The sequence below is a fragment of the Hominiventricola aquisgranensis genome, assembly GCF_040096225.1.
Classification (GTDB): domain Bacteria; phylum Bacillota; class Clostridia; order Lachnospirales; family Lachnospiraceae; genus Hominiventricola; species Hominiventricola aquisgranensis.
Genome location: NZ_JBBMFC010000008.1, coordinates 55483 through 113153, shown reverse-complemented (window position 1 = coordinate 113153; position 57671 = coordinate 55483). Strand labels below are relative to the sequence as shown.

At 43.9% G+C, this 57671-nt stretch carries 55 protein-coding genes, 2 pseudogenes, 1 CRISPR repeat array and 1 riboswitch (2 of these 59 only partly in view); of the genes and pseudogenes, 50 read left to right on the top strand and 7 right to left on the bottom strand.

Features of this window, described 5'->3' with window-relative positions:
* Positions 1-377, bottom strand: the 5' portion of a protein-coding gene (gene galT, locus WMO62_RS06300; protein WP_349144168.1) for a UDP-glucose--hexose-1-phosphate uridylyltransferase. The gene continues 1114 nt to the left of window position 1, outside the view; only the first 377 of its 1491 coding nucleotides appear in the window; it begins with the start codon at positions 375-377; its stop codon lies off the left edge, out of view.
* Between the two features lie 63 nt (positions 378-440).
* Entirely contained in the window at positions 441-1616 is a 1176-nt protein-coding gene (locus WMO62_RS06295; RefSeq protein ID WP_349144167.1) for a galactokinase, read from the bottom strand.
* A 118-nt stretch (positions 1617-1734) separates the two neighbouring features.
* Here WMO62_RS06295 and WMO62_RS06290 point away from each other — a divergent pair, with 118 nt between their 5' ends.
* Positions 1735-2631 carry a helix-turn-helix domain-containing protein gene (locus WMO62_RS06290; RefSeq protein WP_349144166.1) on the top strand — a complete coding sequence of 299 codons (897 nt, stop codon included), beginning with the start codon at positions 1735-1737 and terminating at the stop codon, positions 2629-2631.
* Between the two features lie 68 nt (positions 2632-2699).
* On the opposite strand, the gene WMO62_RS06285 is transcribed toward WMO62_RS06290, so the two are convergent.
* A complete protein-coding gene (locus tag WMO62_RS06285) occupies positions 2700-3083 on the bottom strand; it encodes a DUF6465 family protein (RefSeq protein WP_349144165.1) in 384 nt (127 codons plus the stop codon).
* 277 nt (positions 3084-3360) lie between these two features.
* Here WMO62_RS06285 and rpsB point away from each other — a divergent pair, with 277 nt between their 5' ends.
* From rpsB to WMO62_RS06270, 3 genes are all read left to right on the top strand, one after another.
* A complete protein-coding gene (gene rpsB / locus WMO62_RS06280; protein WP_117498279.1) occupies positions 3361-4092 on the top strand; it encodes a 30S ribosomal protein S2 in 732 nt (243 codons plus the stop codon).
* Between the two features lie 28 nt (positions 4093-4120).
* Positions 4121-5065: a translation elongation factor Ts gene (gene tsf, locus WMO62_RS06275; protein ID WP_349144164.1), complete on the top strand. Its 945-nt coding sequence runs from the start codon at positions 4121-4123 to the stop codon at positions 5063-5065.
* A gap of 374 nt (positions 5066-5439) precedes the next feature.
* Positions 5440-5988 carry an NUDIX hydrolase gene (locus WMO62_RS06270; protein WP_349144163.1) on the top strand — a complete coding sequence of 183 codons (549 nt, stop codon included), beginning with the start codon at positions 5440-5442 and terminating at the stop codon, positions 5986-5988.
* Here WMO62_RS06270 and WMO62_RS06265 read toward each other — a convergent pair.
* On the bottom strand, positions 5985-7019 hold the full coding sequence (locus tag WMO62_RS06265; protein ID WP_349144162.1) for an NAD(P)-dependent alcohol dehydrogenase: 1035 nt from the start codon (positions 7017-7019) through the stop codon (positions 5985-5987). The genes WMO62_RS06270 and WMO62_RS06265 overlap by 4 nt on opposite strands.
* Positions 7020-7218: 199 nt before the next feature.
* On the opposite strand from WMO62_RS06265, the gene WMO62_RS06260 reads away from it, so the two are divergent.
* The 34 genes and pseudogenes from WMO62_RS06260 to WMO62_RS06095 all read left to right on the top strand — a co-directional run.
* Complete coding sequence (locus tag WMO62_RS06260; protein WP_349144161.1) at positions 7219-8343, top strand: ROK family transcriptional regulator; 1125 nt, start codon at positions 7219-7221, stop codon at positions 8341-8343.
* Between the two features lie 291 nt (positions 8344-8634).
* A complete protein-coding gene (locus WMO62_RS06255; RefSeq protein WP_349144160.1) occupies positions 8635-10131 on the top strand; it encodes a sugar ABC transporter ATP-binding protein in 1497 nt (498 codons plus the stop codon).
* 15 nt (positions 10132-10146) lie between these two features.
* Positions 10147-11112 (top strand): ABC transporter permease, encoded by a 966-nt coding sequence (locus WMO62_RS06250; RefSeq protein WP_349144159.1) that lies wholly within the window; start codon positions 10147-10149, stop codon positions 11110-11112.
* A 94-nt stretch (positions 11113-11206) separates the two neighbouring features.
* On the top strand, positions 11207-12241 hold the full coding sequence (locus WMO62_RS06245) for a sugar ABC transporter substrate-binding protein (protein WP_349144158.1): 1035 nt from the start codon (positions 11207-11209) through the stop codon (positions 12239-12241).
* Positions 12242-12437: 196 nt separating this feature from the next.
* The gene (locus WMO62_RS06240; protein WP_349144157.1) at positions 12438-14066 is read left to right on the top strand and encodes a ribulokinase; all 1629 of its coding nucleotides are present in this window, start codon (positions 12438-12440) and stop codon (positions 14064-14066) included.
* A 42-nt stretch (positions 14067-14108) separates the two neighbouring features.
* A complete protein-coding gene (locus WMO62_RS06235) occupies positions 14109-14573 on the top strand; it encodes a tyrosine-type recombinase/integrase (RefSeq protein ID WP_349144156.1) in 465 nt (154 codons plus the stop codon).
* A gap of 591 nt (positions 14574-15164) precedes the next feature.
* On the top strand, positions 15165-16217 hold the full coding sequence (locus tag WMO62_RS06230) for a hypothetical protein (RefSeq protein WP_349144155.1): 1053 nt from the start codon (positions 15165-15167) through the stop codon (positions 16215-16217).
* Positions 16218-16512: 295 nt separating this feature from the next.
* On the top strand, positions 16513-19422 hold the full coding sequence (locus WMO62_RS06225) for an InlB B-repeat-containing protein (RefSeq protein ID WP_349144154.1): 2910 nt from the start codon (positions 16513-16515) through the stop codon (positions 19420-19422).
* Positions 19423-19445: 23 nt separating this feature from the next.
* Positions 19446-19952, top strand: a complete 507-nt coding sequence (gene lepB, locus WMO62_RS06220; RefSeq protein ID WP_349144153.1) for a signal peptidase I — start codon at positions 19446-19448, stop codon at positions 19950-19952.
* 51 nt (positions 19953-20003) lie between these two features.
* Positions 20004-21041 carry a DUF7601 domain-containing protein gene (locus WMO62_RS06215; protein ID WP_349144152.1) on the top strand — a complete coding sequence of 346 codons (1038 nt, stop codon included), beginning with the start codon at positions 20004-20006 and terminating at the stop codon, positions 21039-21041.
* Positions 21042-21044: 3 nt separating this feature from the next.
* On the top strand, positions 21045-21785 hold the full coding sequence (gene srtB / locus WMO62_RS06210) for a class B sortase (RefSeq protein WP_349144151.1): 741 nt from the start codon (positions 21045-21047) through the stop codon (positions 21783-21785).
* A 19-nt stretch (positions 21786-21804) separates the two neighbouring features.
* Positions 21805-22485 carry a Spy0128 family protein gene (locus WMO62_RS06205; RefSeq protein WP_349144150.1) on the top strand — a complete coding sequence of 227 codons (681 nt, stop codon included), beginning with the start codon at positions 21805-21807 and terminating at the stop codon, positions 22483-22485.
* A gap of 125 nt (positions 22486-22610) precedes the next feature.
* Entirely contained in the window at positions 22611-23081 is a 471-nt protein-coding gene (locus WMO62_RS06200; protein WP_349144149.1) for a hypothetical protein, read from the top strand.
* A gap of 21 nt (positions 23082-23102) precedes the next feature.
* Positions 23103-23708, top strand: a complete 606-nt coding sequence (gene hisH / locus WMO62_RS06195; RefSeq protein ID WP_118440447.1) for an imidazole glycerol phosphate synthase subunit HisH — start codon at positions 23103-23105, stop codon at positions 23706-23708.
* Between the two features lie 14 nt (positions 23709-23722).
* A complete protein-coding gene (gene hisF / locus WMO62_RS06190) occupies positions 23723-24484 on the top strand; it encodes an imidazole glycerol phosphate synthase subunit HisF (RefSeq protein ID WP_147602142.1) in 762 nt (253 codons plus the stop codon).
* Positions 24485-24514: 30 nt separating this feature from the next.
* A complete protein-coding gene (gene ung / locus WMO62_RS06185) occupies positions 24515-25189 on the top strand; it encodes a uracil-DNA glycosylase (protein ID WP_147602143.1) in 675 nt (224 codons plus the stop codon).
* A gap of 141 nt (positions 25190-25330) precedes the next feature.
* Positions 25331-26278 carry an L-lactate dehydrogenase gene (locus WMO62_RS06180; RefSeq protein WP_349144148.1) on the top strand — a complete coding sequence of 316 codons (948 nt, stop codon included), beginning with the start codon at positions 25331-25333 and terminating at the stop codon, positions 26276-26278.
* Between the two features lie 37 nt (positions 26279-26315).
* Positions 26316-27113 carry a CoB--CoM heterodisulfide reductase iron-sulfur subunit B family protein gene (locus tag WMO62_RS06175; RefSeq protein ID WP_349144147.1) on the top strand — a complete coding sequence of 266 codons (798 nt, stop codon included), beginning with the start codon at positions 26316-26318 and terminating at the stop codon, positions 27111-27113.
* Entirely contained in the window at positions 27110-27499 is a 390-nt protein-coding gene (locus WMO62_RS06170; protein ID WP_117498305.1) for a 4Fe-4S dicluster domain-containing protein, read from the top strand. The genes WMO62_RS06175 and WMO62_RS06170 overlap by 4 nt, the downstream gene beginning before the upstream one ends.
* Before the next feature lie 4 nt (positions 27500-27503).
* Positions 27504-29492 carry a CoB--CoM heterodisulfide reductase iron-sulfur subunit A family protein gene (locus WMO62_RS06165; RefSeq protein ID WP_117498307.1) on the top strand — a complete coding sequence of 663 codons (1989 nt, stop codon included), beginning with the start codon at positions 27504-27506 and terminating at the stop codon, positions 29490-29492.
* Positions 29483-29929 (top strand): hydrogenase iron-sulfur subunit, encoded by a 447-nt coding sequence (locus WMO62_RS06160; protein WP_117498309.1) that lies wholly within the window; start codon positions 29483-29485, stop codon positions 29927-29929. The genes WMO62_RS06165 and WMO62_RS06160 overlap by 10 nt, the downstream gene beginning before the upstream one ends.
* Positions 29917-30891 carry a 4Fe-4S dicluster domain-containing protein gene (locus WMO62_RS06155; RefSeq protein WP_118440454.1) on the top strand — a complete coding sequence of 325 codons (975 nt, stop codon included), beginning with the start codon at positions 29917-29919 and terminating at the stop codon, positions 30889-30891. The genes WMO62_RS06160 and WMO62_RS06155 overlap by 13 nt, the downstream gene beginning before the upstream one ends.
* Before the next feature lie 3 nt (positions 30892-30894).
* A complete protein-coding gene (locus WMO62_RS06150) occupies positions 30895-31938 on the top strand; it encodes a 4Fe-4S dicluster domain-containing protein (protein WP_349144146.1) in 1044 nt (347 codons plus the stop codon).
* Positions 31935-32789, top strand: a complete 855-nt coding sequence (locus WMO62_RS06145) for an FAD/NAD(P)-binding protein (protein WP_349144145.1) — start codon at positions 31935-31937, stop codon at positions 32787-32789. Before WMO62_RS06150 ends, WMO62_RS06145 begins: the two co-directional genes overlap by 4 nt.
* A gap of 16 nt (positions 32790-32805) precedes the next feature.
* On the top strand, positions 32806-33480 hold the full coding sequence (locus WMO62_RS06140; protein WP_349144143.1) for a 2Fe-2S iron-sulfur cluster-binding protein: 675 nt from the start codon (positions 32806-32808) through the stop codon (positions 33478-33480).
* Positions 33481-33494: 14 nt separating this feature from the next.
* Positions 33495-35108 carry an FAD-dependent oxidoreductase gene (locus WMO62_RS06135; RefSeq protein ID WP_117498318.1) on the top strand — a complete coding sequence of 538 codons (1614 nt, stop codon included), beginning with the start codon at positions 33495-33497 and terminating at the stop codon, positions 35106-35108.
* 94 nt (positions 35109-35202) lie between these two features.
* Positions 35203-36048 (top strand): fumarate hydratase, encoded by an 846-nt coding sequence (locus WMO62_RS06130; RefSeq protein WP_435390464.1) that lies wholly within the window; start codon positions 35203-35205, stop codon positions 36046-36048.
* Entirely contained in the window at positions 36049-36612 is a 564-nt protein-coding gene (locus WMO62_RS06125; protein WP_117498320.1) for a Fe-S-containing hydro-lyase, read from the top strand.
* A gap of 5 nt (positions 36613-36617) precedes the next feature.
* Positions 36618-37298 carry a YoaK family protein gene (locus WMO62_RS06120; RefSeq protein WP_349144142.1) on the top strand — a complete coding sequence of 227 codons (681 nt, stop codon included), beginning with the start codon at positions 36618-36620 and terminating at the stop codon, positions 37296-37298.
* Between the two features lie 539 nt (positions 37299-37837).
* On the top strand, positions 37838-38194 hold the full coding sequence (locus tag WMO62_RS06115; protein WP_349144175.1) for a DUF4869 domain-containing protein: 357 nt from the start codon (positions 37838-37840) through the stop codon (positions 38192-38194).
* 10 nt (positions 38195-38204) lie between these two features.
* Positions 38205-38717: a Fis family transcriptional regulator gene (locus WMO62_RS06110; protein WP_349144141.1), complete on the top strand. Its 513-nt coding sequence runs from the start codon at positions 38205-38207 to the stop codon at positions 38715-38717.
* Between the two features lie 292 nt (positions 38718-39009).
* Positions 39010-39372: a TnpV protein gene (locus WMO62_RS06105; protein WP_349144140.1), complete on the top strand. Its 363-nt coding sequence runs from the start codon at positions 39010-39012 to the stop codon at positions 39370-39372.
* Positions 39369-39632: pseudogene (locus tag WMO62_RS06100) on the top strand (DUF6809 family protein). Before WMO62_RS06105 ends, WMO62_RS06100 begins: the two are co-directional and overlap by 4 nt.
* 485 nt (positions 39633-40117) lie before the next feature.
* A pseudogene (locus tag WMO62_RS06095) lies at positions 40118-40423 on the top strand (replication initiator protein A); the annotation flags it as partial.
* Positions 40416-40474, bottom strand: a riboswitch (cyclic di-GMP riboswitch). (Overlaps the previous pseudogene by 8 nt.)
* A gap of 369 nt (positions 40475-40843) precedes the next feature.
* Here WMO62_RS06095 and WMO62_RS06090 read toward each other — a convergent pair.
* Together WMO62_RS06090 and WMO62_RS06085 are read right to left on the bottom strand one after the other, a co-directional pair.
* A complete protein-coding gene (locus tag WMO62_RS06090; RefSeq protein ID WP_349144137.1) occupies positions 40844-41560 on the bottom strand; it encodes a hypothetical protein in 717 nt (238 codons plus the stop codon).
* The gene (locus tag WMO62_RS06085) at positions 41553-42998 is read right to left on the bottom strand and encodes an AAA family ATPase (protein ID WP_349144136.1); all 1446 of its coding nucleotides are present in this window, start codon (positions 42996-42998) and stop codon (positions 41553-41555) included. Before WMO62_RS06085 ends, WMO62_RS06090 begins: the two co-directional genes overlap by 8 nt.
* Before the next feature lie 270 nt (positions 42999-43268).
* On the opposite strand from WMO62_RS06085, the gene WMO62_RS06080 reads away from it, so the two are divergent.
* From WMO62_RS06080 to WMO62_RS06070, 3 genes are all read left to right on the top strand, one after another.
* Positions 43269-44105 (top strand): PepSY domain-containing protein, encoded by an 837-nt coding sequence (locus WMO62_RS06080; RefSeq protein ID WP_349144135.1) that lies wholly within the window; start codon positions 43269-43271, stop codon positions 44103-44105.
* Between the two features lie 129 nt (positions 44106-44234).
* Positions 44235-44942: a tyrosine-type recombinase/integrase gene (locus tag WMO62_RS06075; protein WP_349144134.1), complete on the top strand. Its 708-nt coding sequence runs from the start codon at positions 44235-44237 to the stop codon at positions 44940-44942.
* Between the two features lie 315 nt (positions 44943-45257).
* Positions 45258-46061, top strand: a complete 804-nt coding sequence (locus tag WMO62_RS06070; protein ID WP_349144133.1) for a hypothetical protein — start codon at positions 45258-45260, stop codon at positions 46059-46061.
* 284 nt (positions 46062-46345) lie between these two features.
* Here the strand turns inward: WMO62_RS06070 and WMO62_RS06065 are convergent, their stop codons facing one another.
* Positions 46346-47704, bottom strand: coding sequence for an MATE family efflux transporter (locus WMO62_RS06065; protein WP_349144132.1), 1359 nt, complete (start codon positions 47702-47704; stop codon positions 46346-46348).
* Positions 47705-48058: 354 nt separating this feature from the next.
* On the opposite strand from WMO62_RS06065, the gene cas9 reads away from it, so the two are divergent.
* The 9 genes from cas9 to WMO62_RS06020 all read left to right on the top strand — a co-directional run.
* Positions 48059-52090 carry a type II CRISPR RNA-guided endonuclease Cas9 gene (gene cas9, locus WMO62_RS06060; RefSeq protein ID WP_349144131.1) on the top strand — a complete coding sequence of 1344 codons (4032 nt, stop codon included), beginning with the start codon at positions 48059-48061 and terminating at the stop codon, positions 52088-52090.
* On the top strand, positions 52087-52959 hold the full coding sequence (cas1, locus tag WMO62_RS06055; RefSeq protein ID WP_349144130.1) for a type II CRISPR-associated endonuclease Cas1: 873 nt from the start codon (positions 52087-52089) through the stop codon (positions 52957-52959). Before cas9 ends, cas1 begins: the two co-directional genes overlap by 4 nt.
* Positions 52960-52963: 4 nt before the next feature.
* The gene (gene cas2 / locus WMO62_RS06050; protein ID WP_349144129.1) at positions 52964-53269 is read left to right on the top strand and encodes a CRISPR-associated endonuclease Cas2; all 306 of its coding nucleotides are present in this window, start codon (positions 52964-52966) and stop codon (positions 53267-53269) included.
* On the top strand, positions 53266-53940 hold the full coding sequence (gene csn2 / locus WMO62_RS06045) for a type II-A CRISPR-associated protein Csn2 (protein ID WP_349144128.1): 675 nt from the start codon (positions 53266-53268) through the stop codon (positions 53938-53940). Before cas2 ends, csn2 begins: the two co-directional genes overlap by 4 nt.
* A gap of 56 nt (positions 53941-53996) precedes the next feature.
* Positions 53997-55676: direct repeats of the CRISPR family, unit length 36 nt; unit sequence GTTTGAGAGTCTTGTAAGTTTGTAAGGATGTGAAAC.
* A gap of 1 nt (position 55677) precedes the next feature.
* The gene (locus WMO62_RS06040) at positions 55678-56217 is read left to right on the top strand and encodes a winged helix-turn-helix transcriptional regulator (RefSeq protein WP_349144127.1); all 540 of its coding nucleotides are present in this window, start codon (positions 55678-55680) and stop codon (positions 56215-56217) included.
* Complete coding sequence (locus tag WMO62_RS06035) at positions 56211-56381, top strand: chorismate--pyruvate lyase (RefSeq protein ID WP_349144126.1); 171 nt, start codon at positions 56211-56213, stop codon at positions 56379-56381. Before WMO62_RS06040 ends, WMO62_RS06035 begins: the two co-directional genes overlap by 7 nt.
* A gap of 20 nt (positions 56382-56401) precedes the next feature.
* The gene (locus WMO62_RS06030; protein ID WP_349144125.1) at positions 56402-56845 is read left to right on the top strand and encodes a DUF1810 domain-containing protein; all 444 of its coding nucleotides are present in this window, start codon (positions 56402-56404) and stop codon (positions 56843-56845) included.
* On the top strand, positions 56842-57519 hold the full coding sequence (locus WMO62_RS06025) for a DNA alkylation repair protein (protein WP_349144124.1): 678 nt from the start codon (positions 56842-56844) through the stop codon (positions 57517-57519). The genes WMO62_RS06030 and WMO62_RS06025 overlap by 4 nt, the downstream gene beginning before the upstream one ends.
* A gap of 12 nt (positions 57520-57531) precedes the next feature.
* Positions 57532-57671: the 5' end (the start) of a LysR family transcriptional regulator gene (locus WMO62_RS06020; protein WP_349144123.1), read on the top strand. 766 nt of this gene lie beyond the right edge of the window; only the first 140 of its 906 coding nucleotides appear in the window; it begins with the start codon at positions 57532-57534; its stop codon lies off the right edge, out of view.

The window sequence follows — 57671 nt, the reverse complement described above, 5'->3', positions numbered from 1 at the left end:
TAACGGCGGATGTAGTCGCTGTTCTGAGAGAATTTGTAAAAGAAAGCAGTAGCTGCTTCCGGAGATATCTCGTATTGTTTCCAGAAGTCTGCCTGGACCTGAGCAGGGCGTGGGAGCAGACAGTTCATCAACCGGGTGTCAAAAAGATCCCGGTAAGCGATGCTGTCAGGGATCAATTCCCGTCTGACTGCTTCATCCAGCAGCTCTTTCAGAATCTCTTCCAGAGAAAGGGATGGAATCTGTGATGGTTCTTCATAATCATCTTCATGAAAAATGTCCAGAAGAAGGTTGGTTGTGTAGATTTTTTCGCAGGCAGGGGTAAGACCGGTTTCCATACCGTAGTTTACCAGTGCTGCGATTGATTCGGATAATGTCATAGTAGATTACTCCTTTATACAGTCATGGAAAAGGGCTGTCAGCACGACAGCCCTCAATAATTATCAGTCAAGAGAGCGTGCACCGTCTCCAATATCCACTACATAAAACTCTGCAGTGTGACCGGTCTTTTCCTTGTAAGCATCGCCAACAGATTTGATAAACTGGTCGATGGAATCAGTTTTTACAATGCTGACAGTACAGCCGCCAAATCCGCCGCCGGTGATACGGGAACCATAGACACCCGGAACTGCCCATGCAAGCTCAGCCAGAATATCGGTCTCCTTGCAGGAAGTCTCATAATCGTCACGCAGAGATACGTGTGATTCGTTGATCAGTTTTCCGAAAGTTACGATGTCATTATTTTTCAGAGCCTCCACTGCGTGGATGGTACGCTGGTTCTCATATACGGCATGTTTTGCACGTTTCCGGCAGACAGGATCTTTGATGGCATCTTTGTGAGCCTCGAATTCAGCTTCTGTCAGATCGCCAAGTGTCTTGATATCTACAACAGTCTGCAGATCCTTCAGAGCAGTTTCACTTTCTCTCCGGCGGTCATTGTAAGCGGAAGATACCAGACTGTGTTTTACCTTGCTGTTGGTGATCACGATTCTTGCATCTGGCAGTTTTACCGGTGCATATTCATAGTTCAAGGTGTTGGTATCCAGGAAGATCGCACAATCCTTTTTACCCATGGCAGAAGCAAACTGATCCATGATTCCGCAGTTCATACCATTGAAGTTGTTTTCAGAATACTGACCGATCAGTGCGAGATCGATCATAGAAATGTCAAATCCAAAGGTGTCACGCAGCATCAGTCCGGTCAGCACTTCCAGGGAAGCAGAAGAGGACAGTCCGCTGCCGGCCGGGATATCACCGTAGATCAGAATGTCAGCACCTGCAGTCAGATGATAGCCCCGCTTTTCAAAGGTCCACATTACTCCCTTTGGATAATTGGTCCAGCCGGCTGCTTCGTTTGGAACCAGATCATCGAGGGAGGTGGTGATGATGCCGTTATTTGTAAAGTTCAAAGAATAAAAACGAATCGTGCGGTCCTCTCGTTTGCGGATCACACCATAGGTTCCGATGGTCAGTGCACAGGGAAATACGTGTCCTCCATTATAATCGGTATGTTCGCCGATCAGGTTGACACGACCTGGCGCAAAATAAAGCTTTGGCTCACCGTCATTTCCGAAGAGCTCTGTAAATTTTTCTTTTAATTGTGCGAGTGTAAATTCCATAAAACCTTCCCCTTTCTGACGGATGTCCGTTGACATCTTGTATAATATCAATATAATGAGAATCAGGAGATATTTCAACAAGTATATTTGTTAAAAAATAAAAGGATATTGAGATTTTATGCGGTTACAGATCGATCAGAAGCAAAAAGAAGTAAAAGCACATGGAACATATGGATTTCCGGTGCTGGTCAGTCCGGAGCGTCTGTCCTGGTTTGATACGGGAGAGTTCCCATGGCACTGGCATCCGGAGATCGAGCTGACATTGATTCTGGAGGGTGAGATTCTTTATCAGGTCAATGACAACAGCTGTCTGTTAAAGGCAGGAGAGGGCTTGTTCTGTAATACCAATGTTCTGCATGCAGGACGTCATGGAAACTCAGCAGACTGTAGTTATCTGTCAGTCACTTTCCATCCACGACTTCTGTATGGGTACAACAATAGTCTGATGCAGAACAGATATATGGAAGGAATACTGAGAGATCCCGAACTGGCATCCATTCATTTTAAACCTGAAGTTGACTGGCAGAAGAAGGTGCTGGAACAGATCCGTAAGATTCAGAGATTATCTGCAGACAAAGCAGAAGCTTCGGAACTGAAGATACAGATTGCATTGATGGAGATCTGGCTTCTGATCTATGAACATGTGGAGCCAGGAGCAGAGGAACAGTCTGGATATGACAGGGATACGGAGCGGATCCGGTGTATTATGGTGTATATTCAGGAACATTATGCAGAAAAGATCACGCTGGAAGAATTGGCGGAACAGATTCATCTGTGCCGCAGCGAAAGCTGCCGTCTGTTCAAACGATATATGAATGCATCGATTTTTGACTATTTGCTGGATTATCGTGTAGAGAGAAGTCTTCCGCTTCTGCGGGATGACAGGCTGGATGTGACGCAGATCGCAGGAATGACTGGATTTTCTAATCCAGCGTATTTTGCAAAAATATTCCGAAGAAAGATGGGATGCACTCCGTTTCAGTATCGGAGAAAACAAAGAGAAGAGAATTTTTGACATAGAAAAAGCTTCCGAAACAGGAAAAACTGTATCGGAAGCTTCTTTCATGACATGTTACAGATGGATTACAGTGTCTTCAGGTCTACTTTATTGGTAGCATCGCCGGCACCATCTACGGTGTAGTATGCAGCCTGCTCAGCAGCGTTGATATAGATCTTTATATCAGTAGCTTCAGCACCGCTTGCTTTCACTGCTTTTTTTACAGCAGCTTCCACATTAGCAACAGAAACACTTAAACCATTCAGCTCTACACAGGTAGATACCTTACAAGCCGGTTTTCTGGTAGTCTTTTTAGCAGTTGTCTTAGCAGCAGCTTTTTCTTCAACTACTTTCTTCTCTTCAGCTTTTACTTCTTTTGCTTCTGCAGCTTTCACTTCGGTAGTTTTCGGTTCTGCAGTTTTTGCAACAGCAGCTTTAGCGGTAGTGACAGCTCTTTTTGGTCTTGCCATTTTTTCAATTCCTCCTCGATAAATAAACACGATGCTATGTATCAGTTCAAGTCTCGATTATTCATGCCGTTTTTTATTATAGGCAGAAAATTCCTATTTGTCAAACAAAATGCTTGACACCCATTTTGGGCTATGCTACATTATATAAGGCTCTTTTCGCATCAAATAAATATGAGCGAAAAATAATCACGCAGACGGATCCGGAGAGTGGTGCCAGAGATGGTTCTTTCTGGAGTGAAAGTCTGACGGAAGAAAACAACCAATGGAGGAAGAAAAAATGAGCGTAATTTCAATGAAACAGTTACTGGAAGCCGGCGTACACTTCGGTCATCAGACCAGAAGATGGAACCCTAAGATGGCAGAGTACATCTACACCGAGAGAAACGGTATCTACATCATCGACCTGCAGAAATCTGTAGGAAAAGTTGATGAGGCTTACAAAGCAGTTGCAGATATCGCTGCTGAAGGTGGAAAGATCCTGTTCGTAGGAACCAAGAAGCAGGCACAGGACGCAATCGCTACCGAGGCTGAGCGTTGCGGTATGTTCTATGTAAATGAGAGATGGCTGGGCGGTATGCTCACCAACTTCAAGACCATCCAGGGAAGAATTGCAAGACTGAAAGCAATCGAGACCATGCAGGAGGATGGAACTTTTGACGTGCTGCCGAAGAAAGAGGTTATCGCACTGAAGAAAGAGATGGAGAAACTGCAGAAGAACCTTGGCGGTATCAAAGAGATGCATGATATCCCGGATGCAATCTTCGTAGTTGACCCGAAGAAAGAGAAAATCTGTGTACAGGAAGCACATACTCTGGGTATTCCGCTGATCGGTATCTGCGATACCAACTGTGATCCGGAAGAGCTTGACTATGTGATCCCGGGTAACGACGATGCAATCCGTGCTGTAAAACTGATCGTTTCCAAGATGGCAGACGCTGTGATCGAGGCAAACCAGGGCGAGGCTGAGGAGTATGCTGAGGACGCTGAGGAGCAGCCGGTAGAGGAGTAATCACAACACCAAACAGGAGGAATCAATCATGGCTATTACAGCAGCAATGGTAAAAGAGTTAAGAGAGATGACTGGTGCAGGTATGATGGACTGCAAGAAAGCACTGGCAGCTACCGAAGGTAATATGGAAGCAGCAGTAGATTTCCTGCGTGAAAAAGGTCTGGCAACCGCACAGAAAAAAGCAAGCCGTATTGCAGCAGAGGGTATCGTAGCTACCGCTCTGTCTGAGGACGGAAAGAAAGCAGTTGCAGTAGAAGTAAATGCTGAGACTGACTTCGTAGCAAAGAATGAGAAATTCCGTACTTATGTAGCAGATGTTGCTGCACAGGCACTGAACACCACCGCAGCTGATATCGATGCATTCATGGCTGAGCCGTGGGCACTGGATACCACCAAGACTGTAAAAGAGGCTCTTGCAGCACAGATCGCAGTAATCGGTGAGAACATGAACATTCGTCGTTTCAAACAGGTTGAGGAGCAGAACGGATTCGTATCTTCTTACATCCATGCAGAAGGTAAGATCGGTGTTCTCGTTGACATTGAGACCGATGTAGTAAACGATGAGATCAAAGAGATGGCTAAGAACATCGCTATGCAGATCACCGCTATGAAACCGGTATACACCAACGACAGCGAAGTTGATGAAGAGTACAAAGCTCATGAGCTTGAGATCATCAAAACTCAGATCGAGAATGATCCGAAGATGGCTGGAAAGCCGGAGAAAGTAATCAGTGGCGCAGTTATGGGTCGTCTGAACAAACAGCTCAAAGAGATCTGCTTGCTTGACCAGGTATATGTAAAAGCAGAAGATGGAAAACAGAGCGTAGCTGCATACGTTGCACAGGTTGCAAAAGCTAACAATGCCAAAGTTGCTGTTAAAGGCTTTGTTCGTTTCGAGACCGGTGAAGGTATGGAGAAGAAAAACGAAGATTTCGCTGCTGAGGTTGCTGCACAGATGGCAGCTGCTAAATAAGCAGAATATTGAAATTATGAAGTCCCTTGTCGGCAGCGATGCTGGCAGGGGATTTTTTTATGGACTTTAGCCTGTTGAGTGCATCGGAGTTTCTCCCAACGGAGAAATGGATATGTGGGAAACAATAAACCACCTGCTATGCGGGTGGTGCAACAAATTTGTTATATAAAAAAATCACCTTTCCGCTAAAATAGAGTTGTTCAGGCTACTATTTAACAAAAGGAGGAGAAGAAAGTTGCTTGTTTTCTCCATTGATTGAGCCTGTACTGTACATAACAAATCAATGTAGATCTTGCAAAGGACCCTGGAGGGCGGCAAATCGGATGAAAGATGCTGAATGCCGCCTTCCTTCTTGTGTGAAAAGGAGAGAAAATATGGAATGGTTGGATGTAGTAGATGATCAGGGGAATCCTACAGGAGAGACAGTAGAGCGAACGAAAGCCCATCAGAAGGGAATCAGGCATAGGACTGCCCATGTATGGTTGATGAGGGAGCATCAGGGGAAAGTAGAAATTCTGCTTCAGAAGCGCAGTGCAGGAAAGGATTCTCATCCGGGGTGTTATGATATTTCCAGCGCAGGTCATATTCCGGCAGGAGTGGATTGGCTGTCTTCTGCCCGACGGGAGCTGCTGGAAGAACTGGGACTGAAAGCAGAGGAAAAAGAATTCGTGTATTGCGGTCAGAGAAAAATTTATTGGAAAGATAATTTTTATGGGAAACTGTTTGTAGATAATCAGATCAGCAATGTATATTGTCTATGGAGAGATGTGGAACCGGAGCAACTGAAACTTCAGCCGGAGGAAGTGGAAGAGGTTTGCTGGATGAGCTTGGATGATTGTCGGGAAGCAGTATGCAAAGGAAGCATCCCCAACTGCATCTCAATGGAAGAGTTGGAAATGCTTCCGCGGACCTTCAAATATTAGAACTGAATTACCTCTTTGATTTCATCCTGTGCATTTACCACAGCGTTGTGGAAAGCCTGGTCAGATTCATCGAAGGTAAAACGGTGGGTTACAATCTGTTTTACGTCGATGGCTCCGCTGGAAATGGCTGCAATAGCGGAAGGATACAGATTTCGATAGCGGAATACGGATTTGATGGTAACTTCTTTCATCATGATCTGATTGAAGTTATAATTCGCCATACTCTCGGCAGCCATGCCTACCAAGCAGATGGTTCCGCCGGGCTTTACATAAAAAGGAGTCTGCTGGATGGTTGGGATAGCGCCTGCTGTTTCAAATACGATATCGGCACCCAATGGGCCAAAGATTTCCCGAACTCGGTCTACTACATTTTCTTCTTTGGCATTGATTACCTCTGTAGCTCCCAGTTTCTTTGCCATATCTAGACGTTTCTGGAACAGATCTACAACTACCAGTTTGGAGGCACCTCTGGCTTTGGCAGAGAGCATAGTTACTAATCCTATACAACCACTGCCCAAAATCAGGACACTATTGCCCAGTGTAACATTGGCTTGGGAAGCAGCATGCATTCCAACAGCCAATGGCTCTACCAGTGCACCTTCTTCTGTACTGACATTTTCAGGAAGTTTAAAACACATGTCTGCCGGATGAACTACATATTCTTGCAGAGCACCCTGTACCGGAGGTGCAGCAAAAAATTGCACATCAGGACAGAGATTATAACGACCAGTCTTGCAGAATTCACATTTCCCGCAGGTATAGCCAGGCTCCAATGCCACTCGGTCACCTACCTGTAGACCTGTAACACCTTCTCCCAGAGCAGTAATGGTACCTGCCACTTCGTGGCCTAAAATAAAATCCTTTGGAGCAGGGGTATCGCCTACTTTTCCCTCCTTGTAGAAATGAACATCGGAACCGCATACACCGCAGTATTCCATTTTAACCAGAACCTGTCCTTGGGATGGAACAGGAATCTCTCGGTCGTCACGCACAACAATTTTCATTTTTTCTGTGAGATAAGCTGCTTTCATAGGTTACTCCTTTCTTGATTTACAAATATAATTTATAAAATAGTTTTATATAATATATTTGTATATTATTGCAGAACAGACAAAAAGTCAATACTATTTTTGGGATTTATAATTAAATTTGCTGGGGTTATTGCCAAAAAAGTAATTGTGTTATATGATGATTTTGCAAAAAATATTAGAGAAAGGATTTATTCTTTTTATGACAGAGATAAATTTGCAGTCAATCAAGCAAGTGAACAGAAATCGGGTATTCCGTCTGATTGCTGCGCGACAAAGAATTTCCAAGCAGGAGATTGCAGCGGAATTGAAGCTTAGTTTGCCCACAACAACCCAGAATCTGAATTCTTTGAAAGATGAGGGATTGATAGAAGAGAATGGAACTTTCTCTTCTGGAATAGGACGGAAGGCCAGGGCTGTATCTATTGTGGCAGATTTTCGAGTAGCTGTAGGATTGGATATTACGCCTCACCATATTTCGTTAGTATTGGTTGATTTGAATGGTTCCATGATGGATCATGTACGTGAAAAATTTGAAATTGCAGATTCGGAGCTTTGTTATGGACAGCTGGCGGAGAAGGTTCGGAACTTAATTGATAAAAATAAAATACGCCCAGAACAGATATTGGGCATGGGAATTACGATTCCAGGAATCATTGCTTTTGACAAGAAAACTATAACCAGTGCAGAGACTTTGCCGGTACCTTCGAATTTCTGTCAGATTCTTCAAGAATATTTTGATTTTCCGTGTTTGCTATTTAATGATGCCAGCTGTGCCGGAGTGGCGGAATTCTGGAAAAATGATTATGAAAATCAGACCATTGCCTATCTGCTCTTAAGTAATACGGTAGGTGGTGCTATTTTAGTTAACGGGAAGCCCTTTGAAGGAATGGGCAACCGCAGTGCAGAGTTTGGTCATATTACTTTGGTGCCCGGAGGGGCGGAGTGTTCCTGTGGGAAACGAGGGTGTGCAGAGGCTTACTGTTCTGCCTTGTGTCTTTCCCGGAAGACGGATAATGATCTTGCGGTTTTTTTTAGGGAAATGAATAGGGGAAAAGAGGAATATCGAAAGCTTTTGGAGGAATATCTGGATTATCTTGCCATTTTGTTGAATGATATTAATATGTGCTTGGACTGCCCGGTGGTCCTGGGCGGGTATATGGGGCCCTATCTTAAGCCGTATATTCCTAGACTGAGCCAGTTGGTGGTAGAACGTAGCACTTTTCCTACAGATGGCTCTTACATAAAACCTTGTACCTGTGAATTTGAGGCGGCTGCTATGGGCGGAGCTTTGTATCATATTGAACAATTTATAAAAAACGTCTGAGGACGGCATAAGAGATATCGCTGTATTCTGCTGGGGATGAATGCTTGAAAGGCAGGTTTTTATCTCCAACAGTTTTATGGTGTCTCTTTTTTTATGACTAATTATATAAAAAATATTTATAAAATATTTTTACAAAAACTATTGACAATATGCAGAAATATTTTATAATAAAAGCATCTATTAAGTGCAATAAACACAATAATTTTATGGATAAGCCAAAGAAATTATGAGATATGCACAAGAAAAAAGTATCAAAATAAAAAAATATTTTACAAAAGGAAAGGAGGAGTTATGGAAGAGAACATTAAGATGGAGTTACGGCATGTGTCGAAATCTTTTCCGGGTGTTAAAGCTTTGGATGATGTGAGCTTTCAGTTGAAAAAAGGAAGTGTTCACGTTCTGTGCGGCGAAAATGGAGCGGGTAAATCTACTCTGATGAAGATTTTGTACGGCCTGTATCATCCAGATGAAGGTGAGATCGTCATCGACGGAAAACCAGTAAGCATCAGTTCTCCTATGGACGCTCGGAAAAATAAAATTTCTATGGTGTTTCAGGAACTTTCTTATGTTCCGGATATGACTCTGGAGGAAAACTTGTATTTGGGACGCTGGTGCAAAAAAAGTCCCGTACAAATGGATTGGAAGCGCATTCGCCGGGAAACTGTGGAATTGCTGAAAAGTGAGGGGCTTTCTTATGCGCCGGATACTTTGCTGCGGGATATGACTGTTTCGAATATTCAGATGCTGGAAATCCTGAAAGCTATTTCATTCAATGCAGAAATTCTGATTATGGATGAACCTACCTCATCCATATCTAATCAGGATGTGGAATTTTTGATTGGGAAAATCAATGAGCTTAGAGATCGAGGCATGAGTATTATTTATATTTCCCACAAGATGGATGAAATTTTCCGCATTGCTGATGAGATTACCGTACTCCGAGATGGAAAGACTATCAAGACTCTCCACAAAGATGAGACAAATGTAGATGAAATCATTGAGTTGATGGTAGGAAGAAAACTGGAGAATCAATATCCGAAAGAAGAAATTTCCATAGGAGAGGAACTTCTGAAAGTGGAAAATCTCACAAAGGCAGGAGTTTTTGAGAATATTAATTTTTCTATAAAAGCCGGTGAGATCGTAGGTTTTGCCGGACTGGTTGGGGCAGGAAGAACCGAGGTCATGAGTGCTATTTTTGGAATGGATTCTTATGATTCCGGAAAAATTTCTCTGAAAGGGAAGCCTTTGGAGTGCCGGAAAAATATCCGTAAGGTCATTGACAGTGGAATTACCATGGTTACTGAAGATCGAAGGCGGTATGGAATTATTCCTATTCGAAGTGTTTTGGAAAATGCATCACTGGCTAACTTGAAGAAATATTTCAGTGGCGGTCGTGGACACAAAAAGCAGGAAATCACAGAAGTATCGGAAGTGTTTGGAAAAGTAAGAGTAAAGACACCGTCTCTGGAAACTCCCATTGTTAATTTGTCCGGTGGTAATCAGCAGAAAGTAATTCTGGCTAAGTGGATGCTTTGCGAGAATGCTCAGGTGGTAATTATGGATGAACCCACCAGAGGAATTGATGTGGGGGCTAAAAAAGAAATTTATGAGCTGATGAATGTACTGGCAGCCAGTGGTAAAGGAATTGTTATGATTTCCTCAGAATTGCCAGAACTTATCGGTATGTGTGACAGAATCTACATAATGAAAGAAGGCAAAATTTCCGGTTGCCTGGATGAGCAGGAACTGTTTACCCAGGAGCGGATTATGGGCTTTGCAGTATCATAGCTAGGGGAGTATTAAATGGAAAAAAAGAAGTCGGTGGATATTTCAAAATATCTGTCAAAGTACAGTTTATTTATTATTCTGATTGTCATGATGATTATTTGCGGATTTGCAAATGAAAATTTTCTGACACCAAGTAACTTGATGAATGTGGCAAAACAACAGACAGTTAATATTCTGTTGGCTTTGGGAGCTATGCTTCTGATATCCGCTGGATGTCTGGATTTGGCAGCTGGATCTAATCTGGCTTTGGCCAGTGTTATTGCACTTTACGCTTATAAGGCAGTACCCAGCGTATTGGTGACATTTCTGGTAGCCATCGGAGTTGCTATTGTCTGTAATATGGTCAGCGGTGCTATGGTAACAGCCTTTAATACACCGCCTTTTATTGCCACACTGTCTGTTCAGCTGATGGCCAGAGGTATGGCTCTTTATATTACTCAGGGACAGAATCAGTCCGGCCTGGGAGAAGATCTGGCAGCAGTGGGTCAGGAGAGTACTTTTGGTATTCCCAACAGCGTTTATATTGTAGTGGTCTTCATATTGATTGTAGTTTATATTACCAAGCAGACAAAACTGGGACGTTCTGTTTTTGCTGTGGGCGGCAATGAAGAAGCAGCTAATGCTTCTGGAATTAATGTAAAAGCAATAAAGATGAAGGTGTATGCGCTGAATGGTATCCTTACCGGTGTAGCAGCTACCATCTGGATGTCCCGAGTAAATAGTGCCATGCCTAATGGTGGTCTTAACTATGAGTTTGATGCAATGATTGCCACTATTGTAGGTGGAACCAGTTTTTCTGGTGGTGTGGGATCTGCAGTGGGAACTGTAGTAGGTGCCTTTATTGTAGGATTTTTGAATAATATTATGAATCTGATGGGAATCGATTCTTATTTGCAGCAGGTGGTTCGAGGTATTATCATCGGCGGAGCGGTTATCTGGGATCTGTATTTCAAGAACCGCAGAGGCAGAAAATCAAAGTAAAAAGCGGTAGGCACAGCCGTGGGGCAAACCCCGGGAAATGCCCTGAATAACTGTGTTAATTATTATATCAAATTAATTTATTAAGGAGGACAGTATGAAAAAAGGATGGAAAAAGACAATTAGTGCGGTGTTGTGTGCAGGTATGGTGTTGTCTATGGCTGCCTGTGGAAGTAAGAATGATTCTACAGCCAAGGAAGATGGAGGAGCTTCCGGTGATGCAGAATATAAGGTATTGTATGTAAGCCGTAACCAGGCAGATACTTTCGCAGCTCGCCTTTCTTCTGACTTTCAGAAATACTGGGAGAGCACCTATAAAGATAAGTTTTCTTTTGATATTCAGGATGCTCAGGCGGACAGTGATAAAGAGAATCAGATTATTGAGCAGGCTATTACTGCGGGTTATGATGCAATTATTGTACAGCCCAATGATAGCGATTCCCAGACACCTTATGTAAAGCAGGGTGTAGAGGCTGGTGTAAAGATGCTGACCACAAACGCAGGAATCCGTGATATTGAAGGCGCTTCCTGGATTGATGCCGATCCCTATGAGCAGGGTAAAGTTATTGCTGAGTTGGCTGTTGAGAAGGTTCCTCAGAATGCTAAGGTGGCCATCATGTCCTGTAACCCTGGAAATCTGCATACAGAGAGCAGACTTCAGGCTTACAAGGATATCTTTGTGGAGCAGAGACCTGATGTGGAAGTGGTAGCAGAGAAGATCTGTGCTCAGAGTGATCAGGCCACTTTCATGCAGACCATGGAAGACTGGGTTCAGGCTTATGGTAAGATAGATGCAGTGCTGACCATCGGTGATGACCTGGCTAAAGCCTGTTATGAGGTAGTAAAAGATGATCCTACCTTTGCAGATACTCAGTATTATGCTGTTGATGCAAATCCCGATGCTCTTCTGCGTATTAAGGCTGGACAGCAGACTGCTACTGTTATGCAGGATACTCAGGAATTGGCTCAGAAAAATCTGGATGCCGCATATCAGCTGCTTACCGGTGAGAAGGATGTGGTAGAGGAGACTATCGAGACAATCCTGATCACTGAGGAAAATGTTGATATGTATATTGAAAAATATATTGAGATCGGTATCATCACTCAGGAAGAGTATGATGCAGTAAAATAAACCAGATCAGGAAGAAGAACCGCCCAAGTGGCGCTGCAGAAGGTTTGTGCAAGAAATTTTCTGCAGGGACCCTGGGCGGTCTCTTTTTGTCTGAATAAGAAACTAACTAAAATGAAAGCATTTGAAAAACATTTAAAATAGGTAGATAATATGGTGTAGTAACTGTAACGAGAACGGACGATAAAGTGAGGTTTTTATGGGAGAAAAGTATGTTATTGGGTTGGATTACGGTACACTTTCCTGCCGGGCGGCACTGGTTGTATGTGGTACCGGGGAAATTCTGGCAGATACGGTACAGCCATATAAACATCAGGTGATGGATCAGACGCTGCCGGATGGAAAGACTAAACTTTCCAGGAATTGGGCACTTCAGCATCCGCAGGACTATCTGGATGCCATGGAGATCACAATAAAGAGTGTACTGGAGCAAACGGGTATCTGCGGGGAATGTGTGATTGGCATCGGCATTGATTTTACCTCCTGCACCATGCTGCCAATAGATAAGGAGGGAACTCCTTTCTGTATGAAACCGGGGTACGAGAGTCGTCCCCATGCTTATGTAAAACTCTGGAAACACCACGCGGCCCAGTATGAGGCAGATAAAATCAATGAGATCCTTTCCCGGGGACAGTATCGGGAAAAGTATAAGATTGATGAGAAGGTATCCTCAGAACTGCTGTTGCCTAAAGCCATGCAAATTCTGGACGAGGATCCCCAGCTATACGCGGAGGCGGATCAGTTGCTGGAGGCCGGGGACTGGCTCACCAGAACTTTGACCGGCTCTGGTAAACGCAGTGCTTCCACTGCTGGCTATAAAGCCTGGTGGGAGGAAGGACGAGGATATCCGGAAAAGGGATTTTATGAAGCTTTTGATTCCAGACTGCAAAATTTCGTAGAGGAGAAGCTGAAGGGAGAGATTTGTCCGGTAGACCAGGCTGTTGGATATCTGACAGAAGATTGGGCTTTGCGTTTGGGTCTTTGCTCCGGTATTGCAGTGGCACCTGCCATTATTGACTCCCATGCGGGAGTACCGGGAAGCGGTGTATTGGAAAAAGGACAGATGATGCTGGTGGTAGGTACTTCCAGCGTGGCGTTGGCCCTTAGCGATAAGTCATATTATGGAAAGGGAATCGTGGGAACGGTGAAAAATGCCATTATTCCCGGTTATTATGCACTGGAGTCTGGAATTGCTGCAGTGGGAGATTCTCTTGAGTGGTTTGTAACTAATTGTGTGCCGGAATCTTATTATCGCCAGGCAGAGAAAGAAGGGAAAAATATTCATACCTATCTTTCTCAGAAGGCAGCAGAATTAAACCCTTGTGAAAGTCCGGTGATGGCTTTGGAATGGCTGGGAGGAAATAAGACTCCTTACGTGGATGGAAGTTTGATGGGGGGATTTTACGGAATAACCTTACAGACGAAACCGGAAGAACTTTACCGGGCGCTCATTGAGGCCACGGCCTTTGGAACTCGCAGAATTGTGGAAAGTATGGAGGAGTCCGGAACCAAAGTGCAGGAAGTGATTACCAGTGGAGGAATTTCTAAGAAAAATCCTTTCTTTATGCAGATTTATGCAGATGTACTTGGTTTGAAGCTGCGGGTGGCTGAAAATATGCAGACGGCAGCTCTGGGATCAGCCATTTATGCGGCGGTGGCAGCAGGAAAAGAAAAGGGCGGATACGGTACTATTGCGGAGGCGGTTCGAGCCATGACACGGGTGGAGGAACCCAGATATTATCCGGTAAAAGAAAACCAGGAGACATACAGTCGCCTGTATAAGAAATATAAGGAAATGGCAGCGTTCTTCTCCCGGTGGAGAGCATAGGAAGGAAGAAGACCAAGGGAAAAGAAACAGTATCTTACGACTTTGAAAACACAGAATTCATATCGAAGGATTCCATTTATCGGAGATGTTGAAGAAGCGTTGAAAGTTCAGCGGGAGAAACAGAAAAAATTAAAAAAAGATTTAAAAGATCGTTACCGCTCTACTGGAGAACTTGAGGATGTAGTTTTCTGTACCACTATGGGATCACCAATCAGCAGATATGTTGCTGAGAAGGAAATCAATAAAGTGGTGGATGCAATCAATTATGAAGAATCTGTCAATGCTGTGTTTGAAAACAGAAATCCGATAGAGTTTGAAAAAGTTCATTCTCATGCATTGAGACATACGTTCTGTAGTCGATGCTTTGAAAAAGGAATTACCCCAAAGGTTGTTCAGCAGCTTATGGGACATGCTCATTACTCCACAACAATAGATATATACACCCATGTATCAGAAGAGATGATGGGAAATGAATTGGAGAAATTCAAAGTAGCAATGAGTTCCTGATGGGCAATTGCTTGCGAAGAGAAGATTTCGTAAGCCTTCGTAAAATAAATCTTACGAAAATCACTGAAACCTTTACGAAAATAAAGACAAGACGAGTATCAATAGTAGAAAATCAGTAAAAAAGATGTGTGAAAAAAAGCTTCGTAAAATAAAAATGGAATGAAGCAAAACTACTTGAGAAAAATAAGAAGATAACCAATAAATAAGCTACTTTTGAGGGTTGAGCTAAATAAACTCAGGTTCAAGAAGTAGCAAAACAGATGGCAGCTGCTAAATAAGCAGAATATTGAAATTATGAAGTCCCTTGTCGGCAGCGATGCTGGCAGGGGATTTTTTGTAATCTGTAATGAGATGGCTGGCCAGTTCTTGCACCTCACATGAATTGTCCAATGATAAAAAAACACGGAGTTAATGGAGGGCAGTTGTGAAAGACTGGATTAATTGGTGTTTTGGCAATGTTTCACAAAAATTATGAACAAATTGTAAACACCAGTGACATTTTCAAAAATTCTATGTAAGATATATTCATATCATGATCTGATCATTCGATAAAAATTCCAATGTGACAATACAAGAAGGGGAGAAATGCATTTGAATAATTTAAGTGCTTCTGTATTAAGTACAGAAGAGGGTAAGGCAAAATATGATCAGGCAATGCTTAAGGTATTATCTGATAAGCAGGTGCTTGCATGGATTTTGAAGCGCTTTGTGAGTGAATATGAGCATCTGCAGCTAGAGGAAATTGAGACGAAATATATTGAACCGGAGACAATTCTGGTGTCAAAAGTCGGAGTGAACAGAGATTCGTCGGTGATCAAAGGACTTTCGGAGAAGGATTCTTCGCAGAAGGAAGGAACCGTTTATTATGATATCGTTTTTCAGGCTTATTATCCGGGAAATGAGCAGGAAAAGATTGGACTCTATATCAATCTGGAAGCTCAGGCAGATTATTATCCTGGGTATCCGTTGGAAATGAGGGGAATCTATTATGGCGCCAGAAGGTTGAGTTCTCAGTTGAAACAAATCAACAGGGAAACAAACTACGGCTGCCTGCAAAAAGTGTACAGCATCTGGCTCTGTGTAGGCAATGTTCCAGCCTGCGAATCTGACACAGTGACCTTGTATGATATTTCAAAAAATGATATAATTGGTTCAGTAAAAAGAAACAAGGATCTCTATGATCTGATTAACGTAGTGATCATCCGGTTAAATGATGATGCAGTACCTGAAGATGGTACGATGAAGATGTTGCAGACATTGTTCAGTAACCAGATGTCCAAGCAGGAAAAATTACAGACTTTGGAACAACTGGGAATGAGGATGAATGATTCTCTGGAGAAAGGAGTGGACGGAAGTATGAATTTAAGTGATTATGTGGAACTAAAGGGAATCAAAAAAGGAATTGAACAAGGACGACTTGAGGGACGACTTGAGGGACAGCGTGAAGGACGACTTGAGGGACGACTTGAAGGACAGCAGGAGGGATTACAGACTGGAATGAAAACAGGCATCCGCAACATGATCGAGCTATGCCAGGACATGGGAACGACGGAGGCGGATGCACAGTCGCAGATTATCATGCGTTTTCATATTCCAGAAGACGAGGCTATTAAATATATAAAAACTTTTTGGAAGTCAGAGTAGATAATGATTCTGTTGTGAAGAATCAGCAGGAAAAGTAAAAAATACCGAGTTAATAGAGAGTCAGTCATGAAGGACTGGCTCTTTTTGTGTTAGAGCGCCAGGGTATGGATTTTCATGAGATTTTCATAGATTACTATTTGTTGTATCTATATTAGTTTTGCGTTGCAATAGATTCCCGGAAAAATATTCCAAGGGAACATAATCTGACAAACTCTGCATTTTTCATGTGCTATGCTTAAGAAACTTACAGAAGAGAAGGAGAATAGAACATGGAGAATAGATAGGAGAATGCGGAATGAGGAGGAACTTGAAGAGATTGCTGGCACTGGCAATGGTGCTGGCGCTGATACTCTCGGGATTGTGTGACAGCAGGTTCCAGGTGCTGGCGCAGGAAAGTACAGAAGCTGAGACAGAAGTTTTGGAGGAACAGGATTCAGCCGAAGAAGAGCAGAAAGAGGACGAGGCATCGGAGGTGGTAGAAGAGCCGGAAATCGCAGATGTGGTAGAAGAGCCAGAAATCGCAGATGTGGTGGAAGAGCCAGAAATCGCAGAAGAATTGGAAGCAACCAGGGAGACTGCTGATTCTGGGCAAGCAGCAGGACCTGACGTAGTGGAAGCTTCTGAAGGAGCTGAAGAGTCAGAGGAAGCAGTTCTGAATGAGGCAGCACAGGCTTCTTCGTACGAAGAGGTGAAGACAGATGCGAAAACTGATGAGCAGACAGACACTCAGGCCAGCTCTCCGATGCGGATCGTGCGGCCAGGCGATGCAGTCGTCCACACCTACACTTTTTATGATGAGGACGGAACGACAGAACTTGATCAGCAGATCCTGTCTGTTGGTGAGACTCTGAATGAGCCGGAGACACCGGAAAAGGAACATGCCAGATTTGTCGGATGGTATACGGACGTGACGGAGGGAGAAGTGTTCGATGCATTTGGTGAAGAAGGAGAACTGACAGAGAGTATAGAAACTGTTCTTTATGCAAGATACGAGACCGTATTCTATGTATATTACATGGATGAGAAACATGAGAAAGTGATCTTCACGCAGACTTACCATGAGGATGGAGAGAAGGTTGTGGTAGCGGATGTTCCGTTTGTCACCAGTGACACAGAAGCCGCCCTGATCGGCTGGTCCACAGACTTGAAGGAAGATCCGGATACTTTTGCTGGAACAAAGGATTTGGCCATCGAAGGCGATGACCTGACGCTTTATCCGGTAGTGGCAAAGGCACACTGGATCACATTTAAGTCTGATGGCGGCAGTGTGACAGAGCCTGTATTTGTGAGAACAGGAGAGACCACCACAAAGCCGGAAGATCCAGTTCGTGCAGGATATGCATTTGCGGGCTGGTATGAAGATGAAGCATGCACGAAAGCATTTCCTTTTGGAGGAGAGTTGTCTGCCAATGTAACTCTCTATGCAAAATGGGATGCAGTTCTGGTCAACTACACGGTACTGTACTGGCAGGAAAATGCAGACGATGACGGATACTCTCTGAAAGAGTCAGAAGTCAGACAGGGATTGACGGGAGAGTTGACAGAAGCATCCGCATCAAAAAGCTATAAGGGTTTCAGTGCAAGTACGAGAAAACTGGTCGTTCAGCAGACGATTGCCGGGGATGGTTCTACGGTAGTGCATGTGTATTATGACCGGAATATCTACACAGTGAAATTCATGCGGAATGGAAGGGCAATTGAAGAACTGACCATCACAGCGAAATATGGTGCAAATATCAGTGGTCAGTGGCCAAGCCGTAGAAAAGATCTTGACAATACGTATCCAAGTAACTGGAGAATATCAAGAAATGGAGACAAGTATCAGAGCGGTATTGCGACCATGCCGATACCCGGTGATGCAGCTAATCCCAATGTATTCTATTATGTGGATCAGAACGGAAATTATACCATAGAGACACGTTTTTATCTGGAGGGGCTGGATGGTAACTATGTACTGGATCACACAGATTCCTTTCGGTCACGTAACAGAGACTGGACAACTACCGATAATGACTATTATCCCATCAAAGGATTTACAGTAAGAATGAGTGGTGATCCATCCAGTCCCCGGATCGGGTCTGGAGTGACAACATTTGACTGGAGAGAAAATATCTACGGCTGGAATTTTTATTACTCCAGAAATTCCTATGCGATCCATTTCTATGATGGGGAAAATGAGCTGACCAGCAAGACCTTCAAGTATCAGGCAGACATCAGTGGAGCTGATTTTACGCCACAGCCGCCAACAGGCAAGGAAGATTATGTGTTCCAGGGATGGTATGACAATGAATTACTGGAAGGAACCGCCTATTCCTTTGAAGGAAAAACCATGCCGGCTGGAGATTTTCCATTGTATGCCAAATGGACAGAGCCGGTCTATGAGGTAAGTTTTGACCTGAATGGAGCGGATCTTGCTGCACAGGCTGACCCAGATGCTTATGATGATCAGCAGGTGAAAAAAGGAGAGATTGTTACACGACCAGCAGATCCGGTGCGGGAAGGCTATACCTTTGCCGGATGGACCAGAGCAGATTCTCCCTTCCATTTTGGAACCGGGATCACAGCAGATACGACTCTGAAAGCCAGATGGATCAGCAACAGCCGGTTTAAACTGACTTATGATCCGGGAGCAGGTGTCGGCGATCCAGTGACTGATTCCAGATTATATGCAGATGGAGCAAAAGCTTCTCTGTGGGAGTGCCCGAAAGGCTGGCAGGCTTCGCAGGAGCATTATGGTTTCCTTTACTGGAATACCAGAGCTGATGGAAGTGGACGCTCTTATTACCCATCAGATTCGTTTACAATGCCTGCCGATGATGTGACATTGTACGCACAGTGGGCATTGATCCGGGAGACTTCATTGACTTATGTTTATAATTATGAAGGCGCACCAGATCCGATCGCAGTTCCAATCGAGACACCTAACGCCCTGTATGCGATTGAGGAAAATGATCCGGAGAGGACAGGATATCGGTTCATCGGCTGGACAATCGATCAGGCAGGAAATGGAACGCTCTATCAGAAAGGTGATAAGATCCGGGTCGATACGTTGAACGAGGAGACGAACAAGCTCTATGCTCAGTGGGAGATCGAAATTAAGCCGCCTACCGGTCTTGCGACAGAGACGATGCCATTTGTATGGATGTTGGTGCTGGCAGGAATGACAGTCGTTCTGGAATTGACAGAGCGGAAAAAAGACAGATAAAGGGAGAGATAGAGGCATAGCAAGTGGAGGAAAGAAAAAGGCTGATTGCAGAAATACATGCATTTCTTGTAAAAGCGGCGATCATGGCTGTGACCCTGTGGGTGATCTTTGGTGTTGTATTCGGAGTTATGCCCATGAAGGATCAGTCCATGATGCCGAAGCTGGCAGCCGGAGATCTATTGTTGTATTACCGTCTGGATCGCACGCCTGGAGACAGAGAAGTAGTGGTGTTTGAAAAAGAAGGCAAGACCCATGTGGGAAGAGTGGTTGCCAGAGGTGGGGATACGGTAGAAATCCGGGAAGATACATTGCTTCAGATCAACGGAAATGCCATTGTGGAAAATGAGATCTATTATTCGACAGAACCATATGAGGAGGGAATCAAGTATCCTGTCACACTTACTGATGAGGAAGTGTTTATCCTGTGTGATTATCGGGAAGGCGCAAAAGACAGCCGGTATTTCGGACCGGTAACGAAGAAGGAATTAAAGGGAACGGTGATCACGGCAATTCGAAGATCAGGGATCTAGGGAGAATCGAGTGCACCGGCATCAGTAACAGGAAAGAGAGGATCATTGAGAATGAAAAGAGGAAATATTTCCAGAAAAGTGGCGGCTTCTGTGATGACGGGAGCAATGATGGTATCCATGGCAGGTATGAGTGTATGTGCAGCGCCGATCGTTGGTGATGGCAATCATGCTATAGAAGCAGTGCCTGTTCAGAAGACAGTGGCTACGGATGGACATACTTACGCACCGGATACATCCTTTAGCTTCCGAGTGGCAAATGGCGGAGAAGGAACCTTTGAGGGCAATGTGGTCAGCGCCGGTGTGACAGGCGGACTGGCAGCAGATGAGAATGCCGTATTTACACCGTCGGGAACAACTCCTTTGGCTTCTTATACAGCGCATGGAAGTCTGGCAGTTGATGGCAGTGTATTTACCTCTCCGGGAGTATACCATTATCTGGTAACAGAGGCATCTGGTGATTATGAAGGGATGGACTATGATAACAGCACCTATGATGTATATCTATATGTGTACAATTCCAATAACGGACTCTATGTGGGAAATGCAGTCTCAGTGAAAAATAGAGACAAAGCTGATCTTGCATTTACCAACGATTATGGAGCCAGAGAGGATAATGACAGTACCCATGATATCACTGTGATCAAAGAGGTTACCGGAACTATGGGAAATAAAGCAAGCCAGGAATTTCAGTTTGCAGTGTCTGTGGATGGCGGAGAAGGTGAATGGTATCAGGTGCTGGTAAAAGAGACAGCTGATGCAGCCGCAGTTGAATATCATGTAGTGAGCGGCGCACAGGCAACCAGCTATTCCATCAAACATGGCGGTTCCATTCAGGTTCTGGGGCTCAGTGAGTCTGACCAGTACAGTATCATTGAGGACGATTACAGCAGTCTTGGATATACAACAACCAATAAGAGCAATATTGGAACGCTGACTGCAGATGGAACAACGATTACAGTAACCAACCATAAAGATGCGGCTTCTCCGACGGGTTTGGTAACTACTGTTGTACCATATGCGCTGATGCTTGGCATGGCTGGTTCTCTTGGCGCATTATTCCTCCGCAAAAAACAGCGTCCGGAAGAATAACTATTGCAGATCACACTCAGACTGGTAAGGCTGGGAGACAGATTGTTAAGTATTCTGGCAGGTTTTCTGATTCTGGTCATGTTTCTCTATGGCGGTTATTCCCTGTGGGATACCGCCAGAATCTATGGAAATGCGGCTGTGGGAGAAGAGCTTCTGAAATATAAACCCACTTCGGAGACGGAGGGAGAACATCTTTCGCTGCAGGAACTGGCTTTAATCAATCCAGATACCCGGGGATGGCTGACGATCCCGGATACGCATATTGATTATCCGGTGCTCCAGGGGAATGATGATATGGAATACATCAATAAAGATGTGTTTGGTGAGTTCTCTCTGTCGGGATCCTTATTCCTGTCCTGTCGTAACAGTTCTGATTTTTCCGATGGATACAGCCTGATTTATGGACACCATATGGATCATGGAGGAATGTTCGGAGATGTGGTGGAATATACGGATATATCGTATTTTGAAAAGCATATGGAAGGCTGGTTGTATCTTGCGGATGCAACCTATCAGATCCAGATGTTTGCCTGTGTGGAGACCGATGCATATGACAGCATGATCTATGGATGCGGAGCGGATACAGATCTGAATAAACTGCTTTCTTATATTGAAGAACATGCAGTTGTTTATAAGAATACGACAACAGATAGACCGGCGCAGGTGATCGGCCTGTCCACCTGTGCAGATGCAAGGACCAATGGCCGTGTGATCGTGTTCGGACGGTTGGAGAAAATAAGTTGAACACAAGAAGGAGGTAGATATGATGAGGATGCAAATGATGCGGAAGCTTCGGTGCCTGGCATGGTTTCCTTGCCTGCTTGCATTCCTTTTGCTGCCGGGATCTGTACATGCGAAGGAATATGCATGTGATGTGACCATACCGGCAACGGTGCAGGTGAGCGGAGACAGGATTCCGTCAGGGGAAGTCTATGAAGTGGTTATGGAAGCCATCACCAAAGATGCACCTGTAGCGGAGAACATGACACAGAAGGTGCTGAATAGTGGAACGGTTTCCTTTGGACAGATCCATTATACAGTACCAGGAGACTATCAGTATAAGATTTATCAGAAAAGCGGAAGCACTGACCGGTTCACCTATGATAAGACGGTCTATACAGTGACCGTCCGGGTGCAGAATGATGCGGAAGGCGGCCTTACAGCAGAGCTGTGGGCAGTCAAGGAAGGAACCACGATGAAAAATGATGCGGTTCAGTTCCAGAACCATTACGATGCACCGAGAAACAACGGAGGTGGAAGCAGTCATCATCATAGAACAGAAGAAACTGTGACATATACAACGGTAATCCAGCAGCCACCGGCTGCAATTGGGGCACCGCGTACCGGAGATGCTCAGCAACCGCTTCTGTGGGGTGCACTGATCCTGCTTACTTTGAGTGGAAGTATGATAATAGTTGGAAAAATGAAAAAATATTATTGTTAAATAAGGACAGCTTTTCATGCCATTAAGCAGCATGAGAAGCTGTTTTGATTTTGATAATTGAATAAAGGCTTTACGCTATGGTATAATACCGTTCAAAAGATAGTTTAGAGCAAGGAGACAACACATTGACATTAGAGGAGATCAGACAGGAAGTTCAGAATGCAAGTCTGGTGCTTGTGGGGCTTGGTGAAGAACTGACCGGAGATATGGCGGCATTTTACCAGGAGCTAAAAGGACTGCTGGAACATAAGGACTATTTTATTGTGACACTGAAGGACAGAGAAAGACTGGAAGCAGCAGGGCTTGCACCGGAACAGATCACGGCGCCGCTTGTGGATCCAGAGGGACATGAAAGCTGGGAGAAATATCTTCACTGGCTGTCATTCACCTTGAACCAGAAGCTCTGTGTACTGGAGCTGGGCGTTGGATTCGCACATCCACAGCTTGTGCGTTTTCCCTTTGAGAAGACGGCTTATTTTAATAAAAAATCAAGATATATCAGAGTCAGCGGAAAATTTCCACAGCTTTCAGAGGAGATCGCTGACAGAGGAACATCTGTGAAGGAAGATCCGGTAAAATTATTTACCGCTAATTAGACACACAAGAGGAGGCAGCTTATGATTGGAATTATCGACTACGATGCAGGCAATATCCGCAGTGTGGAAAAGGCCATGAAGTATTTAGGACAGGATGTCTGCATCACAAGAGACAGAGATACCCTTCTTCGGGCAGACAAAGTGATCCTGCCGGGAGTGGGATCGTTTGGAGACGCTATGAACCATCTTCAGGAATACGGACTGGTAGATGTGATCCATGAGCTGACAGAACTTGAGAAACCATTTCTTGGAATCTGTCTGGGGCTGCAGCTTTTATTTGAACGAAGCGAGGAAAGTCCGGGGGTGGAAGGCCTGGGAATCCTCAAAGGCGAGATTCTGAAGATCCCGGAGACAGAAGGCTTAAAGATCCCGCATATGGGATGGAATTCCCTGACGTTTCAGAATCAGGGCAGATTATTCAAAGGTCTGGAAGAGCATCCGTATGTTTATTTTGTACACTCCTATTATCTGAAAGCTGAAGAGGAGAGCATCGTAAAAGCAACGACGCAGTATGGAGTTACGATCCATGCGTCTGTGGAGAAGGGCAATGTATTTGCCTGCCAGTTCCATCCTGAGAAGAGTTCCCGGGCGGGACTTCAGATGCTGAAAAATTTTGCCGAACTGTAAGGAGGAGTGGCCAGATGTTTACAAAGAGAATCATTCCCTGTCTGGATGTCAATAACGGACGTGTGGTAAAGGGTGTTAATTTTGTTAATTTAAGAGATGCAGGAGACCCGGTGGCGGTAGCGGCAGCTTACGACAAGGCAGGCGCCGATGAAGTAGTATTTCTGGATATTACCGCTTCCTCTGATGCAAGAAATACCGTTGTTGATATGGTGCGCCGGGTGGCAGAGACAGTATTTATTCCGTTTACTGTAGGCGGTGGTATCCGCACAGTCGAGGACTTTAAAGTGCTGTTAAGAGAAGGTGCGGACAAGATCTCGGTCAACTCTGCAGCCATCATGCGGCCGGAACTGATCAGCGAGGCAGCAGATAAGTTTGGAAGCCAGTGTGTAGTTGTAGCTATTGATGCCAAACGTCGTGCAGACGGCAGTGGCTGGAATATTTACAAAAATGGCGGCCGGGTAGATATGGGGATGGATGCAGTGGAATGGGCCATGAAGGTCTGTGAGCTTGGAGCAGGAGAGATCCTTCTGACCAGTATGGACTGTGATGGAACCAAGGCAGGATATGATATAGAACTGACCAGAACCATTGCAGAGAATGTGTCAGTTCCGGTCATTGCCTCCGGTGGAGCTGGAACACTGGAACATTTTAGAGAAGCACTGACTGATGGAAAAGCAGATGCAGCTCTGGCAGCATCCTTGTTCCATTACAAGGAACTGGAAATCCGTCAGGTGAAAGAATATCTCCGCGACAACGGAATCTCGGTACGTTTATAGAAAGAATCACAAGAGAAAAGAGGAACTGACATGGGAGCAATATCCAATGACTGGCTGGAGCCTTTAAGCCCGGAATTTAAAAAGCCTTATTATGCGAGATTATATAAGACAGTGAAGGAAGAGTACAGCACTCATGAGATCTTTCCGCCTGCCGATGATATATTCAATGCCTTTGATTTTACGCCGCTGTCCCAGGTGAAAGTGGTGATCTTAGGCCAGGATCCTTATCATAATAATGGACAGGCTCATGGACTTTGCTTTTCTGTGAAGCCGGATGTGGAGATTCCGCCATCGCTTGTCAATATTTATAAGGAGCTGCACGATGACTGCGGCTGCTATATTCCTAATAATGGTTATCTGGAAAAATGGGCAAGAGAAGGCGTTATGCTTCTGAACACGGTATTGACTGTCCGTGCTCATCAGGCCAATTCCCACAGAGGCATCGGCTGGGAAGAATTCACCGATGCGGCTATCCGTGTGCTCAATGAGCAGGACAGACCTATGGTATTTATGCTCTGGGGAAGACCGGCACAGATGAAGAGATCCATGTTGAACAATCCGAAGCATCTGATTCTGGAAGCACCCCATCCCAGTCCACTGTCTGCGTACCGCGGTTTCTTTGGATGCAAGCATTTCAGTAAGGCGAATGAATTCCTGAAAGAACATGGTATGGAGCCTATTGACTGGCAAATTGAGAATCAATAACAAAAAGGAATGGATTTAGTATTGATATTTTTTTAACGTTATGTTATTTTATTAACAATGAGTTGCCCGGTCACTCGGGCAATTTTTTTAAAGTAATTTGTTAAAAAAATAACAAAAATGTCTTACTTGAAAGGAGTACCTATGAGCAGAAAGATTACCATCATTGGAGCAGGAAGTGTAGGATCTACGATTGCATATTCTCTGTCCCAGGAAGAACTGGCATCCCAGATCGTTATGATCGACATCAACAAGGACAAAGCAGAGGGCGAGGTTATGGATATTGAACAGGGAACCTGTTTCCGTGAGCCTATCTCGATCATCGCCGGTGATTATCCGGATGCCAAGGATTCTGACATTGTGATCATTACTTCCGGAATCGCAAGAAAGCCAGGACAGACCCGTATTGATCTGGCACAGACGAATGTTAATATCTTAAAGAGCATTACCCCTCAGATTGTTAAAGAAGCACCCAATGCATTATATGTGATCGTAAGTAATCCGGTGGATATCATGACTTATGTATTTACGAAGATCTCCGGTCTGCCTGAGCGTCAGATCATCGGTTCTGGTACGATCCTGGATACAGCAAGACTTCGCTGCGGATTATCTGAAAAGCTTCAGGTGGCACAGAAAAATATTCATGCTTATGTATTTGGTGAGCATGGCGATACTTCTTTCATTCCCTGGACAGGTGTCTATGTTTCCGGTATCCATGTGGATGAGTACGTAAATGTGGCGCAGCATATGGGTAAAGACGTACAGCCTATCGATAAAGACGAGATGAGCGAGTATGTACGGAAATCCGGCGGTATCGTGATCGCGAAGAAGGGAGCTACCTTCTATGCCGTATCCAGATCCGTATGTCAGCTCTGCAAGACCCTGCTGGCATCTTCAGAGACCGTTGTGACGGTATCTTCCATGATGCATGGAGAGTATGGTGTGGAAGACGTATGTTTAAGTACACTGACGCTGGTTGGACCGAAGGGTATCAGCGGTAAGATTCCTATGAGAATGAACAAAGAAGAGACAAAGAAACTTCAGGCCAGTGCAGAAGCACTGAAATCTGTGATCGCACAGATCAACCTGTAAAATTATTTTTACGAGACAAAGAAAGGATCATCAGGCTATGAAATACAGTTATTATCCGGGCTGTACTCTGAAGAACAAAGCCAGAGATCTTGACGCTTATGCAAGAGCTTCTGCGGAGGCTCTTGGATTTGAGATGGAAGAGATCGAAGACTGGCAGTGCTGCGGCGGTGTATATCCGCTGGGCAGCGATGAGATCGCAACCAAGCTTGCATCCATCCGTGCACTTCAGGCTGCCAAAGAAAAAGGACAGGAACTGATCACCGTCTGTTCCGCCTGTCATCATGTGTTGAAGAGAGTCAACGATGATATGAAGCATGTGGAGGATATTCAGGCCAGAGCCAACAACTATCTGAAGCTGGAAGAGCCCTACAAGGGAGAGACCAATGTGCTCCACTATCTGGAAGTACTCCGTGACCGGGTCGGATTCGATATGATCAAAGAAAAAGTGACCCATCCGCTGACAGGCAAAAAAATAGGTGCTTATTATGGATGTCTGCTGCTCCGTCCTGGAAAAGTTCTGGAATTTGACAATCCGGAAAATCCGAAGATCATGGAAGATTTTATCCGGGCACTGGGAGCAGAGCCGGTCATTTATCCATATCGGAATGAGTGCTGCGGCGGTTACATTTCATTGAAAGAAAAAGACATGGCAAAGAACATGTGCAACAAGATCGTAGAAAGTGCGGAAGGATTTGGAGCAGACATGCTGATTACCGCCTGTCCCCTTTGCATGTATAACCTGAATAAAAATACCGCAGGAGATCTTCCGATTTATTATTTCACAGAGCTTCTGGCAGAAGCCCTTGGTGTGAAAGAGGAGGTAGACAACGCATGAATACAGTAAGCTCACAGGCTGAAAAGATCAAGGAGATCAGCGGCGTGAATCCGCTGAAATGTATGAAATGCGGAAAATGCTCGGCGTCCTGTCCGGCATTTGACGAGATGGATATCAAACCGCATCAGTTTGTCTCCTATGTGCAGAATGAAAATATTGAAGCACTGGTACAATCGAAATCTCTGTGGAAATGTCTCTCCTGCTTCGCGTGTGTAGAGCGTTGTCCGAGAGATGTGAAACCAGGAAAACTGATCGATGCAGCAAGACAGCTGGTGATTCGTCAGCGTGGACAGAACTATCTGACCGCAGATGAGATCCCGGAACTGTTGGATGAAGAACTGCCGCAGCAGCTTCTTGTCAGTGCGTTCAGAAGATACAGGAGGTGACCCGATGCAGAGAATCGGAGTATTTGTCTGTCATTGCGGCAGTAATATCGCTGCAACGGTAGATGTGAAAAAAGTAGTAGAAATGGTTCAGCAGGAGCCAGGTGTAGTTCATGCAGAGGACTATCAGTATATGTGCTCAGAAGCTGGTCAGGCAAAGATCGCTGCAGCTATCAAAGAAAAGCATCTGACAGGAATGGTTGTCTGTTCCTGCTCACCCCGTATGCATGAGACCACCTTCAGAAATGCAGCAAAGAAGGCGGGCTTAAACCCGTATATGGTAGAGATTGCCAATATCCGTGAGCATTGTTCCTGGATCCATAAGGATATGGAAGAGGCAACCAAGAAGGCAGTGATCCTGGCGCGTGCTGCCATTGCAAAAGTCAATTTGAATGCACCGCTGACACCGGGAGAGAGTCAGGTCACTAAGAGAGCTCTGGTCATCGGAGGCGGTATCGCCGGTATTCAGACAGCACTGGATATTGCAGATGCTGGATATGAAGTGGATATTGTGGAGAAGACGCCAAGTATCGGAGGAAGAATGTCACAGCTTGACAAGACATTCCCGACACTGGACTGTTCTGCATGTATTCTCACTCCGAAGATGGTAGATGCAGCATCCAATGAAAAGATCACGATCTATACATATAGTGAAGTAGAAAAAGTCAGTGGATTTGTTGGTGATTTTACAGTAGATATCCGTAAAAAAGCAAGAAGCGTGGATATGGACAAATGTACCGGATGTGGTGTCTGTCAGGAAAAATGTCCGTCCAAGAAGATCCCGAGTGAATTTAACAGAGGTCTGGGAAACCGTACAGCGATCTACACTCCATTTGCACAGGCAATTCCCAATGTACCGGTTATTGATCGCGAAAACTGTATCAAATTTAAAACCGGAAAATGTGGTGTATGTTCAAAAGTATGTCAGGCCGGAGCTATTGACTATGACCAGCAGGATGAGATCATTACACAGAAATATGGAGCAATCGTAGTTGCTACTGGTTTTGATGTGATCAAGCTTGACAATTATGATGAATATGCATACAGCCAGAGTAAAGACGTCATTACCTCTCTGGAGCTGGAGCGTATTATGAATGCGGCAGGACCGACCAAAGGACATCTGGAGCGCCTGTCCGATGGAAAAGCACCAAAAGAGATGGTATTCATCCAGTGTGTTGGAAGCCGTTGTGCGGATGACAGAGGAAAGAGCTACTGTTCCAAGATCTGTTGTATGTACACCGCCAAGCATGCTATGTTGATCCGTGATAAATACCCGGATGTAAATGTGACGGTATTTTATATTGATGTGCGTACACCTGGTAAGAACTTTGATGAGTTCTACAGAAGAGCCGTAGAGCAGTATGGTGTGAATTACATCAAAGGACAGGTAGGCAAAGTGATCCCGCAGCCGGATGGAAAGCTTCTGGTGCAGGGCGTGGATCTGCTAGACAATAAGCAGATCAAAAAAGAAGCCGACATGGTCGTCCTGGCAGCTGCCATAGAGCCTAATCCGGATGTAAGAAAGATCGCAACCATGCTGACTGCCAGCATTGATACCAATAATTTCCTGACAGAAGCCCATGCAAAGCTTCGTCCGGTAGAGTCACCGACTGCAGGAATCTTCCTGTCCGGTGTATGTCAGGGACCAAAGGATATTCCTGAGACCGTTGCACAGGCAGGTGCCGCAGCAGTCAAAGTTATCGGATTGCTTGCAAAAGATAAGCTGACTACCAATCCGTGTACCGCACAGTCAGATGAGCTGTTGTGTAATGGATGTTCGACCTGTGCAAATGTATGTCCTTATGGAGCTATTTCCTATGAGGATCATCAGGTCAACGATCATGGTATCCGTGAGACCAGAAGAGTGGCAGTGGTAAATGGAGCACTTTGTCAGGGCTGTGGTGCATGTACGGTTGCATGTCCGTCCGGAGCCATGGATCTGAAGGGATTCTCCAACAGACAGATTATCGCGGAGGTAGATGCAATATGTCGATAGAAAACAACGAAACAACATTCAGACCTAAGATCGTTGCTTTCTGCTGTAACTGGTGCAGTTATGCAGGAGCTGATCTGGCAGGAAGCAGCAGACTTTCCTATCCGGCAGATGTGAAGATCATCCGCGTTCCCTGTTCCTGCCGTGTAAATCCGATGTTTATTCTCCGTGCTTTCGAAAAAGGAGCAGACGGAGTGATCCTGTGCGGCTGTCATCCAGGAGATTGTCATTATTCAACTGGTAACTTCTATGCAAGACGCCGTATGACATTACTGTTTTCCATGCTGGATTTCATCGGAGTGGAAAATGGCCGTACCCGTGTAGAATGGGTATCTGCAGCAGAGGGTGTAAAATTCTCACAGACTATGAATGAATTTGTAGAGAAGATCACATCTCTTGGCAGAAATGTGAGATTGGAGGATTTACGATGCAGGAACTGATAAAGAGGGCAAAAGAGCTGCTTGCTGATGGAACTGTGGCAAGAGTGCTTGGCTGGAAAGCCGGAGATATGCCCTGGAATCCGGAACCGGCATATTTTGAGACCGAAGAAAGTCTGAAAGAGTTTGTATACGACGGATTCTGCGGAGCGAATTTAAGTAAATATATGATCGAGGCTTCTAAACTGGATGGAAAGACACTGGTCTGCCTGAAGCCGTGCGATACCTATAGTTTTAACCAGTTGATAAAAGAACACAGAGTAGATCGTGAAAAAGCATATATTATTGGTGTGGGCTGCAGAGGTAAGCTTGATATCGAAAAGATCCGTGAGACAGGCATCAAGGGTATCACAGATATCAAAGGTGCCCAGATTGAAAATGAGGCAGACACACTGACGGTGGAAACCCTGTATGGAGAGAAAACAGTAGAATATAAGGATGCCATGTTATCCCGCTGTCATGTGTGCAAGGGAAAAGAGCACAAGATCTACGATGAACTGATCGGTGAGTCCAGAGAGACCAAGGATGCAGACCGTTTTGCAGAGGTAGAGATGATTGAGGCCATGAGCCCGGAAGAGAGATTTGCATTTTTCCAGAAAGAACTGAGCAAATGTATCCGCTGCAATGCATGCCGAAATGTCTGCCCGGCCTGCAGCTGCAGAAAATGTGTGTTTGACAGCACAAAATTTGACAGTGCCCAGAAAGCAAACAGTGATTCTTTTGAAGAAAAGATGTTTCACATTATCCGTGCCTTCCATGTGGCAGGCCGGTGTACAGATTGTGGAGAGTGCAGCCGTGTCTGTCCGCAGGGAATTCCGCTGCACCTGTTCAATCGGAAATTTATCAAAGATATTGATCAGTTTTACGGCGAGTATCAGGCCGGTGAAGATACTGACAGCAAAGGCCCGCTGACCAACTATACATTTGATGATGTGGAACCCAGCATTGTGGGAGAAAGGGGATAATGGATGTACAAGATTAAAAAAGAAGATCTGACGGCATTATTCCGTGCCATTGCCGCAGAGCAGGAACTGTATGTGCCGGTGAAAACCGCTGGAAAAGTAAATTTTGGCTCCTGGTCCGAGGATGCCGAGGTAGATATTGATACATTAAAAAGCGTAAAGTCTCCGAAAGATGTTTTCTTCCCCCAGAGTGAAAATCTCTATACTTGTGAACGGGAAGGACGCAAGCTCAAAGTCGAGCCGGAAGCGTTAAAAGAGCAGAAATTTACCGTATTTGGCATGAGAGCCTGTGATGTACAGGGTGTGAAGGTGCTGGATCAGGTGTTTTTAGCAGATCCGGTGGACAGCTTTTATGCAGCAAGAAGAGAGCATGGAACCATGGTGGCGATTGCCTGTCATGAGCCGGAGGAAAGCTGTTTTTGCAAGGTATTTGGTATTGACTGTGCAGAACCGGCTGCAGATGTGGCAGCCTGGTTTGCAGGAGAAGAACTGTACTGGAAAGCCCTGACTGAGAAGGGACAGACATTGACGGAAATTCTGTCAGGACTTTTGACGGATGCAGATACAGAAGACGAGAAGAAGCTTTCTGAAGAACAGACAGCGATCCGTGCGATCGTAGAGAAGCTTCCATACAGCCATCTCTCTTTGGAAGGCTGGGATGGAAATGCAACAGAGACGAGATTCGATTCTCCGCTGTGGGAGGAGCTTTACAAACCTTGTCTGGCTTGTGGTACTTGCACTTTTGTATGTCCGACCTGTCAGTGCTATGATATCAAAGATTATGATACAGGACATGGCGTGAAACGGTTCCGCTGCTGGGATTCCTGTATGTATTCAGATTTCACCATGATGGCACACGGCAACAACCGTACCAGCCAGATGCAGAGATTCCGTCAGCGTTTTATGCACAAGCTGGTGTATTTCCCGGCAAACAATAAGGGCATGTATTCCTGCGTTGGCTGTGGCCGCTGCGTGGAAAAATGTCCGTCTGCCCTGAATATTGTAAAAGTGATCAAAGCATTTGAAAAAGAAGGGGGAGAAAAGGCATGAGCGAATGTACCTGTCATAAAAACTATACAGAAGATGTGCTGATCCCTCAGGTTGGAGTGATCACAGATATCCGTCAGGAGACACCGGATGTAAAGACGTTCCGGGTCAATGCTCCGGAGGGTGGAAAATTATTTGAACATATGCCTGGACAGTGTGCCATGCTGTGTGTACCGGGAGTCAGTGAAGGAATGTTTTCTATTACTTCTTCACCGACCAATAAAGAATATCAGGAGTTCAGTATCAAGAAATGCGGAAGTCTGACAGAGACGCTGCACAGTCTGGAAGTAGGCGATGAGATCACCGTCCGCGGACCCTATGGAAACCATTTTCCGGTGGAGGATAAGTTGAAAGGTAAAAATCTGCTGTTTATCGCCGGAGGTATCGGACTTGCACCACTTCGTTCTGTAATCAATTATGTGCTGGACAACCGGGCAGATTACGGAACCGTTGATATTTTATATGGATCCCGTTCCGCAGATGATCTGGTACAGTTAAAAGAGATCCAGGAAGTCTGGATGAAGGCAGAAAATGTCAATGTATATCTGACTATTGACCGGGAACAGGAAGGCTGGGACGGTCATGTGGGATTTGTTCCGACCTATTTAAAAGAGATTGGATTTGACACGGATAAGACCGCTCTGGTATGTGGACCGCCTATTATGATCAAGTTTGTACTTGCAGGTCTGGAAGAACTTGGATTTTCAAGAGATCAGGTCTATACCACATTGGAGCTTCGTATGAAGTGCGGTGTTGGTAAATGTGGACGCTGCAATATTGGAACCAAATATGTGTGCAAAGACGGCCCGGTATTCCGTTGCGATGAGTTGGATGAGATGCCTGCGGAGTACTAGAGAAAGGATGACGAAAATGGAAAATATGGTAAATGTCTATTTCTTCGGTAAGAAATACAGTGTTCCTGCAGATCTGACCATCATGACTGCTATGGAATATGCCGGATATACATTAAAGAGAGGATGTGGCTGCCGCCACGGTTTCTGTGGTGCCTGTGCAACCATTTACAGAATCAAGGGAAAGAATGAGCTGAAGACCTGTCTGGCCTGTCAGACGCAGGTACAGGAAGGCATGTATGTGGCAAGCATTCCGTTCTTCCCGACAGATAAACGAACCTATGATATCAATGATCTGAGGCCGGGGCAGCAGGTGATGATGGAACTTTATCCGGAGATCTACAGCTGTATTGGTTGTAATGCCTGTACCAAAGCCTGTACCCAGAGTCTTAATGTCATGCAGTATATTGCTTATGCACAGAGAGGAGAACTGGAGAAATGTGCAGAAGAGTCCTTTGACTGCGTAAGCTGCGGATGCTGTTCTGTTCGTTGTCCGGCAGAGATCTCTCATTCGATGGTAGGACTGCTGGCAAGACGTCTGACTGGTAAATACATTGCTCCGGAAGCAAAACATCTGACCAAACGTGTGGAAGAGATCCATGAAGGTGCTTATGATGATCTGATCGAGCAGATCATGCACAAGCCGATCACGGAGATGCAGGAGCTTTATAACAACAGAGAGATTGAGAAATAGGGAGGGCATGAAAAATGTATGCACCATATCCAGAAAATATGATGGAGTCGGTCAAAAAGGTAGAAGCTACAAGAGCAGAGCGTATGGCAACAGAGCCCAGACGTCTGACCGCAGATGAAAAGGATGCTCTTCTGAAAGAGTTCCATCCGGATTATAATCCAGATGCATTTGCCCAGATCAAGGTGGGACCGAACAAAGGACAGAAGGCACCGTTAGAGCTGGCAGAGATGCTGCATTCCACCAGCCGTCTGCTCCATGAGAAGATCGACCTTACAAAAATTGATTATGATGTGGATGTGCTTGTGATCGGCGGCGGCGGAGCAGGTTCTTCCTGTGCCATTGAGGCGCACAACGCCGGAGCAGACGTTATGATCGTAACCAAGCTTAGAATCGGTGATGCCAATACAATGATGGCAGAGGGAGGAATCCAGGCGGCAGATAAGGAGAATGATTCTCCGGTACAGCACTATCTGGATTGCTTCGGCGGCGGACATTTCGCTGCAAAACCAGAGCTGGTAAAGAGACTGGTTATGGAAGCCCCGGACGCGATCAAATGGCTCAATGAACTGGGTGTTGAGTTTGATAAAGAGGCAGATGGAACCATGATCACCACCCACGGTGGCGGAACTTCCAGAAAGAGAATGCACGCAGCAAAGGATTATTCTGGATCTGAGATCATGCGTACCATCAGGGATGAAGTTCTGAACCTGGGAATTCCGGTGGTTGAGTTCACCTCTGCGGTAGAACTTCTGAAAGATGAGAAAGGTCAGGTTGCAGGAGCCGTTCTCCAGAATATGGAGACCGGTGATTATATGGTGGCAAGAGCCAAAACAGTTGTGATCGCAACCGGCGGTGCAGGAAGAATGCATTACCAGGGATTCCCGACCTCTAACCACTATGGGGCAACAGCAGATGGACTTGTGTTAGGATACCGTGCCGGTGCAGCACTGCTGTATCAGGATTCTATCCAGTATCACCCGACAGGAGCTGTATATCCTTCTCAGATTCTTGGTGCGCTTGTAACAGAAAAAGTACGTTCTGTCGGTGCTCAGCTGGTTAATGCTGAGGGTGAAGCTTATATTCATCCGCTGGAGACCCGTGATGTCAACGCTTCCGGCGTCATCCGTGAGTGCAGAGAAGGCCGCGGTGTAGAAGTTCCGGGCGGACTCAAAGGTGTATGGCTGGATACTCCGATGATCGAGATCCTCGGAGGCGAAGGAACCATTGAAAAACGGATTCCGGCAATGTTCCGTATGTACATGAACTATGGCATTGACATGAGAAAAGTTCCGATCGTGATCTATCCGACCCTTCACTACCAGAATGGAGGACTTGAGATCAATGGAGATGGATTTACAAAAGAGATCCCGAACCTCTTAGTTGCAGGAGAAGCAGCAGGCGGAATCCATGGAACCAACCGGCTGATGGGTAATTCCCTGCTGGATGTGATCGTATTTGGACGTAATGCCGGCAAAAAGGCTGCAGCAAAATGCAAGGATGTTGAGCTTGGCAAGCTGAATCTGGATCATATTTATCATTATGAAGATGAACTGGAGCAAGCAGATATTCATACAGGAAAAATGTCGCCGATGCTTCTGCCGAATTATGCAAGACATGAGCAGCGATAATTGATAAAACTGGACGGACAGACACAGGAAGATTTTGCACCCTATGTCTGTCCGTGTTACAATAGACAAAAAGTTCCATAAGAGGAGGTTTATCATGATACGTGAAGTAAATGTCAGTCAGCTCACGGATGTGGTCGAGAGACTGTGCATCGAGGCAAATGAGCATCTTCCGTCCGATGTGAAATGTGCTATTGAGCATTGCCGTGCCTGCGAGGATGGGGAGATCGCCCAGGGGGTACTCGATAATATCATTGAAAATTATAAAATTGCGGATGCAGAGAATGTACCGATCTGTCAGGATACAGGTATGGCCTGTGTGTTCCTGGAGATCGGACAGGATGTACATCTGACAGGCGGAGATCTTGCAGAAGCAATTGATGAAGGTGTACGCAGAGGTTATGATAAAGGATATTTACGAAAATCTGTAGTGAAAGATCCAGTTCGCAGAGGCAATACAGGGGATAATACTCCGGCAATGCTCTATACAGAGATCGTGCCTGGTGACAAGATCAAAGTGACTGTAGGACCGAAAGGCTTTGGCAGCGAAAATATGAGCATGATCCGTATGTTCAAGCCTTCAGCAGGACTTCAGGGAATCAAGGACTTTATCCTGGAAGTCGTAGAGACCGCAGGCCCGAATCCCTGCCCGCCTATGGTGGTTGGCGTTGGCATTGGAGGAACCTTTGATAAATGTGCGCTGCTGGCTAAGAAAGCTTTGATGCGTCCGCTGGATTCCGAAAATCCGGATCCGTTCTATGCAGATCTGGAAAAAGAGATGCTGGAGAAGATCAATAAGCTTGGTATCGGACCGCAGGGATTTGGAGGAAAGACCACAGCAATCGGACTGAATATCGAGACTTTACCGACCCATATTGCAGGCATGCCTTGTGCAGTCAATATCAACTGTCATGTGACACGCCATAAGACGGAGGTGATTTAGATGGCAGCAAGAAAGATTACATTACCATTGACCGAAGAACTGGCAAAGACTCTGCATGCAGGGGACAGTGTTCTCCTGACCGGCACCATCTATACGTCCCGTGATGCTGGACATAAGAGAATGTGTGAAGCATTGGCAAGAGGCGAGAAGCTTCCTTTTGATCCTGCGGATGCAACGATTTATTATGTAGGACCGACACCAGCGAAACCAGGACAGGTCATCGGAAGTGCAGGACCGACCACCAGCGGACGTATGGATGCGTATGCACCAACCATGATGTCTGTAGGTGCCCGTGGTATGATCGGAAAAGGAGCAAGACTTCCGGAAGTAGTGGATGCTATGAAAAAATACAGTGGTGTGTACTTCGGAGCGATCGGCGGAGCAGGAGCACTGCTTGCAAAATGTATCAAGAAATGTGAACTGATCGCATATGAGGATCTGGGTGCAGAAGCTCTCAGAAAATTGTACGTAGAAGATATGCCGTTAGTAGTTATTATTGACAGTGAGGGTAATAACCTTTATGATGATGGAAGAAAAGCGTATCTAAAGGAGCATCAAAATTAATCATCATGAAAAGTTTTTACAAGTTATCAAAAAAGCAGCAGATGTCAGAGGCATTTATCAATAATGCATTTCTGGCATTATCTGGCGGTTTTCAGGATGCATATACCTATAACACCAGAAATGAAGTCTTTTCCAATGCACAGACTGGAAACGTAGTCCTTATGAGTCAGAACCTGATGACCGGAAACTGGCAGAAGGGACTTCGATATCTGGTGCCACTTCTGGCTTTTGCAGGAGGTGTACTGGTAGCTGAGAGAATCGCAGAACGGTTCCGTTATGCAAAAAAACTCCATTGGAGACAGAGCATCTTGCTGATGGAGATCCTGATCCTGTTTGTTGTAGGATTCATGCCGGCAGAGATGAACATGGGAGCAACTGCACTGGTATCCTTTGCATGTGCCATGCAGGTACAGGCATTTCGTAAAGTGGATGGATATGCCTATGCAAGCACCATGTGTATTGGCAATCTGAGAAGCGGAATGGCAGCATTATCCGCTTTCATGAGGAATCATAAAAAGCAGCAGCTGGAGCAGGTGGGACATTATTTTGGTGTGATCTTCCTCTTTGCTGTTGGTGCCGGAATTGGTGGAAATCTCTCCATTCATTATGGCGTGCCGGTGATCTGGGGATCTTGCATCCTGCTGCTTATCAGTTTCTGCCTCATGTTTGCGGAGCAGATTGAATAGGTGAGAAGCTCAGAGAACACATGAAGATATGCAGTCTGTGAATAGCCCAGGAAGGGCATGAAGATATGTAGTCTTTGAGAAGCCCAGGAAGCGCATACATATAAGGCTCGTATGAAGTGTATCGTACAGCATAACAAAAGAATCCGGACAGATCGGACACTAAAAAGAAGTGTTCGCTCTGACCGGATTTTTCTGTCATGCAGTCCGCTCCAATTCATAGCAGCGCTCTTATATGTAAGCACTCCCTGGGCTTCTTCGAGGTTACATATGTAGGTGTGCTTCCTAGGCTTCTTCGAGGTTGTATATGTATGCGTGCTCCCGGGCTTCTTAGAGGTTGTATATATTATGAGTGCTTTGAGCTTTACAGGGTCATGTGCGTATACTTTAGAATTAGCATTTGACGTGGGTATAGGCTTCATCTATAATGGGGATAGTATTTGAATGGGAGGGCAGTTATGCTGAGTATTTATCTGGGAAAGATGGATAAGGCGATTTATTATCCACCGGTATACTTTGACAATACGTATGAAGATGAATAGATCACGGATGAACTGTCGAGAGAGATGATTAGGGATGTGGACCGGTCAGAAGTGATTGGAGCGCATCTGATTGAGAGTCCAGTATTGGGGCCGATATCGCCAAAGGAATTATCTGGTGGTGTGAAAACACTGATATTGATGGCTTTGGATGATAAAGAACAGATTTTTAATGCTTCTGCATGTGGTGATAATTGTGCAAAATGGATTCTGAAGATCAGTCGGATGAAGAATCTGACAATTAATCTGCGGCATATTATGGATTTTGGCGAGGAACCTATGGAAGCGAAGATATTGAATACCGGAGATATGGTTCATAATATGCAGGAGTTCATTGGGATTGCAGGGAAATTTGTTTAGGTGAGGTCTGATGAAGGGAAAATACAGAGTTGTCCTACAGAATAACAGACTGCATTATGAGTTTGAGATAAGGCGAAATATTACAATTATTCAAGGGGACAGTGCAACAGGAAAGACAACATTGATCAATATGCTGCGCCAGGCTGAAAATCTTGGCAGATCCAGTGGAGTTGATGTGGTCTGTGAAGCTCCATGCAGAGTATTGGAGGGTGCGAACTGGAAACTTCTTTTGCAGAATATGCATGGAAATATTATTTTTACAGATGAAGAGAATGCATTTATCAATACAGAGGAATTTGCCGCAGAGGTTCGCAATTCGGACAATTATTTTGTGCTGATTACAAGAGAGAATCTATATAATCTGCCATATAGTGTGGAAGAAATCTATGGATTACATGCATCTGGAAAATATCAGAATACAAAAAAAGTGTATCAGCAGATGTATCAGATTTACTCAGAAATGCTGCCTTGTCAGTCAGAACCGGAGAAATTGCTCGTAGAAGATTCTAATTCAGGCTATTAGTTTTTTGAGGCAATCGGCAAAGAGTATGGAATTGAATGTGAAAGCGCAGGTGGAAAATCAAATCTTTTTGATTTGATAAAAAAGACAGGTAATGCTGGGTGCCCATAATACAGGAAGCAACTAATTTTCTATGATTATGGCATCTGGCAGTCGAGGTTAGCAAAAAACATAATGATCGATACTTGGTTTGAATGACCAGGTATCGCTCATTTTCGTATGCGACAAACTTCACTTTTCCTGCTCCATCCAGTACAATTTAAGTGAAAACAGCAGATTGATTGGAGGTGCGATTATGACTCAGAACTTAACTTATACCCAATGCGGTGATTACTATTTCCCTGACATCAGATTGGCACACACGGAAACACAGTCCCTTGGCGAATATGGCAGAATGCGCAGAACGTTCTTAGGACAGAACAAACCGATGCTTTTTAACGATATGGTCTTGACGGAAACACTGTTCCCGCATCTGTGGGAAGTACAGCAGACCTGTGCGATGCGAATAGAGTTGCTGATGACGGATCTGTTGGCGAAGAATCCAGCACCAGACAAGGTAACACAGCAGCTTGAATGGGTAACTCATATGAACAGTCTTAAAGCACAGGCAGAGGAAATCATTCTCCGTGAACTGGTTTATGGGGAGGATGTTGTATGAGATTGCTTGAAGAATTTTGGTACGGCAATATCGAACCTACCGAGTATGATACATCGTCCAACAAAGAGTACAAGAAATTAGTGGAGCTGATCTACAGGAACGAAGAAAATCTCAAAGCCACCATGACGAACGAATAGAAAGAACTGTTTGAGAAATACACCGACTGTGTGCGAGAAAATCAAGTTATTACAGATTGCCTCATATTCCAAAACGGATTTAAGTTGGGTGCCAGAATGATGTTGGAAGTCATGGAAGAATAAACATAAACAATTTGATGCCACCCGTGGGAACAATCTTCGGGTGGCATTTTTGCATCCATCAAAATGCAAAAAACATTTTCTGACTGTCCCAAATTGGTGCCCTTAATCGTTATATAAGTCTTACGCTGAAATGATTAGTCTGTTTGTAGGTTACTGGCATCAGTTATATAAAAAAGACAGGAATGTTATGGTGTATGTTGGAAAATGGGGTGATGTTAAGCATCCAGGTAGCAATGTTGCACGATATACTAAGTTCGTCGGAAAGAATCGTACACAAGTAGTCAATCTGGCAATTGTTCGTATAAAAGAGGAACAAGATTTCATTGATAATACTTTAATCAAATATATTGAAGTTCTTCATGATCTCGATTTAATCGAAGACGGATTTTATGCTCAAATTAAATATGGAACAGATGACGAACGTACAATTTGTTTAATTAAGAACGGATTGCCCTACGCTGTCGCAGAAATGGAGGGCAATCATCATGTCAGAACCTATCACTTTGGATTATTATTACGGCTTGGAAGCCGAACAGTACACTTTCTTCCGCATCCCCAAAATCCTTTTCAGTCCCACCTACAAGACGCTTTCTGTGTCGGCAAAGATGCTGTACGCGCTTATGTTGGACCGCATGAGCCTGTCCGCACGCAACCGCTGGATGGACGAGGACGGGCGTGTGTTCATTTATTTTCGCATGAGCGAGATCATGAGCGCTCTTGGCTGCGGTCACAACAAGGCAATCGCCCTGTATGCCGAATTGGAGAAGGTCGGTCTTATCGAGCGCAAGAAGCAAGGCATAGCTTTGCGCCACAGAGTTTCCTCTGTTTTGCCATTTCTGCCATTCTCCTAAGAGTTTGGGTTATTTATCTAAATAAAGCATATCAAACTACTATGAAATTGTCAATCTGAATAGTTTTCAGCCGCACAAACCAGCGAAAATTTGTATAAAATAAACGACGTTGATTTTTAGCATTTCGCAATATGTACAAAGAGCGATCTCCAGCAGAAAAGAAAAATGCAGGCGGTATCATTGAGATACTGCCTGCGGCATTTCTTTTGCGCCGACCGGCGCAGGGTTTGTCGGACTTTGGACGGCAATCGAAAACATCCGTCAGGATTTTTCGGGGGTTTGGGGCACTCCCCAACAAGCGGAAAGGATATCCCTTTCCATTGCTTGCAAATCCTTCGTTTCGGTGCTCCTCGCTGAAAATCAGTTATCAGTTTCAGCTTCCGCGGGTTCCACAGACGGCAACTCAATACCAAAATTGCTATACCGTTCCAGAGAATGTAACTCTGTTTTGATGAACGCCCACGAACTGCGGTAATCATCGCATACGGAGAAGGAAGATTCCTTCATAAACAGCGTAAATCCGTCCGGGTCATCGCCGTACTTCAAGTCGAACTCCTCGGCACACCGAATCTTTTCCCAGTCGGAAAGATTTGTCCTTCCATGAAGAATATGCTCCAAATTCAAAGAGAAGTAGTACATACTGTATGGAATGGTTGCAATTTTAGGGCAGGCAGAGAGCCGGTCGATATTGTCCCGTTTGCGCTGATTGCGGTTAAGAACCCCCGCACGGTTCGGCGTTTGGATTTGCGTTTCCGTGTAATAAGGCGGAGCGCCTATTTCCATTGAATCATCTTCGACAACAGCATCATCAGGGATGAATACACCGTCCATGTCGGTGAGATGAACGATTCTGCAAATATCGCTCTTTCTGTAGATACTGCCCATAAACTCCTTGACCTGTTCCCAAACGGCAGCCACGATCTTATCCGAAGAAGTGAAATCGCGGGTCAGAATATCCCCGTGAACGACCTGAAATTTTACCGTTGAGGAAGAAAAGATACGGTTCAAAACCGTAGAAAGACTGGTTTCGTCTGTTGGACCCTCTACGATAAAAAGCATAACTTTCTTCTTAGCCATTGGACACCTCCGAGGGGGCGTCATCCGACAAAGAAATGCTCTCCATACGCTTGCCGACGACTCTCATTGCGTGAGCGATTTCAGACACATTGGTTTCTTCATAGAGTGCTGCGTCATCATCACTTCCGAGAATGACTTCACGCAGATACATGGAGCGCAGATTATTTGTTGCCCGCACACTTTTGATGCGCGTATAACGGGCGCTGGGGTTGGTCGTTGTAAAGACGATGGAATTGCTCTCCAGCGTTTCCAGCGGATAAAGATTGTGCGAGGTGAAGATCAACTGACCCTTACCGGAGTTTTGCATGATCCGCAGCAGCTCGCCCAGCAAATACTCGTAGATACCAGCATCCAGTTCATCGACTGCAAGTGTAATGGACGGATCGTTGTATGCGGCGATCAGCAGATGCAGGATCGAGGTGATTTTCTTGATACCCTCGGATTCATACTTCAAGGGCAAACGGTGCAGTTCACCATTGGCACAGAGCAGCTCTCGTGCTAACTGGATCTTTGTTCCCTGATTCCCGTCCTCCATCAGCTCCGTGCCAAGCTCCACAAGCGTCAGCTTTGCACCGGGGATGATTTTGCAAAGGACGGTGCTGATGGTCGAGATGACCTGACGAATGATCTCCAAGAACCGAGTCGGTATTGTTTTCGGCTGGTCGATCGGCAGTGTGAACATACCGCCGGCCGTTTCCGTTCGGAAGTTCACGGGGATCGCTGCATCCAACGAGATCAGTCCGTTGTTGCGGTTCAGAATGACAAAGAGCGAGGTCTTGGCGTAAAGCGCCATTTCATACAGTGGCTCGACTTCATCATCGTTGTCCTGCGCTGCGTCATGGAGCATTTTCAGAAACTCCGGAGCAAAGAGGAACGAACGGTGCTCCTTCTGGCACAGCAGCTTGGTCACGCGAAGCTCATTCATTTTTGCGCTTTGCTTAGAGCCGAACAGCGATTCCGATTTCACCTGCGGCGTGAATACATCATCTTCCTCCTGATGTGTACACTCAAAGATGGTTTTCAGCCGAGAAGTCTTTTCAGAATCGCTGCTGAATGTGACACACTTGATGGTTTCATCGATCGTGTCTTTGCTCAAGGCGGCGGCATAGATAAACCGCCGTCTGTACGCAACATTGCCCTCATGCAGTTTGAGGATACTGAACTCAAATTGCAGTTCTGCTTTCTCTTGTCCGTAGGAAATGCAGTCTGACAGTTCTGCGCCGACCTTTTGCCCGGACAGCAGCGTTTTTAGGATTTCCAGTGCATCGATAAATGTTGTTTTGCCGGAGCCATTCTGACCGTAAATACCGAGGACATCAGCTTTCGGCGCAAAAATATCCTCTCCATAATTGCATGGAAAACGAATGTCACCGGACTCAACATTTCTAAATTTTTTGATACTTGCCCGCTGGATGCGAACAATAGGAGTTTCATTCACAGATACCACCTCCAAATTCAGTATACCCACTTTTTCTAAAAATAGCAATACGAAACTTAAAAAGCGAATAAAAAATTCGCATATTAGAATTTTAGCAGGAGTATTCCGGAAACGAAAACGCAAAAGTGCGTTCGTGTTCGGAAAACTGATTTTTTCTAAAGGAAGCGATACTGTCGGTTTACGGTCATACCGGATCTCGCTTTCCCTATTGACAAGGTATGTTTCTATCTGTTACACTTCACGCAATACTCACGATTGGAGGAAAATCTCATGAAACAAAAATGGCTTTTGACCGGAACAGCGCTCATGCTTGCGGCGGCGCTGGCCGGATGCGGCAATACGCCTGCGGCAGATCAGACGGCAAAGATCAGCATGGAGCAGGCGCAGACGGCGGCACTGGACGCTGCCAACATTGAAGCGGCAGACGCGGACATTTCTTCCGCAACACTCAGCGAGGTCGCGGGGATTACCTGCTACAAGGTGGAGTTCACCTCTGGCGATTACACCTATGCGTATTCCATCAACGCCGAGAGCGGCGAGGTGCTGGAGGCGAGTTACCGGGATAAGAATGCCGCGCCCGCAGACAGCACTCAGACGGATACCACTGCATCCGGCGTGACCACCACTCCGGCGCAGACCACCCCCAACACCAACATCTCCACCGGCGCGGTGGACGAAGCCAAGGCGCAGGAGATCGCCCTTGCCCATGCGGGCGTGAATGCGGCGGACGCCACTATCACCAAATCCAAGCTGGACTATGACGATGGCCGCCAAATCTACGAGCTTGAATGGTACGCGAACGGCGCAAAGTATGACTATGAGATCGCTGTGGCTACCGGCGAGATCGTCAACTCCGGCTATGAGGCGAAAACTGTGGTCGGCACCGGCAACAGCGCCACCGTCAGCGAGGCGACAGCAAAGCAGACCGCCCTTGCCCGTGTATCAGGCGCAACGGAAAAGGACATCTACGAATGGAAGCTGGACTACGACGATGGCCGCCCGGAGTATGAAGGCAAGATCATCTACGGCGGCACCGAGTACGAATTCACCATCGACACCGTTTCCGGCAATGTCACCGAATGGGAAGCTGAGACCCTGAACCGCTAAACTTCACAGCAAACACTACGCCCTATGGACGATCCCTCGTCCATAGGGCGTTTTTTTTTCTCCACAAATTCCGGGCAACTTCACTCCACCGGAGTAAACTGTTGATACTACATTCGGGAGGTATCAACAATGAATAGCATCATCACAACAGAGCGCACCGACGCCTACTGCCTGTCCCTTTTGGCAGACGAGCGCTCGGCGGGGACGATCTCGAAATACCGCCGCGACCTGACGGCCTTTGCCCGCTGGCTGGACGGGCGCACCGTCACCAAGGAGACCGCCGCGGGCTGGAAAAGCCACCTGAGCCACCGGGGCTACGCGCCGCGCACCATCAACTCCATGCTGGCGTCGTTGAACAGCTTCTGTCGGTTTGCCGGTCTGCCGATCAAGGTGAAATTCCTGAAGATCCAGCGGCAGATCTTCCGGGACAGCGCTAAGGAGCTGACGAAGGCTGGACGGGCCACCATCACCCTCAAGGGCAAGATCCGCACGATTTTACTCCCCGCCAAGCTGTGCTGCAAGCTGATGCAGTACGCCAAGAAACAAAAAATCGCTGCCGGTGAGATTTTTCTCACAAGCAGCGGGAAGGGCATTTCGCGTCGGCAGGTCTGGTACGAACTCAAGCGGCTGTGCAAGACGGCGAGGGTGGAGCCGACCAAGGTGTTCCCCCACAATCTGCGGCATTTGTTCGCCACTACATTCTACCGCGTCTGCCGGGACATCGTGCGCCTTGCGGATGTCCTCGGCCACAGTAGCATCGACACCACCCACATTTACCTGATGGTTAGCGGGGCGGAACAGCAGCGGCATCTGGACCGACTGGGGCTTGTCTCATAGGTCACGAAATCAGCATTTTGTGTAAAGATAGCGAACGCGCCGTTTGACCGGCGCTGGACTAAATCAGCATTTTGTTTATTTTTCGAGAACGAAACATTTACAAAATTGTGATTTTTCGTGAATACAGCAGAACGAAATATATTCCAATTGCAAAATAGGCGCAACAAACAAAGCCCCCCAAAAAAAATGAATTTTTTGGGGCTTTTTCGTCATGCGTAAAATTAAGAACGGTCTTGAATTTCTAGTACTTTTCTGGTAAAATTCACACATGAAATATGTAGATAATCGTCGAGCATTTGTAACGCGAACAACAAAATGCTGATTTCGTTGATCGCGTCGCCGATCACGGCGGCCGCGGCAGACGAGGACACGGGCGTCATGACGGCAGGAGCCACCACGCTTGAGATTTCGACGGACGAGGCATTCCTGTGGGATTCGACAACAGATCAAAAGACGCTCGCCGGTATCAACCCGGAGTGGTATCAAGAGAATATTACGGCCGCCGGTATCCAGAGCATTTCCATCAAGATTCCGGCTTCCACAGAAACGATCCGGAAAGATTTCGGTGGAGTATATACCGGTTACAATGGCTATTCTTCTGCCGGACAAGAATTAAGACCTGTCAATATTACCTGTGATCAGGTGTTCGTTGATTTTTCTGCGGCGACCAACCTGAAAACGATCGGGCTTCAGGCATTCTTTCAGGTCTCCGGTTTGAAAATTGGGACTTTTAATTTTTTCCTGTTTTACGGGCACTGCCCTAAGGAAGAAACTTGTGTTATTGCAGACGGTGCAGCCATAGGTCCTGAAATGAACAGATTGTATAACCAAGTGAAAGTGAAATCAAATGTGAAATTGTATTTGCCTGAATCATTTGAATGGATTATATTGCAGTCAGGTATTGTGGATGAAAAGGAAATACGGACGATTTTGCTGGAGCCGGAACAGTATATTGACAGCAAAGATTATTTTAGCTGGGAACAGTATTTTGCAAAGTTGCTGATTAGGTGTACAGAAAATACATATCTGCAGTATCGAAAAAGTAAGTTAAACGAAACGTATCTTCATGAGAAAAACAAAAAGATGATTTTGGAAAGCATCAAAGGAATTAAATTTTGAGAAGCCCAGGGAGCGCATGAAGATATGTAGTCTGTGAATAGCCCAGGAAGCGCATACATATAAGGCTCGTATGAAGTGTATCGGAGCATAGTCAACAAAAGAGTCCTCACAATGAGTATATCTTAGCAGATATTCTCCTTGTGAGGACTTTTTGCTGCCTATGTCCGCTCCAATTCATAGCAGCGCTCTTATATGTAAGCACTCCCTGGGCTTCTTCGAGGTTACATATGTAGGTGTGCTTCCTGGGCTTCTTCGAGGTTGTATATGTATGTGCTTCCCGGGCTTTATTTGGCGGCATCCATTTCTTTGAAGATTCCGTTCATGACGAAAGCTGCAAGGAAGAAGGTGCAGAGGTCGGCGATGGGCTGGGAGATCTGGATTCCCAGAAGACCGAGGATTGGTGTCAGGATCAGCAGTGCCGGGATCAGGAAGAGTCCCTGGCGACCGATGGAGACCAGTGTGGCACGGATGCCGTAGCCGATCGACTGGGGCATCATATTTCCCATAATGATCACACCCTGTAATGGAAGTGTTACAAGCTGCAATCTCAAAGCCAATGTACCGATGCGGATGACATCAGGATCGCCTTTTCGGAACAGTTCTATGATGTGTCCGGAGAAAGCAAAACCAGTAACGCAGAAAACCAGCAGGATTGCTGTGCTGACTTTGATACAGAACCAGCAGGCTTCTTTGACGCGGCCATACATCTTCGCACCAAAGCAATAGCTGCAGACAGGCTGGAATCCCTGACCGAATCCAATGATGGCGGAGTTGATGAACATCATAAAACGACTGACGATAGACATGGCAGCGATTGCTGCGTCTCCGTAAGGATGAGCCATTACATTCATGATGATGGTTGCAACGCTGGCGATTCCCTGACGGCCAAGGGATGGAATACCGCCGTAGATCACATTTTTGTAGATACTTAAGGTTGGACGAAAATTCTTCGGATGGATCGTGATACATTCCTTTTTTGTATTGCACATAAAAAGTAGAATGCAGAAACTGATCACCTGCGACAGAGCAGTCGCCAATGCTGCACCGGAAGTTCCAAGTCCCAGACTGAAGATAAAGATAGGATCCAGGATCATATTCAGGATTCCTCCGGTAGTGATACCGACCATGGCAAACAGAGCTTTTCCTTGAAAGCGAAGCAGATTATTCATAATAAATGAAGTGACCATAAATGGTGCAGCCAGGAAAATATAACGTGCATAGTCCTGGGCAAAAGGTGCGATGGTCTCTGTGGCACCAAGGAAAAATACTACATTTCTAAGACTCAGATTTCCCAGAACCGCAATCAGCAGTCCGATGATCAATCCCGTAAAAAATGCAACAGAAGCCACCTGTTCGGCAAGCTGCCGCTTTCCGGCACCGATGGAACGGGCAATGTAATTGCCGCTTCCCATACCGACCATGAAGGACAGTGCCTGAATGATCGCCATGGCAGAAAATACGATGCCGATGGCACCAGAAGCACTGGTACCAAGCTGACTTACAAAAAAGGTATCAGCCATATTATAAATAGATGTGACCAGCATGCTGATAATGGTTGGCACAGCCAGCTTCGGAATGATCCGGTTGACCGGTGCATTTGCCATCTCATAATACTGATCGTGAACAGTTGCTGTATCAGACATAGGTGTACACCTCATTTCTTTTGACTTTGTTGTGTTGTAACAGAGGCAAGTATAGCATATTTTGGATAGGTGGGTAAGAGACGATTTGTACAAAAAACTAAAAAACATTTCGATGAAACGTTAACAGTATATTTTTGTGCAAAAGTATGGTAAGATCAGAAATAAGAAACAAAAAATATAAAAAAGTAACAAAAAAGATCTGTTTCCAGATCTTTAAGTTCTACACCATGTAGAGTCTTTCGACGGCTTCGGTTAAACCTTATTTGCACTCGTCTTGTAAATTTATAATTATGATAGCAGTCTTTTTAAGAAAATGCAAGTGAAAATAACAAAACTAAAAAGGAGATAAAGTTTATGGGATATTATATGGGATTGGATATGGGAACATCATCTGTTGGTTGGGCAGTGACTGATGAAAAATATAATTTGATTAAAAAACATGGAAGAGATATGTGGGGAATTCGTGAATTTGAGGAAGCGGACACTGCGGAAGCCAGAAGGACATTTCGAGTCGCCAGAAGACGAAGACAGAGAGAAGTTGTAAGAATTGGTTTATTAAAAGAGTATTTTCATGATGAAGTTATAAAAGTAGATCCTAATTTTTTTCAGAGACTGGAAAACAGTAAATATTTTCAGGAAGATAAAGATGAAGAAGTAAACGAAAAATACGGGATTTTTGCGGATAAGAATTACACGGATAAAGATTATTTTAAAGAGTATCCAACAATTTACCATCTTCGCAAGGAGTTATTACATTCTCAGGAACCTCATGATGTGAGATTAATATATCTGGCACTTTTAAATATGTATAAACACCGCGGGCATTTTTTGAATGCATCTCTTGGAATTGATGGTGAAAATCGAAAGATGAAAGACATTTATTGTGATTTTGTATTGATGGCAAGAGATGTGTTGGAATTGGAATTTCCAATTGAATTTGGTGAAGTTCAGTTTCAGAATTTGATGTGTGCAAGGGATCTTTCAAGAAAGAAAAAAGCGGAAAAACTAATTGATTTACTTGGTATTGATAAAAAGCAGAAACAACATATTGCTTTATTAGAGTGTATTCTTGGATTGGACAAGAGTGTAAAAGTTTTGTATGGAAAGAAGCTTGCAGATGATTTTGATAAAAGTATTAAGATCAATTTCTCAGACAGTGGATTTGACGAAAAAGCAGAAGAACTTGCAGATATTTTGGGAGAAGAACGTTTTGATTTAATTCTTTGTATGAAGGAATTGTATGATTCTGCAACGCTGAATCAAATTATGGGAACGCATAAGTATTTATCAGAAGCACGAGTACAGGAATATGAGAAACATAAGAATGATTTAAAAAAACTTAAGTGTGTAATCAAAAAGTATGGGACACGGGAACAGTATGCGTTTTTGTTTCGTAGTGTAGAAAAAGCAACTTATAGTGCATATGTCCGTTCTGTAAATTCTGGAGGTAAAGAACGGAGAAATATGTCAGAGCGTACAAAAGATGCGTTGTATGCAACTTTGAAAAAAATATTAAAAGAATTTCCTGCGGATGACAAAGACTGTATTTACATTATGGAAGAAATTGAAAAGAATCATTTCCTTCCGAAACAGATGACATCTGCAAATGGTGTAATTCCAAATCAGATCCATGCGAAAGAAATGAAGCAGATTTTGAAAAATGCAGAAAAATACCTTTCCTTTTTATCTGAAAAAGATGAGAGTGGTTTATCTGTTTCAGAGAGAATTTTACAGTTATTTACATTTCAAATTCCCTATTATATTGGACCGTTATCAACAAATAGTGCAAAAAATAATGGAAATGGATGGGTAATTCGTAAAGAAGAAGGGAAAGTCTTTCCGTGGAATATGGATCAGAAGATTGATAAGAAGAAAACTTCAGAGGAATTCATTTCACGTATGGTCAGACGCTGTACTTATATGGGAGGGGAGCAAGTCTTACCAAAATCTTCATTGGAATATGAATGCTTTAGTGTGCTGAATGAGTTGAATAATCTTAAAGTGCGTAATGAAAAATTGCCCGTAGAAATCAAACAAAAAATATATACAGATTTGTTTACAAGGGGAAAGAAAGTCTCTAAAAAATCGATTGCAAATTATCTGAAAGGCTGTGGAATTTTGCAGGAAGGATCAGAGGATGAACTTACTGGGATGATGGATTCCATAAATAGTTCACTAAGTTCATATGGAAAATTCAGAGCAATTTTTGGTGATCAGATGAAGGAAGATTCCTGTAAAAAAATGATAGAGAAGATAATATTCTGGTGTACTGTTTATGGAAACTCCAAACAATTTCTTAAAGAACAAATGGAAGAAAATTATGGAAGTATTCTTACGCAGAATCAGATAAAGAGAATCCTTGGATTTAAGCTGAAAGACTGGGGAAATTTGTCTAAAGAATTTCTCGAACTACAGGGAAGCAGAAAAGATACAGGAGAAAAAATGTCATTGATTCGAATGTTGTGGGAGACCAATGACAATCTTATGGAACTTTTGGATAATAGCCAATATACGTATAAAAAAGAATTGGAAAAACGACAGGAAAATTTAGAGAAAACACTTAAAGAAATTCAACCAGAAGATTTGGAAGGATATTATTTTTCAGCACCAGTTAAGAGAATGATTTGGCAGACATTACTCGTGTTAAAAGAGACTGAAAAAGTAATGGGACAACCACCCAAACGTCTTTTTGTAGAAATGACAAGAGAACACGGGGAGAAAAATGATATAAAAGATTCCAGAGCAAAAAAATTTCTGGATTTATATAAAAATATAAGAGAAGAGGATCATGATTGGAAAAATGTAATTGAAAATGCAGAAGAGTCGGGAACTATTCGCAGTAAAAAAATGTATTTGTATCTGACACAAAGAGGTCGATGCATGTATACAGGAAATATAATTGATTTGAGTCAGTTATTCGATAATAATTTGTATGATATTGATCATATTTATCCAAGACATTTTGTGAAAGATGATAATTTGGAAAATAATATGGTTCTGGTTGAAAAACAGAAAAATGCGCATAAGAGTGATAAATATCCGTTGGAGGAAAGCATTTATAACAAACAGATTTCATTTTGGAGAGAGCTTCATCATCAGAAATTGATTAATGATGAAAAATTTAAGCGGCTTACAGATAGAAATCCATTTTCAGATGAACAGAAAGCAGGATTTATTGCCAGACAGCTTGTGGAGACCAGTCAGGGAACAAAAGGAATTACTAAAATTCTGAAAGAAGTATTGCCAGATACAACAATGGTGTATGCAAAAGCAAAAAATGTATCGGATTTCCGTAATCAATATAAGATTTTAAAATCTCGAGTTGTTAATGAATTTCACCATGCTCATGATGCATATTTAAATATTGTGGTTGGTAATGTGTATTATACAAAGTTTACAAATAATCCAATCAATTTTATCAAAAAACAAGAGCCTTATAATCTGAGCAGAGTGTTTGAGTGGAATGTTGTAAGAAATGGAGAAGAGGCATGGATTGCTAAACCAGAAAAAGAACAGAAGATAACGATTGAAACAGTACGGAAAATGTTGGCAAGAAACACACCGCTGTTGACACGTCTTAGTTTTGAAGGGACGGGAGGACTAGCAAATCAGACATTATATGGTGCAGAAAAAGCACAGGGTGATGGTTATATTCCTTTGAAAAGTTCGGATTTAAAACTTCGAAATGTCAGAAAATATGGTGGATTTAGCAGTGTATCTACAGCTTATTTTATTTTGGTCGAGCATGAGCAGAAGAAAAAAAGAGTACGAACATTAGAAACTGTTCCTATTCTTTGGAAAGATAGGATAGAAAAAGATCCGAAACAGTTGGAAGTGTATTGTACAGAAGTACTTGGTCTGATAAATTCAGATATTAGAATAAGAAAGATTCGGATTCAGTCACTGGTCAAAAAAGATGGGTATTATATGTATTTATCAGGAAAAACAGGAAATCAAATTATCATGCGTAATGCAGTACAGCTTTGTCTAAGGCAGGAATGGATCAACTACATTAAAAAATTAGAAAAAGAGACAATAGACGAGGTGATTACAAAAGAAGAGAACAGCGAGTTATATAATCTGCTTTGCGAAAAGCATTTAGAAGGAATCTACGCAAAGAGACCGAATCCAGTAGGAGAAAAATTAAGAAAAAGAATATGTGAATTTAATCAGTTAGAGATTACTGAACAACGACAATTATTATTAGAGTTATTAAATTTAAGTAAAATAGGGGTTGTAAAAGCTAATCTTACACTTATAGGAGAAACATCATCAGCAGGAACTATGAAAGTGAGTAAGAATATATCAGAATCAAAAGAATTTAAATTAATTCATCAATCAATAACTGGACTTTATGAAAAGCAGGTAGACCTGCTGAATGTATGAGTTGGCGTACAGTTGTAGTGTCAAGCAGTGCAAAATTAGATTATCAGTTAGGGTATCTCGTTGTTCGGAAAGATACGACGGTAAAGATTCATCTTAGCGAGATATCCATATTGATAATTGAATCAACAGCGGTGTCTTTGACAGTAGCACTTCTAAATGAATTGGTAAAAAAGAAAATAAAGGTTGTTTTCTGTGATGAGAAAAGAAATCCATCCTCGGAACTTCTTCCATATTATGGGAGCCATGATACCAGTGCCAAGATTCGAGAGCAAATAAAATGGAGTGAACAACAAAAAACTGTAATCTGGACAGAGATTGTAACGGAAAAAATCAGAAAACAGATAGAGGTACTGGATGTTTATGGAAAATCAGAAGTACAACTGTTGCGAAAATACGTTGAAGAGATTGAATACGGAGATGCGACAAATAGGGAAGGTCATGCTGCAAAGGTTTATTTTAATGCATTATTTGGCATGGATTTTACAAGAACAGAAGAAAATAGTATAAATGCTGCACTGAATTATGGTTATGGAATTTTGTTGTCAACATTTAATCGTGAAATTATTTTGAACGGTTATATCACACAGTTGGGGCTGTTTCACAATAACATGTTTAATCAGTTTAACTTAGGATCAGATCTGATGGAACCTTTTCGACCGATTGTGGATCAAAGGGTAAGAGATATGATGCCACAAAAGTTTGAAGCTGAGGAAAAAAGAATGATTTTGGAAATTTTGCAAAAAGAAATCTTGGTTGCAGGTAGAAAAGAATATGTCAATAATGCAATCAAGATTTATTGCAAAAGTATTTTTGATGCATTGAGTGCCAATGATATTTCTTTAATTAAATTTTATCAGTATGAGTTATAGATATATGAGGATATTAGTATTTTTTGATCTTCCGGTTACAACGGAGGATGACCGTAGAGTATATCGGACATTTCGAAAGTATTTAATTAAAAGTGGATTTCTAATGCTTCAGGAGTCTGTGTATTGTAAGCTGGCTCAGAACTCGACAGTAGGAGATGCAATCGTGGAAAATGTCCGAAAAAATAAACCATATTCTGGAATTGTACAGGTACTAAAAGTTACAGAAAAACAGTATTCAAAAATGGAATATATTGTTGGAAACTGTAAAACAGATGTATTAAATTCGGATGAAAGACTGGTGATTTTATGAAATTAACCTATGGTGAATATGGAATCGAATTAAACATAATGGAAAACCAGATTAATATTTTAGTGGCTGAATCACCGATCTTTTTTTCGAAATTGATAGAAACTTTCTGCGCAGAAAAACGAAATGGAGATGGAAATATTATCTTGTCGGAAAAAGATAAAATAATTACTTTTTCGAAAATAGCAGAAATTATCATTGATCCTTTTTCTATTGATCTCAATGAGCGGCGAATTATGCAGAAACTTTATCAGGAGCTGTGTATGGAAACTGTGGACCGGTTATTTGTAGAAACAAGTGAGACCCATGCGAGAGTGGTTTCTTATTTGGAAGAAATGATTCAAAAAGTACCATATCATGTGACGTTTGATATTGAAGAAAATATTCCTAATTTATTAAAAGCATATAATGTTCGATTAGAAACAGAAGGTGTAACATTACTGGAGAGGATTGTGGAGTATTTAAGGTTGTTGCATCAATTATGTAAAATAAAGGTGATTATATTTGTAAATTTGAAAACATATTTGTCTGATAGTGAAATGGAACAATTATATGAATTTAGTGCTTATGAGAAAATGTCATTTGTTCTGTTGGAAAACGTACATAGGAATCGTTTGAAAAATGAAAAAATATGTATTGTAGATCATGATTGTTGTATAATCAATTTGGAATAGACTTACAGCATATGTCGATATGTATAGCTCGGTGATGACCTAAAATTGAATTTGAGGTTTGAGAGTCTTGTAAGTTTGTAAGGATGTGAAACATTCTTCAAAATCAGTATCGAGGAGCTGGAGTTTGAGAGTCTTGTAAGTTTGTAAGGATGTGAAACAAACACAGGTACCGCAATTCGTAAACAGCAGTTTGAGAGTCTTGTAAGTTTGTAAGGATGTGAAACGATTGCTATAAATAATGATGAAAGAATGAAGTTTGAGAGTCTTGTAAGTTTGTAAGGATGTGAAACCAGAAAAGCAATTCCGAAAAAGACAAGACTGTTTGAGAGTCTTGTAAGTTTGTAAGGATGTGAAACTTTTGAGAATCGAGTCGCAAATGGATTTAGGTTTGAGAGTCTTGTAAGTTTGTAAGGATGTGAAACTAACGGAATACGTTCTTCGCTTCATAATACAGTTTGAGAGTCTTGTAAGTTTGTAAGGATGTGAAACTGTTGCAATGAATTTTAGTTTCTTATAGCTGTTTGAGAGTCTTGTAAGTTTGTAAGGATGTGAAACAGACGGATGGCGAGAGAAGAAGCCGGCGAAAGTCTTGTAAGTTTGTAAGGATGTGAAACACCTAATCATCATAGAAAGTGGATTATTGGGTTTGAGAGTCTTGTAAGTTTGTAAGGATGTGAAACTCTCCATCGTCTTTGTGCACATATACTCTAGTTTGAGAGTCTTGTAAGTTTGTAAGGATGTGAAACTATCTTCCAAAGTTTGATTCTGAATGGGAGGTTTGAGAGTCTTGTAAGTTTGTAAGGATGTGAAACGATAGCTAGAGGGTCATGAACACAGTGGTGGTTTGAGAGTCTTGTAAGTTTGTAAGGATGTGAAACCAAATCCATGTTTTGCAATCACGGCTGACTGTTTGAGAGTCTTGTAAGTTTGTAAGGATGTGAAACAATAGAAATGGGAAGACGAGCAATGGGAATGTTTGAGAGTCTTGTAAGTTTGTAAGGATGTGAAACGACAGAACGCCGTCGCATACATATTGGAAAGTTTGAGAGTCTTGTAAGTTTGTAAGGATGTGAAACGATAGACCGCTCCCTGAATGTCATATCCCCGTTTGAGAGTCTTGTAAGTTTGTAAGGATGTGAAACCGGCGATCTTGATACACGTACCCACCGGGAGTTTGAGAGTCTTGTAAGTTTGTAAGGATGTGAAACTGAGAACTTAAAAAGCAGAATTTCTCTACAGTTTGAGAGTCTTGTAAGTTTGTAAGGATGTGAAACACTCAACAGGGACTTTATGATGGACATAGCGTTTGAGAGTCTTGTAAGTTTGTAAGGATGTGAAACGCAGAACAGAACAGACCGGATAATTGTGATGTTTGAGAGTCTTGTAAGTTTGTAAGGATGTGAAACATATCAATACAGAAATCAGCACAGATGGTGGTTTGAGAGTCTTGTAAGTTTGTAAGGATGTGAAACCTGTTTCCGGATCATACTTTATCTTCACTTGTTTGAGAGTCTTGTAAGTTTGTAAGGATGTGAAACACTCAACAGGGACTTTATGATGGACATAGCGTTTGAGAGTCTTGTAAGTTTGTAAGGATGTGAAACAATATCACCCGCAAGGGGTGATACACAGCCGTTTGAGAGTCTTGTAAGTTTGTAAGGATGTGAAACGCAGCCAACAGAAGTCTTTGCCAGGTGTTTGTTTGAGAGTCTTGTAAGTTTGTAAGGATGTGAAACGATGGTGCATCGGGAATATACAAGCACATATCAGGCGAAATTTGTGATTGAGAAAAAACAGATGTATGTTGAGAATGCAAATCGGGCATTACAGGATGGTGTTCTGACATCGGATTGTACAGAGCCTTATCCAAAGAATCCTATTATTGCGGATTTCTTTCAGAATATTGGATATGCGGATAAGTTGGCTTCAGGTGTGAGAAACTTGTATAAGTACAACAAAATTTATTCTGGAAAGAATTCAGAATTTATTGAGGGTGATGTATTTCGAATTATTGTTCCATTGAACGAAAAGTTTAGTGTAGAGAATACCACCCAATCAACTACCCAATCTGCATCTGATGGTTTAGAGGAAAACATTTTGAAATTAATACGTGAAGAATCTACTATTTCTCAGAAGGAAATTGCGGATCAGCTTGAAATGAACCAAAATACAGTAAATTATTATATTCGGAAGATGCAGAAGAATGAATTATTGGTACGAGAAGGAACCAATCGTAAAGGACAATGGATTATAAGAGAAGGAGAGAAACCATGCTAACCTGTGACTACATTGTAGAAAGAATTGACGGAGACTATGCGTTATTACAGCGCATTGACATGCCGGAGGAGGAACTGAAGACTGTTGCACGCGATCTTCTTCCACCGGAGATCGTGGAGGGGTCAAGATTGCATTATGAATGGATGCAATACAGCCTGATCTGATAGAGGGAGGGGATGATGTCATGAGAGATTCCAGAGGAATAGAAGCAGATCTCAGTCGTTTTGTGGAGGCGCATGACCGGTCATACAGCAGAGCTTTGGAAGAGATCCGTGAGGGACGAAAGCAAAGCCATTGGATGTGGTACATATTTCCGCAGATTGTGGGACTGGGACTCAGCAGTACTTCCAGATTTTATGCGATTGCGGATCTGGAGGAAGCGAGGGCTTATATGCAGCATCCGATGCTGGGAGCGCATATGATCGAGATCTGTGGTGTTTTGCTTGGGCTTTCTGCGAATGATGCAGAAGATGTGATGGGATATCCTGACGATTTGAAATTAAGATCTTCTATGACATTATTTTCCCAAGCGGTGCCAAGCGTAAAGATTTTCCAGCAGGTATTGGACAAGTACTTTGATGGAAAGATGGATCAGAAAACATTGGAAATATTAGGAGCGCATATATGATACAGCAACAGATATTTGCACTGCAGGATAAGCCTTATGGAGAATTTCAGAGCAGACTGCTCCCAACGATAGCGAAGAAACGGATTATAGGAGTTCGTATTCCGGTCATGAGAAAGCTGGCAAAGCAGTTGACGAAGGAGGATCCGGAGGCGGTGCAGGCATTTCTGGAAGAGCTTCCCCATACATACTATGATGAAGATATTTTACATGCAATTCTGATCTCGGAGATCAAGGATTACGATCGATGTATCAGAGAGACGGATCGGTTTCTTCCATATATAGACAACTGGGCAGTGTGCGATATCATGTCACCGAAAGTGTTTAAGCGGCATAGATCGGAGTTGATTGAAAAGATACGGGGCTGGTCAGCATCGGAACATACGTATACCTGCAGGTTTGGCATGGAAATGCTGATGAGCTTTTATCTGGATGAGGATTTCCGGCCGGAGTATCTGGAGATTCCGGCGCAGGTGCAGTCGGAGGAATACTATGTAAATATGATGATTGCCTGGTTTTTTGCTACGGCACTTGCCAAACAGTGGGATGCTGCATTTCCTTATATTCATGAAAACAGACTTTCTGTCTGGGTGCATAATAAGACGATCCAGAAGGCGAGAGAAAGTTATCGGATCACAGATGAGCAGAAGCAGATCCTGAAAGAATTGAAAAGATAAGGAGAGACAACCATGACGCTTCAACAGTTAAAATACGCCCTGACGATCGCCCGCAGCGGTTCTATCAATGAGGCGGCGAAGCAGTTATTTATTTCCCAGCCCAGTCTGTCGGAGACGATCCGCGAACTGGAGTCGGAGGTGGGGTTTGACAT

Excerpts from the sequence above, each read along its gene's own strand:
- WMO62_RS06295 (WP_349144167.1), bottom strand. The coding sequence starts at position 1,616 with ATGGAATTTACACTCGCACAATTAAAAGAAAAATTTACAGAGCTCTTC.
- WMO62_RS06290 (WP_349144166.1), top strand. The coding sequence starts at position 1,735 with ATGCGGTTACAGATCGATCAGAAGCAAAAAGAAGTAAAAGCACATGGA.
- WMO62_RS06285 (WP_349144165.1), bottom strand. The coding sequence starts at position 3,083 with ATGGCAAGACCAAAAAGAGCTGTCACTACCGCTAAAGCTGCTGTTGCA.
- rpsB (WP_117498279.1), top strand. The coding sequence starts at position 3,361 with ATGAGCGTAATTTCAATGAAACAGTTACTGGAAGCCGGCGTACACTTC.
- tsf (WP_349144164.1), top strand. The coding sequence starts at position 4,121 with ATGGCTATTACAGCAGCAATGGTAAAAGAGTTAAGAGAGATGACTGGT.
- WMO62_RS06270 (WP_349144163.1), top strand. The coding sequence starts at position 5,440 with ATGGAATGGTTGGATGTAGTAGATGATCAGGGGAATCCTACAGGAGAG.
- WMO62_RS06265 (WP_349144162.1), bottom strand. The coding sequence starts at position 7,019 with ATGAAAGCAGCTTATCTCACAGAAAAAATGAAAATTGTTGTGCGTGAC.
- WMO62_RS06260 (WP_349144161.1), top strand. The coding sequence starts at position 7,219 with ATGACAGAGATAAATTTGCAGTCAATCAAGCAAGTGAACAGAAATCGG.
- WMO62_RS06255 (WP_349144160.1), top strand. The coding sequence starts at position 8,635 with ATGGAAGAGAACATTAAGATGGAGTTACGGCATGTGTCGAAATCTTTT.
- WMO62_RS06250 (WP_349144159.1), top strand. The coding sequence starts at position 10,147 with ATGGAAAAAAAGAAGTCGGTGGATATTTCAAAATATCTGTCAAAGTAC.
- WMO62_RS06245 (WP_349144158.1), top strand. The coding sequence starts at position 11,207 with ATGAAAAAAGGATGGAAAAAGACAATTAGTGCGGTGTTGTGTGCAGGT.
- WMO62_RS06240 (WP_349144157.1), top strand. The coding sequence starts at position 12,438 with ATGGGAGAAAAGTATGTTATTGGGTTGGATTACGGTACACTTTCCTGC.
- WMO62_RS06225 (WP_349144154.1), top strand. The coding sequence starts at position 16,513 with ATGAGGAGGAACTTGAAGAGATTGCTGGCACTGGCAATGGTGCTGGCG.
- WMO62_RS06215 (WP_349144152.1), top strand. The coding sequence starts at position 20,004 with ATGAAAAGAGGAAATATTTCCAGAAAAGTGGCGGCTTCTGTGATGACG.
- WMO62_RS06205 (WP_349144150.1), top strand. The coding sequence starts at position 21,805 with ATGATGAGGATGCAAATGATGCGGAAGCTTCGGTGCCTGGCATGGTTT.
- hisH (WP_118440447.1), top strand. The coding sequence starts at position 23,103 with ATGATTGGAATTATCGACTACGATGCAGGCAATATCCGCAGTGTGGAA.
- hisF (WP_147602142.1), top strand. The coding sequence starts at position 23,723 with ATGTTTACAAAGAGAATCATTCCCTGTCTGGATGTCAATAACGGACGT.
- ung (WP_147602143.1), top strand. The coding sequence starts at position 24,515 with ATGGGAGCAATATCCAATGACTGGCTGGAGCCTTTAAGCCCGGAATTT.
- WMO62_RS06180 (WP_349144148.1), top strand. The coding sequence starts at position 25,331 with ATGAGCAGAAAGATTACCATCATTGGAGCAGGAAGTGTAGGATCTACG.
- WMO62_RS06175 (WP_349144147.1), top strand. The coding sequence starts at position 26,316 with ATGAAATACAGTTATTATCCGGGCTGTACTCTGAAGAACAAAGCCAGA.
- WMO62_RS06170 (WP_117498305.1), top strand. The coding sequence starts at position 27,110 with ATGAATACAGTAAGCTCACAGGCTGAAAAGATCAAGGAGATCAGCGGC.
- WMO62_RS06165 (WP_117498307.1), top strand. The coding sequence starts at position 27,504 with ATGCAGAGAATCGGAGTATTTGTCTGTCATTGCGGCAGTAATATCGCT.
- WMO62_RS06160 (WP_117498309.1), top strand. The coding sequence starts at position 29,483 with ATGTCGATAGAAAACAACGAAACAACATTCAGACCTAAGATCGTTGCT.
- WMO62_RS06155 (WP_118440454.1), top strand. The coding sequence starts at position 29,917 with ATGCAGGAACTGATAAAGAGGGCAAAAGAGCTGCTTGCTGATGGAACT.
- WMO62_RS06150 (WP_349144146.1), top strand. The coding sequence starts at position 30,895 with ATGTACAAGATTAAAAAAGAAGATCTGACGGCATTATTCCGTGCCATT.
- WMO62_RS06145 (WP_349144145.1), top strand. The coding sequence starts at position 31,935 with ATGAGCGAATGTACCTGTCATAAAAACTATACAGAAGATGTGCTGATC.
- WMO62_RS06140 (WP_349144143.1), top strand. The coding sequence starts at position 32,806 with ATGGAAAATATGGTAAATGTCTATTTCTTCGGTAAGAAATACAGTGTT.
- WMO62_RS06135 (WP_117498318.1), top strand. The coding sequence starts at position 33,495 with ATGTATGCACCATATCCAGAAAATATGATGGAGTCGGTCAAAAAGGTA.
- WMO62_RS06130 (WP_435390464.1), top strand. The coding sequence starts at position 35,203 with ATGATACGTGAAGTAAATGTCAGTCAGCTCACGGATGTGGTCGAGAGA.
- WMO62_RS06125 (WP_117498320.1), top strand. The coding sequence starts at position 36,049 with ATGGCAGCAAGAAAGATTACATTACCATTGACCGAAGAACTGGCAAAG.
- WMO62_RS06120 (WP_349144142.1), top strand. The coding sequence starts at position 36,618 with ATGAAAAGTTTTTACAAGTTATCAAAAAAGCAGCAGATGTCAGAGGCA.
- WMO62_RS06110 (WP_349144141.1), top strand. The coding sequence starts at position 38,205 with ATGAAGGGAAAATACAGAGTTGTCCTACAGAATAACAGACTGCATTAT.
- WMO62_RS06105 (WP_349144140.1), top strand. The coding sequence starts at position 39,010 with ATGACTCAGAACTTAACTTATACCCAATGCGGTGATTACTATTTCCCT.
- WMO62_RS06090 (WP_349144137.1), bottom strand. The coding sequence starts at position 41,560 with ATGGCTAAGAAGAAAGTTATGCTTTTTATCGTAGAGGGTCCAACAGAC.
- WMO62_RS06080 (WP_349144135.1), top strand. The coding sequence starts at position 43,269 with ATGAAACAAAAATGGCTTTTGACCGGAACAGCGCTCATGCTTGCGGCG.
- WMO62_RS06075 (WP_349144134.1), top strand. The coding sequence starts at position 44,235 with ATGAATAGCATCATCACAACAGAGCGCACCGACGCCTACTGCCTGTCC.
- WMO62_RS06070 (WP_349144133.1), top strand. The coding sequence starts at position 45,258 with ATGCTGATTTCGTTGATCGCGTCGCCGATCACGGCGGCCGCGGCAGAC.
- WMO62_RS06065 (WP_349144132.1), bottom strand. The coding sequence starts at position 47,704 with ATGTCTGATACAGCAACTGTTCACGATCAGTATTATGAGATGGCAAAT.
- cas9 (WP_349144131.1), top strand. The coding sequence starts at position 48,059 with ATGGGATATTATATGGGATTGGATATGGGAACATCATCTGTTGGTTGG.
- cas1 (WP_349144130.1), top strand. The coding sequence starts at position 52,087 with ATGAGTTGGCGTACAGTTGTAGTGTCAAGCAGTGCAAAATTAGATTAT.
- cas2 (WP_349144129.1), top strand. The coding sequence starts at position 52,964 with ATGAGGATATTAGTATTTTTTGATCTTCCGGTTACAACGGAGGATGAC.
- csn2 (WP_349144128.1), top strand. The coding sequence starts at position 53,266 with ATGAAATTAACCTATGGTGAATATGGAATCGAATTAAACATAATGGAA.
- WMO62_RS06040 (WP_349144127.1), top strand. The coding sequence starts at position 55,678 with ATGGTGCATCGGGAATATACAAGCACATATCAGGCGAAATTTGTGATT.
- WMO62_RS06035 (WP_349144126.1), top strand. The coding sequence starts at position 56,211 with ATGCTAACCTGTGACTACATTGTAGAAAGAATTGACGGAGACTATGCG.
- WMO62_RS06030 (WP_349144125.1), top strand. The coding sequence starts at position 56,402 with ATGAGAGATTCCAGAGGAATAGAAGCAGATCTCAGTCGTTTTGTGGAG.
- WMO62_RS06025 (WP_349144124.1), top strand. The coding sequence starts at position 56,842 with ATGATACAGCAACAGATATTTGCACTGCAGGATAAGCCTTATGGAGAA.